This window comes from Mesorhizobium caraganae, assembly GCF_016836705.1.
GTDB classification, from domain to species: Bacteria; Pseudomonadota; Alphaproteobacteria; order Rhizobiales; family Rhizobiaceae; genus Mesorhizobium; species Mesorhizobium caraganae.
This window is the reverse complement of record NZ_JAFCGY010000001.1, coordinates 275,304-329,641: the sequence shown is the minus strand read 5'-3', so window position 1 is coordinate 329,641 and position 54,338 is coordinate 275,304. Positions and strand designations below refer to the sequence as shown.

Here is a 54,338-nt window from a genome sequence, read left to right as displayed (position 1 = left end):
GAGGGGGTTGGATTTCGCCGATTGATTTTGTCTCGCCGAAACGTCCCGTCGGGCAGTTCTAACCCGACGCCACATCAATCCTTAACGAAAGCCCCGCCCGGACCGGATGATTCCAATTCGTGCAGGAGATGCACAATTCTCGCCAAAATACTCCGGTCTTTTGTCAAAATTGGCGAATCGGTGCCATTTGCTCAAAGCATAGTTGCGTTTTTGTTACAGCAAGATCCGACCAACCTCTCCCCAACTCGAAAAATCACGTTACGCTAATTTAGCCGCATGACACGTACATACTTGAGAAGAAACCTAGAGTTGAGCGTTACCTCGCATTATTGTTGAGAGCATCTTAATTTCTTGCCCAGTTTCGCTTCCATGTCACGACTGCGCCACATATCGACCGCGGTCGGCAATTCCGCAGAGCTGAGCTTTCTCTGACCACTCCGTGCGGTTTTAATAGACAGCACATTCTTGACGACAATATCGTGCGCTAAACTGTGGCAGGCCCGGAACCTTCCTGCGGACGAGCGCCCGCGCCGTGGCGACCCAGTCGTCGAGCTTACGGACACTCCGTCAGGTCCAGGCGTTCCCGGTCTTGTCTTTCTCAATATCGGCGGTTGGCGGTACACTCCTCTCCTCCTGCGATGGTCGTTTCGTTGGGGCCTCGTGTCACCAAGGCGCCGCCGCACCAGCTATTCACGGCGATTCCCGAAGTGGTGGATCGCATACTACGTGCAGCAAAGTTTCACCGAGTGGGCTTGATCAACAATCAACGTGACGCTGAGGCTTTAATGGACTTTCTCATTCCCTTGAACGGGAACTCGTCGGCTTACCCGGGGGCATGAATTCGCAGGGCCGGATCTGGGCAGACAACGTTCCAACTGACGCGAAATCGCGTGTGCCCTGGGCACCGGCAACGGCCGCTCTTAGACAAAGATCCAGACCATTGGATGACATGAGGTGCAAAGCGGGCGTTGGAGGGGGTATCAACGGCCGCCTCGGATAAAACAGGAGCCTCTGGTGACCGAAGAGACGCCAACCCCGTCCGCTGCAGACAGTGTACCTCCCTCGCCGTGCCGATATAGCAACGGCACGCTTCGAAGTTCTGGAGCCACGGTTTTCTAGCGTGCGACAGGAACCAGGGTGTTGAGGCAGGCGAAGGATTGGACGCACTTTAAGGCCACGCGGCGTCGACTGCCACAGCGCGATATCGTCCGTAGCCGACCTTCACAAGCAGACCTTCCTCGCACATCCGGGAAAGGTAACACCGGGGTATTCCTGCGGTCGTCAGATCACAGGTCCGCACTTCGCCGTCCTTTCGGGCGAGAGCGACAGCTCGCTCGCGAAGTGACGGCTGCGGACCCTCAGCAAGGCGAAGTGCTTCAGTTCGGTCTCGGTCGCGTTTTCGCATCTTGGGTGCTTCCCGCGCATCCTGGCGAGCTATGGAGAATTCGTAGTTCGCGGCTTCGCCGATCCCGGGGAGCCACTGCCTTTTTCACGCCGGGGTGCGATTCACTGCGCCTGCTTACGATTTTTCCCGCGCTTCGATCCACTTCGCGACAGCAAGAATGATTGGCAAACGGCGAAGGAAGCCGATCGGGGGCGAATAGCGTAACGCCCTGCCCCGTCTGGCCAGAAAGGCCCGCATAGTTCGGCCGACAAACAGGGCGAAAGACTTCCGCACGGCTGGATTTGGCCGGAAGTTGACGGTCGGCTTTCGGGATGACTAGGCTAGAAAGCCGACCCTCGCGTTCAGCATGGCGCGACTGCATTGTGCCAGAAGCGGTCATCGGCTGCCCGATCATTTGAACTAAGGCACTACCGCTCAGGGTTCTGAGGATTCAGACCGGCTAGTCGAGCCGATCAAGAAATGCTTGGAAGCGCGGGTGACTGCGCAAAGAGTCGAAATCGGTGTCCCTACGCACCCAGCTTTTCGTCTTGGCGTTCGCGCGAGAACGCCAGCGCTCGAGCACCTCGAGGGTAAGGTCCAACTCGCCCATCAGCGCATAGCTGCAAGCGACATTGTAAAGCGTGAGCGGATCATTAGGAGCGATCGCCAGGGCGTGCGCACACCATTCGAGAGCACGTGTACGTTCGCCGAGGAGGACCAGCGCGCAGGCGCCAATGGCGATGGGAAGCGAGAGATCGGGATGCCGAGCGCTTATACGTTCTGCCGCCTCGATGCCGCTTCTTGACATTTCCCTCGATTCCTCGATGCGGCCAAGCTGCTGGTAGTCTTGCGAGAGGTTGAAACGGACGCCAAAATCGTCGGGATCTATCTCGCTGGCGCGCTTATCCATCTTCACCGATGTCTCAAGGTCGCCCCTATTACGCGCGGCATTGGCATAGTGAAAGTGGCTCCAAAAGGAATTGGGATCGATCGCCAGGGCGCGCTCGAATTCGGCCACTGCTTCGGGATACCTATCGAGAAAGTGGAGGGCTATGCCATGCGAAGCGTGCGCTTCCGCGAGCTCGGGATCGAGCTCGATGGCTTTGGTGCTCGCGTCGAAAATGTCTGAGACAGTCACGCCCTCGTGGTCGTTGAGATAGAGAAACCAAGCGGCGTCGGCGAGGCCGGCATAGGCGCGGGCATAAGCTGGATCGAGTTCCACTGCCTTCCTGAACATGCGCTGCGCGAGCAGCACATGAGGTGTGGTGCGTAAATAAAAGAGGTGGCGGCCCCTGAGGTAATAGTTATAGGCATCGACAATCGAAGTGGGGACCGCCTCGATTGCCTTTTTTTCCTGCGGCAGAAGCGTCACTTTCAACTGCTCAACGATCGTCTTGGTGATCTCGTCTTGAAGCGCGAAGATGTCGGTGAGATCGCGGTCATAGCGGTCGGCCCACAGATGAGTGCCGTCACGGGCATTGATCAGCTGCGCATTGATGCGAACGCGATTGCCCGTCCTGCGCACACTGCCCTCGACAACGGTCGTCACATTGAAACGCCGTCCCACCTCCTGCACATCGGCGTGCTTGCCCTTGTAAGTGAACACGGAATTGCGGGCGATAACCGAAAGCCCGGAAACCTTCGACAAGTCGGTGATGATGTCTTCTGTGATACCATCGGCGAAATACTCCTGCTCCGGATCGCCACTCATATTGGTGAAAGGTAGGACGGCGATCGATGGCTTGTTTCGCTCGGACCGCGGCGCGACGTTTGTGCCGGCTGGCGGGACGGCATCGAGCTCTACGCGAAAAACCCTCACCGGCCGGTCAATGTTCTTCAAAACCTGCTCGCCAATGTCTTCGAAGGCAAGATCGAGCCGGTTTCCAAGGTGGTCGCGTACCGTGCCGGAGAGCGCAATGCCGCCGGGCTTGGCGATCCCTTCCAGCCGCGCCGCAACGTTGACGCCGTCGCCAAAAATATCGTCGCCCTCAACGATCACGTCGCCGATATTGACACCGATCCGAAACTCGATGCGGAGACCTTCCGGCACTCCCGCGTTGCGCTCGCGCATCTTTCCCTGGATTTCCGCAGCGCACGTTACCGCATTTACCACGCTCGGAAACTCCACCAGCAGGCCGTCGCCCGTCACTTTAACGATGCGTCCGCGATGCTCGGCGATTTTCGCGTCGACGAGTTCCTTCCGGTGGGCGCTGAGCGCCGTGAGCGTGGCGGCCTCACTAACGCCCATGAGGCGGCTGTAGCCGACCACATCGGCGGCCAGGATTGCAGCCAGACGGCGTTCCAAGGGGTGCACTCTCCAATCGATCAGTGACGCATAGATTACCATAGGCAGCGGCCCGAGGAGCCCCTGATCTATCGGTAGAAGCCTTGCCCAGCTTGGTGCTGCGAATGTCGGCTTCGGGGTCAAACCCGGACATCCTGCCGCCCAAGCCGAACGTCTGCTTTCAAGAAGCCGCAAAACTGACTTCTATGGCTGACATTGGGCGCAAAGCTGTCGTTCAAAGGTAGCACGCTTGGAAGTTCGTGCCGACGCGCTATCTGGCGCATGTGCCAGAAGTCGCTGCCTTCAAAGCTATCCAAAAACCGAATCTAGTGTCCCACTTGTCCATAAGCAACCGCAATTCAGGCTGACGCGCGACGCAGAAAGTTCGAAAAGCTTCCAGGAATCCCAGTCAAACTGGATGCCCTTTAGACAAGACGGTTCCCGAGGCAATGCTCCGAAGATAGAGCCCCAGTGGTTTCCACAAGCAAATCAAATGGTTGCCGAAATACAGCGCGAATCTCGCCGTGTTCCCACGTGCAGTGCGACAGCAGCAGATTCAGAAGCCGTTTCTTCTCACCGGGGGCCTGCCGGACAAACAGTTGGCGGGCGTTGCGTGCCAACTCCAGCAAGCGCACGCCATCCTCCATGTATGATCCATCCCTGCATTGGTTGGAGCTAACCAGCCTTCAGGCTTGTTGCCTTCCTTAGGTGCAGCCGAAAAAAACCCCTGAAGTCTCGAAAATCGGCGAAACCGAGGCCCGTAGCGGCGCGCACCACCGTAGAGGGCGAGACGGAGCATTCGGCGGCGATCGAGCTGACGGTGCCAAAAGCTATCACGTCTGGCTTCGCCAGTGCCATCCGAGCAACTTGTTCCTGCTGCTCCGGAAGTGTGATCGTCCGTGAGGCAATCATGCCTTTGAGGTCGCTCACGTCGCTTGGCCGTTTGATGGCCTCGTGCATGACCACACTCCTCTGTAGCTCCAGAAGCTTCTATCGCAGCGGAATGGCTTGCTTCTTCGAGACGGACTCGATGCAGGCAAGCGCAATTTTTAGAGCGTTGCGCGCGTCCTCGCCCGTCGGTCCTTCAACTTTACAGGTACGAGAGGCTCGAACGAACGAGGCGAGCTGCGCCGTGTAGCCTTGGACGAAATGGTCGGTGTCGCGGCGCCAGGTATCGTTCGACAGGCCGTTCTTGTCGAAGAGCGTCATGCTGGAGCGACGAACGTCGCCCATGGTCACCATGCCGCCGGAGCCGAAGACCTCGCCGCGGATGTCATAGCCGTAGAGTGCCGAGAAGCTTGCTTCGGCGACGGCAACGGAGCCGTTGTCGAACCGGACTGTGACTACCGCTGTGTCAAGGAAGCCGTTTTCCCTGAAATCCGGCCGCACTAAAGCGTCGGCTACAGCAGACACCTCTACCGGCTGCGCGCCCGGATTGAGCCACAACAGCGTGTCGAAGTCGTGGATGAGCGTCTCGTAGAAGATGGTCCAGAGCGGGATCCGCGCCGGATCGGCGCCGAACGGGCCTGGATCGCGCGTGAGAGAGCGAAGGAGCTGCGGCGTCCCGACTTTCCCGGCATCAATCGCTGCTCGCCCCTCAGCAAATGCCTGATCCCAGCGCCGGTTGAAGCCGACCTGGAGCGGAACGCCCGCCGAGCGCGCCGCGGCGATTGCCCGGTCGGCATCTTCCAGGGTCAATGCCATCGGCTTCTCGCAGAAAATCGCCTTGCCTGCCTCGGCTGCCTGCACGAGGACATTCGTGTGAAACCGCGCTGGAGTGGCGATGATCACGGCCTCCAGTCCCGGATGGGCAAGGAGGTCAGCAACATCCGTGTACGCACTTTCGACGTCAAGTTTGTCGGCGAGGTTGGCTGCGGCGTTTGGCGCCGGATCCGCGATGGCAACGAGATCGGCGTCGACCAGGCGGCGTGCGACAGTCTCACCGTGGAAAGATCCGATGCGGCCGGCACCAATGAGACCGACATTGACGGGTTTGCTCTTGGGCATTCGAGAGGTCCTATGAATGGGTTGGTGGTAAATCAGATGGTGAAGGCGTCGCGGAAGGCTCCCAGCGCGGCTTCGGGATCGCCGGCGGCCCACGCTTCCATGCCGACGGGGCCGGAATAGCCAATGGCCTTCAGGGCCGTGGCAATCCCGCGCCAGTTGATCTCGCCAGTACCCGGTTCGCAGCGACCCGGAACGTCCGCTACCTGGATCTCGCCGATCCACGGCAGGCACTTGCGGCAAAGCTCAATCAGGTTCCCCTCGCCGATCTGGGCGTGGTAGAGATCGAGGTTCAGGCGCAGCCGCGGGTGGTTGACGTTCGAAACCAGGGCCAGCGTGTCCTCAGCGCGGCCGAAGGGCACACCTGGATGATCGACCGGCAGGTTGAGGTTCTCGAGCGTGAAGGTGACCCCTTCCTTCTCGGCCAGTTCGACGACGCGGCAGAGTGTGTCGCGCGCCTTCAGCCACATGGCACCGGTCACCACTTCGATGGGCTGGACGGGGAGGCCCCTGTCCCCCAGACCGGTACCGTGAAGGTTGAGGCGCTGCACACCGAGCCGCTTGCCGACCTGCGCAGTCTCGCGGGCCGTTCTGATCAGTTCGGCCGCGCCTTCGTCGTCGGTCAGACGACCGGCAAGGTAGCCGTTCATGATCGTGAAGGTCGCGCCAGTTGCTTCCAGCTTATTGAGGTCGTGCTCCGGCCAATTCCAGAGACCGACACCAAAGCCCATCTCCTTCAGGCGCGAGGCGCGCCAATCGATCGGCTTGTCGCACCACAGCATCTCGGCGCAGGCTGCGAGGGGGAAAGGAGAGGTTGTAGGTCCACTCATTGGCGGTTCTCGTATTCTGGGTATGACGACGGGTGGTGGGGGGCGCTTGCGCCGCACCGACATGTGAAAAGCTCTCGATCAGATCGTTCCGCCGAGTTCCTCTGAGAGCGACTGCAGCTCCTTGCCGCCTGCCATCAGGTTCTGGAGCTCGTCGATGCCGATCTGATCTTTCCTATAAGTGCCGAGCGTCTTGCCGCGATTGAGCACCGTGAAGCGGTCGCCGACGGCATAGGCGTGACGGACATTGTGGGTGATGAAGATCACACCGAGACCCTTGTTGCGGACCTGGCCGATGTACTTCAGCACCATGGAGGTCTGGGCAACGCCAAGAGCGGACGTCGGCTCGTCCAGGATGAGGACCTTGGCGCCGAAATAAACCGCGCGGGCGATCGCAACACACTGACGCTCGCCGCCTGAAAGCGTTCCAACGGCCTGCTGAGGGTCACGCACGTCGATGCCGATCCTGTGCATCTCGTCTCGTGTGATGTTGTCGGCGTGCTCCATATCCATGCGTTTGAAAGGTCCGAAACCGACCACGGGCTCGCGTCCCATGAAGAAGTTGCGGGTCACCGACATCAGCGGGATCATGGCAAGATCCTGATACACGGTGGCGATGCCGGCATCGAGGGCATCGCGCGGTCCCGAGAACAGGCGCGGCTGGCCTTCGACCAGGAATTGTCCGGACGTCGGCTTGTGCACGCCGGCGAGCGTGTTGATCAGCGTCGACTTGCCAGCGCCGTTGTCCCCCAATAGGCAAAGCACTTCGTTCGCATTGACGCTCATCGACACACCGTTGAGCGCAATGACCGAACCGAAATGCTTGACGATGTCTTTGACCTCGATGAGGGGCGTTTGGGACGTGGCCATCAGCGTTCTCCCGTTACGCGCTTGCGAATGACGTTGTTGAAGATGACCGCGATCAGCAGCATGCCGCCGAGGAAGACGAGGTACCAATCCTGGTCGATCGAGGTGTAGGTAAGGCCGATCAGAACCATGCCGAACACGATCGACCCGAAGAAGGCGCCGATTGCCGAGCCATAGCCTCCCGTCAGCAGGCACCCGCCGATGACAGCTGCGATGATCGCCTCGAACTCCTTCTGGAAGCCGCGGCGGGCGTCGGTCGAACCGGCATCCAGAACAGTGAGAATGGCAACCAGAGTGGCGCAGAGCGCTGTGATTACGAAGAGCGTTGTCTTTACCCTTGCGACCGGCACGGCCGATTTGCGAGCAGCGCGGGGGTCACCGCCGGCGGCGAAAATCCAGTTGCCAAAGCGCGTCCGCAGCAGAACCCATGTTGCAAGAAGGGCGATCGCGATGAACCACAGGATCTCGACGGGAATGCCCGGAACCTTTGGAGCGCCGCTGGGGAATACCTCGATGATGCCCTTCGAGGCCAGCCATGAAAACAGACCAGAAAAAGCGTCTCCCGAGAAGAACGGCGCAAGCGGGCTGCCGGCGACTGCCTCCTTCATGCCGCGAAGCTGGGTGGAACCGCCGCTTGCCCATTTCAAGCCGACCAGCGTCAGCCCGCGTAAAATGAAGAGAAAGGCAAGCGTAACGATAAAGGAGGGCAGGCCGGTGCGCATGGTGATCTGCGCGTTGGTGACACCGATGAAGACCGCGAAGGCGACGGCAACGATGATCGCGACGCTGAGCGGCGCATGCCAGACGACGAGCGCGGTGCCGAAGACCAAACCGGCAAAGGCCACCATCGATCCGATCGAAAGATCGAACTCGCCACCGATCATGAGCAGCGCAGCGCCGATGGCCAAAATGCCAAGCTGGGCGGCTGGCGCCATGAAGTTCATTATTCCGGCGAGCGTGAACATCGCCGGATTCGCGGTGAAAAAGAAGAAGATTGATACGAGCACCAGGCCCGCAACGGCGCCGAGTTCGGGTCGCCGCAGAAGCGCGGTCATCGAGGAGACCTTCTTCAGCCGCTCATCGGAATGAGATGTGGTCGCAGTCATTATTCTTTCCTCCCGATTTTGGTCCAGATGCTGGCGGACGTGGTCCGCCTTCCGACACTTGCAAAGGCGGCCCCCGCCGAAGCGAGGGCCGGCAGCTTCGCATTAGCGGATGCCTTGGGAGGATTTCTCGATGACGGAAGCGGCCGTGTCCTTCTCGACGAAGCTCGGACCGGAGGGCACATTGCCAGCGGGGATCGTACCGTAGCGGGCATAGAGCGCGAGGAACGTCACCGGCAGATAGCCTTGCAGATAGGGCTGCTGATCGACCGCGAACAAAGCCTTGCCGTCGGCAACCGCCTTCAGGAAGCCCGCCGACAGGTCATAGGAGGCAACCTTCACCTTGTCGCCGACGCCCATCTTCTCGACGACTGCGACCGCACGCTCGCCGACGAGCGGGGCCGAGAGACCGAGCACCACGTCGATCGACGGATCGGATGTGAGCGCGGCCTGGATCTTCGCTTCGATTTCGGCCGGATCGGCCGTTGTCGGCAGCACGGTCACCTTGCCGCCCTCAAAACCCTTTTCGGTGCCGGCACAACGCTGGTCGAGAGCGGCATTGCCCACTTCCTGGTTGACGCAGAGAACGTGCTTCAGGCCGAGGGATTTCAATTTCTCGCCGACCTTGATGCCCGCTGGGCCTTCGTCCTGGCCAACATGCAGCTTGATGCCGAGCTTCTCTGCCGCCGAGATGCCTGAATTCATCGAAATCACCGGAATGCCGGCCGCGACAGCCTTCTCGATTGCCGGACCGAGCGCATCCGGGTCAGGGTCCGAGATGACGATGCCGGCAGGCTTCTGATTAGCGGCAGCCTCGATCAGTTGGCCCATTGCCACCATGTCGAAGGTTTCCGGAGCGCGATAGTCGACTTTGACATTGCTGTCCTTCCCGGCCTGCATCATCCCGTTCTTCACGATGGACCAGAATGGATCTGACGCCTGTCCGTGGGTGACCGCGATAATGGAAATATCCTCAGCTCTGGCGCTGATGGCCACTGAAGCTGCTGCACCGAGGATGACGGCACCGACTGCGAGTCTCTTTAGAATGGATTTCATCTGCTCCTCCTAACGTTGCCGTCTCCTCCTGAGGCGGCAAAAAAGCGAATGCTACCGGGTGCAAATGCGTTTGCTACCGGGTGCAAACGCGTGCATCATAGCTTTTGATACGCTAAAAGCAAGCGTTCATTTCACGGAATCAGAAAATGGAATGGACGTTTCATTTTGTGGAGGCTTCATGAGAAGGCGGGCAACGGCGAAGAACGTGGCAGATGCGGCCGGCGTCTCAAAATGGACAGTTATCCGTGCGTTCACGCCGGGCGCATCGATTACCGAGGAGAGCAAACGTAGGGTTCTGCAGGCTGCAGCGGCGCTTAACTACTCGCCGAACCTCCTCGCCCGCAGCTTAGCCACCAATCTTACGCATCAGGTGGCGATCTTCGTCGACGACTTTGCCAACCCTCAGAAGTTGCCCTTCCTGGAGACTTTGACCGATCGGCTGCAGGCTGAAGGGCTGGTCGCCATGCTGATCAACATCAACAATCACTTCGATCATGTGCGTGCCCTGCTCAACGCGGATCAGCGCCAGGTCGATGCCATCATCATGTTCGGCACTGCTTTTCGCAGCGAAACGTTGAATGACAGGCGGCTGGGCCGGAGCATGCCGCCGATGTTCGTGCTGGCAAGGGACAGCCAGATTGATGGCGTGCCTGCCGTTGTCTGTGACGCCGAGCTGGCGTTGAAGGAGATCGTCGATCATCTTTATGAAAAGGGATACCGGCGTCCGGGCTTCATGGCTGGGGCGCCGGCCCTCTCCACGGCGCTCAGGCGCCGGCATCATTTCATCGATTTCTGGAAACAGAAGGGTGTAGACGAGACCGCGGTGATATCGGCGGAAAGGTATAGCGCGCAGGCCGGAGCAGAATCCGTTCGCCACTATCTTCAGAATACGGACGCCAAGGATAGGGTCGACGTCCTCATGTGCGAGAACGACATCCTGGCCATCGGCGCGCTTGACGAAATCCGCGGGCAGTTTGGCTTGCGTGTGCCGCAGGACATGGCCGTCATCGGCTTCGACAATTACGAGCTGGGCGGAGCATCGGTCTATGGCCTTTCCACATACGAGCAGCCGAAGGACGAAATGGTTGAGGTTGTCATCGAGATGATTACCGGGCGGCGGCCCCCTGAGACTGTCACACTGCCGGGAAAGCTCATCGTCAGGAATTCTGCCTGAGATACTTCTCAGAGCCAATCGGGGAAACGGCGAACGTTGTCCTGCCTAGGCCTCTCAGTTCCAATCGAACATTGTGCAGGGAATGCAATGATCCAGATTGATATCTTGCTGCCGCCCGACGTGCGACTAGCCGTCAGTCCGCTGTCCTGGGCGAACGACGTTCTTGAAGACCTTGGCGCGGATATACCGCTGGAAACCTGCCTGCGTGACGCCGCCGATGCTGGATATCATGGCGTGGAGCTCGGGCGAAAGTTTCCGCGAGATGCAAACACCCTGAGCCCGCTGCTTGCTAGCCATGGTCTCGCCCTGGCGTCCGGCTGGCATTCGGGAAAACTAGCTGAACATGGCGTTGGCGAAGAAATGGAAGCGGTCGCCAGCCATGCCGGCCTCCTGCACGCGATGGATTGCAAAGTGATGGTTTACGGCGAGGTCGCGATGATGACGCCGGGATCGCCGCTCGATGTTCCGATGTCAAAGCGAGTAATCATGCCAAAGGCGGACATGGCTGCGTATGCTGCGCGGTTGACCGAGTTCGCGAAGCGTCTTGCCGAGGAGTACGATCTTAAACTTGCGTACCATCATCATCTGATGATGGTTGCCGAGACATTCGACGAGATCTCGGGAATCTTCGACAAAGTGGGACCACAGACAGGCTTGCTGCTCGACACCGATCACGCCGTGGCAGCCGGCTTTGACTACGTCCGACTGATCGAGCGCTTTGGAGACCGTATCAACCATATCCACCTCAAGGATATCCGCAGGCCGGTTCTGGAAGAAGTCCGTACCGGCGATCTGAGCTTCAATGCCGGTGTGCGCAGGGGAGTATTCACAGTGCCGGGAGATGGGATCGTAGACTTCGTCCCAATTGCCCGCTTTGTCAGGGATCAAGGTTATGGCGGGTGGCTCGTGGTCGAAGCCGAGCAGGACCCAGCGGTCGCCCCACCCCGTCTCGCCGTCGCACGAGCCTTTGAGCATATGTGCGATGTTTTCGCCAACCGACCAGATGCGTAGTGGAGGTTCAGTGCTGGCGTTATCAGGACCTCTAGTGTAGCCGCAGGACAATGTCTGCTTTCAGGAAGCGGCCAAGCTGGTCCTAGGGTCGACATGAGGCGCAAAGCAGCCGTTCCGGCGGCCGACCATGGGAATTCGAATTTGTTGCGCGCCGCTAGGCCAGACTATTGGAGAGAGTAGAATTCGCCTTATTCAGGTGTTCAAAGAACAGGGTTAGTTCGTCCGGAGCCATGTGCACGATATGCCTGTCTTCCGGGTAGCCGCCGCTGTTGACGTCCGCGACATATTCGGAAAACGCCGCGATGCGCTCTTGTTGCAGCCGGTCATATTCGGCGGCGAAGTTGCGGTAGACTTTCGAATGGCGCGGCATGTGACCGCGATTGGTGCCGAGAATATCCTCGGCGAACAGATATTGCGCGTCGCAGCCCGTGCCCGCGCCCATCGACAGCATGATGAGCGGGGTGCGCTCGGAGATCGCTTTCGCCACTTCCACCGGAACCACCTCGATCTCAGCGCCGATAGCGCCGGCGGCTTCCAGCTGCTTGACCGCCTCGAACACATGCATGGCGGTGTCGGCGGTCTTGCCGACCGCCTTGAAGCCGCCGGTCCAGGTGGCGCGCGAGGGGATCAGGCCGACATGGCCGATGACGGGAATGGCATCGTCGGCCATGCGCTTGATCGTGGCATAGCCGGCGCTGCAATAGACGGCGTCGGCGCCCGCCTTGTAGAGGCGGAACGACCAGCGAACGAAATCGTCGGCCGTGCCGATCTCGAAAAAGTTGTCGCCCGGCATGGTGAAGAGGCTGGGCGCGGCATCGCGATATTGCGGATTGAGAACCAGTTCCGGCGGCACCGAGACAATGTCGATGCCGGCCCGCTCGGCGGCCTCCGCTTCTTCCAGCGTCAGCACGCGCAGCATGGTCAGTTGTCGCTTGCCCTTCATGGCGCGCAGATCGGCAACGGTCGGTCTCTTTCGGCTCATCGCAATGTCCCTGTTGATTTCGCCCACCGCCTTAGCCGATCTCGATCATCACCTTGCCGGCCTCGATCTTGACCGGATAGGTCTTGAGGTTGACGCAGACCGGCGCGCCCTTGGCCTGGCCAGTCTTGTAGTTGAAGCGGCCATTGTGCTTGGGGCATTCGATGATGTCGTCCATCACCAGCCCCTCGGCGAGATGCGCCTTTTCATGCGTGCAGAACCCGTCGGTCGCGAAGAACTCGTCGTCCGGCGAACGATAGATCGCGAAAGTGCGGCCGCCATGGTCGAAGCGGATCACATCCTCCTCGTCCACGTCGTCGACCGCGCACGCTTCAACCCACTCCGCCATCATCTTTCTCCGGCCATCATCTTTTTTCTGGATTACCACGCGACACCTATTCGGCGGCCGCGGCCGTTATGTCGAGATCGTGGAACTCGCCGCGATAGGGCTTGGCCGTCGGCGGCAACTCGCGCTTGAGATAATAGTCCTCGTATTTGAGCTGCCTGAGCAGCACCGGCCACACCTCGCGATAGGCGTGCCACATCGATGGGTTCGGCACCGGAAGGTCGTGCTTGATCAGCTCATGCAGCTTCGGCAGCGCGTGATAGGGTACCATCGGGAACATGTGATGCTCCACATGGTAGTTCATGTTCCAGTAGATGAACCGGCTGATCGAGTTCATGTAGACCGTGCGCGTGTTCAGCCGGTGATCGGTGACGTTGTCGGCCAGCCCGATATGCTGCAGGAGGCCGGTAAGCACCATGTGCCAGGTGCCGTAGAGGCGCGGCAGGCCGATCAGCACCAGCGGTATCCATGATTTAAGCGCGATCGCGAGAGCGATCGTCGCGGAGTAGACGACCATATGCCACCGAGCCGCGATCACCGCCTTATGCTGCTCCATTTCCGGGATGTAGCTCTTCTCGTCCTCCGATAATTTGCCGAACGCCTGGCGCACCAGTGTCGGCAGCGAATAGCGGAAGTCGAGGATGCCGGTGAAGGCGAGCGCCGCCTTCAAGAGATCCGGCGGCCGCATCACCGCGATCTCGGCGTCGCGGCCGACGATGATGGTGTCGGTGTGGTGGCGCGCATGGCTCCAGCGCCATTGCACCGGATTGCGCATCAGCATGAACGAGGCGATGTGGTAGACGACATCGTTCATCCAGCGCGTGCGGAAGGCCGTGCCGTGGCTGCATTCATGCCAGCGCGAGTCGCTCGACGAACCGTAGAGCACGCCATAAACGAGTAGAAACGGCACGACCCACCATGTGCCCCAGAACCAGATTATGCCGGCGGCCGAGCCCAGGATCAGCACGATCCAGATGAGGGTGTCGCGGATCGCCGGCCCGTCGGAGCGCTGCATCAATTCCTTCATGGTCTTGCGCGACACGTCGGTGTGGTACCACTCGGCCGAGGCAAGTCCGGTCTCGATCGCCCGTCGCGTGCCTTCGCCGACAAGGCTGTAGTCGCGCTTCTTCGCCATCGTCACATTGGCCTCCAATATTCACGCACCGCTGGTAATCCGGTCCGCCGGCCGAAGGGCTTGCCAAGGATAATTGTCACGCTCATGTCATGCCCGCCAGTCTTGGAAACATGCCGGACGGCTGAGGGTAATCCTGCTCGGGCTGGCGGGCGATCGCCGCGATCCTGCCTTCGGCGCCGGCGATCGCCTCCTTGCCGTCGAGGACGCGGAAGACCGCGTCATAGGCGCGGGTCTCGCCGTGCTCCAGCCAGATCATCTCGCCACGCTCGCGCGCGGCAAGATTGCCGAGCACATGGTGTGTTGACGGTTCGATGCCAAGCGCATACTGCCCGGCCTGGAAATTCTGCCACTCGTAACAACAAGGCAGTTGGTCCTTGCGGGTGACGACCTCGAAGCCGAGGCCGAGGCGGTCGTTGACTACGGCCACAGGCACCTCGCCCCTGGCGTCGGCGCCGAGCTCATGCTGCCACACCTGTTCGCTGAAACCGAACTGAGGCGCCGGCACGGTCCGGTAGCCGATCTTCTGCGCTTGGTAGCGCTCGCCGGCATGCGCGGCCCAGACCACGTCGCGGATCGGCGCCAGGTAGCGCGAACCTTCGTCGAGCAGCGGATGCCCGACATTGACATGGTAGAAATACATGTGCGGCGTGCGGTGGAAGCCGTGATTGACGACGCGGTCCGAAACCCGGATTTCACTGCCGCCGAGATCGGCCTCGATGCGGCGGATGAGGTGCAGATCCTCGCCGAACACGCTTGCCTGCTGGACGATGCCTTCCGCCCACAAAACACAGCGGTCGCCGTCCCAGCTTTCGCCATAGCCGGTCAGCCGCGCGGGGATGGTTCCAACGCGGCCGTGCAGTGAATGCGTGACCGTCTTGCGTCCAGGATAATTATAGTTTTCGGCCGGAACCTCGTTGCGGCCGAGAATGTGGTCGAGGCCGCAGGTGACGAGCAGGCCGGAGAAGGATCGCCCCCAAGCAAACCCATCCTCGCCTTCATAGTCGTGCAGGCCCGGGTTGCGGAACCCGCTCGGCGAATGCCAGCCGATGGCCTGGCCCTTATATTCGCAATCGGCGATGTCGAGCGCCCGGTCGACGAGCGCGGTGAAGCGCATGCCCGAGCCGGTGCGGAACTCGAGCATGCGGATGCCGCGCTCGACACCGTCGCCAAGCGTCATCAGCCGCACGCCGGCGAATTGCGACAGCATGCCGGAACGTTCGGCGACCTGCCGGCGCGAAAGCATCTGGCCGTAGAGCTTCACCATGCCGTCACAGCGCCCTTTTCATCAGGGACGACAGGTCGGCGCCGGTTATCAGGCTTTCCACCGTCAGAAGGTCGGTGTCGGCGACGGTCTGCTCGGCGACGATCTCGCCGCGCCGCATGACGACGATGCGGTCGGCGACTTCGAACACATGGTGGATGTTGTGGGTGATCAGGAGCACCGAATGCCCTGCCTCGCGCATCTCTTTCACGAAGCGTAGCACGCCATGCGTTTCCTCGACGCCGAGATTGTTGGTCGGCTCGTCGAGGATAATCACCCTGGCGGCGAACTGCATGGCGCGCGAGATCGCGATCGACTGCCGCTCGCCGCCGGACAGCGTTGAGATCAACGCGTCAGCGTCGAGCTTCTTCGAGATGCCGACACGCTTCAGCAGCGCCGAGGCAGCATCGCGCAGCTTGGCGAGATCGAGCGGCGCGAAGACGCCGAGCCATTTGAGATTGACCGGCTCGCGGCCAAGGAACAGGTTGCGCGCGATGCTGAGGTCGGGCGCCAGCGAGGTGTCCTGGTGGATGGTCTCGATGCCGAGATCCATCGCCTCGCGCGTCGAGCGGATCGAGACCTTCTCGCCGCGCACATAGATATCGCCGCGATCGATTGGGAAAAAGCCGGAGATCGCCTTGATCAGCGTCGACTTGCCGGCGCCATTGTCGCCAAGCAGCGCCACCACCTCGCCCTCCTTGAGCGTCAGCGAGGCATTCTTCAGAGCGCACACGCTACCGAAGGATTTTTGCAAATTCTGCAGCCGGAGCACTTCCTGCATCATCATCAGCTCCTCGCAGCGTTTTTCTGCAGCAGCGCGTGCAGGATGAGCATGGCGAGTATAATGACGCCGACGAAGATGTTGTAGGCGAGCCCGGGCACGCCGACGAGCACGATGCCGTTGCGGATCGCGCGCAGCATCAGCGCGCCCACGATGGTGCCGAGGATCGTGCCGCGGCCGCCGGTGAGCGCCGTGCCGCCGACCACCACCATGGCTATCACTTCGAGCTCATAGCCGGTTCCCGCCACGGGCGAGGCCGCCGAGATGCGAAAAGCGCTGATCATGCCGGCGAGCCCGGCAAGCACCGAGGTCAGGATGAACAGCCATATCTTGACGGCATCAGCCGGCACGCCGCGCGCCACCGCCGCGCTGCGGTTGGAGCCGATGGCGCTGATCCAATTGCCGAGCTTGGCGTAGCGCAGCACATAGACCGCAAGCAGCGACAGCCCTATGAACCACCAGAGCGAGGTATAGAAGCGAAACGCGCCGATGTTGAAGCTGCCAGCAAGCAGCGTGACGAAGAAGCCCGGCTGGTCCCAGGACTTCAGCGGAAAGCCCTGCGTGATGTAGAGCGCCGCCCCGCGCACGACGAGCAGAATCGACAGCGTCACCAGGAAAGACGAAATGCCGATCTTGGTGACGATCAGCCCGTTGATCGCACCGATCGCGATGCACAGGACAAGCCCGGCCAGCAAAGCGATGCCGATAGCCCAGCCGCCGTTCTGCACCAGAAGCATCACCACCACCGGCGCCAGTCCGAACACGGCGCCGACGGACAGGTCGAATTCGCCCGCCGTCAAAAGCAGCGTCATGCCGAGCGCGATGATGCCGAGCTCTGGCAGGAACGCCATCATGTTGGAGATGTTGAGCGGCGACAGGAAATTGCGGTCGGCGATGGCGAATACCGCAAGCAGGACAATGAGGATGACGAGCGAGGAGAATTGCGGCGAGCGTATCAGGCTCGATCTGCGTTTCCCGACAGGCATCTCGTCTTCTGCGGCGATCGTCATGACTGTTTGAACCATGCTTGAAGGACGCCCGCCGCTTTCGCAGCGGGCGCTGCTTTTCTCACTTCTTGTCGTAAAGCTTCAGGATCGGGTCGACGCTGGAGGCGTCGTAGAGACCGAAAGTGTGGATGTCGTAGCCGATCGGTTCGCCCGACGCGGCGAGCCCGAGCAGTGCCACCGGCATGAAGCCCTGCGCGGACGGGTACTGCCAGGCGGCGGCGTTGACGAAGCCATCCTTGACGGCCTGCGCCGTCTCCTTGGAATTGCCCCAGCCAACAACCGGGATCTTGCCCGCCGGCACGCCCGCGCCGTCGAACACACGCTTGACGCTGGCCGCGACGGAATCGCCGAGCGCGATGATGGCCGGCGGATTGTTGGCAACCATATAGTCGGTCATCTTGGCGATGATGCCGGCCGGATCGGTGCCGCAATCGACCACGTCGTATTTGATGCCGAGCGGGTCGAAAACGCTGGCGATCCCCTCGGTTTCCAGCTGCTGATAGCTGGCGCCGGGAACCTCCACCGGCAGGAACACCTTGTCGCCCTGCTTCACCATCTTGTGGTCGACGAGATACTTCGCCCAGATCGCGCCGGCCTCCTTGAGATCTGCGCCGACATAGGCCTGGCGCCCGGTCGCCGGATCGTCGGTGTTGAAGAACACGATCGGGATGCCGGCCGCCTTGGCCGCCTTCACTTCTTCCGTCCACAGGCCGGGCTGCGCCGACGTGGTGGCGATGCCGTCGGGCTTGGCGGCAAGGGCCGAGTTGAAGGCCTCCTTCTGCGCCGCCATGTCGCCGCCGCTGAAGGAGATCTTGCAGGTCACTTTGAGCTGGTCGCAGGCCTTGGTCGCGCCGGCGTTCCAGTCGATCCAGAAGGCATCGGAAGGTCCACCATGCGACAGCAGATAGAAGGTCTTCTGGCCATCCTGTGCCCGCGCCGTCGTACCGAGGGCGACGCCGGCGAGCACTGTCGCGGCGGCCGCCAATTTACAAGCGAATTTCAACATTCTTTCTTCCCTCTGTTTGGAGCCATCACAGGCCGTTGGCGCGGAACTTCCCGTCGAGGAATGTCTTGGCGCGGGGCACGTCGTCCTCCGACAGATGCTCGATGATAACGGGGATGTTCGGATGCTTTTCCGACAGCCGCTTGAGGTAGAGATCGTAGTTCAGCGAGCCGAGGCCGGGCGCCGGCAGTTCGATTTCGCCGACGCCACGGAAGGTGTGGCTCTCCAGTGCATCCTCGTCACCGATATCGACGTGCTTCTCGGACTTGTCGCCACCCGAACGCTTGACGTCCTTGGCGTGCGCAATCCTGATCTTGTCGGTCAGCGTGTCGAACACCTGGTTGAGGATCTGGTCCATCTTGTCGATGTTGTGCGTCTCGAAATAATTGGTCGGATCCATCAACAGCCCAAGGCCGGGGTGGTCGACCTGCGCGAACATCTTCACCGTTTCCTCGACCGAGCCGACGACGTTGTTCACATAGGTTTCGAGCAGGAACACAGCGCCGTGGTCGTAGGCTGTCTGGGCAAGGTCGGCGATCACCTTGCGGCATTCCTCAAAACCTTCCTCAGTCTTGTTCTTGGGGTGATGCACCCAGTCAGATTCGGTGTTGTAGGTCCCGGTTTCCGAGATCACGTAAGGCGAGCCGAAATGGCGAGCGTTGCGGATGATCTCCTTGAGATAGCCGACGCGCTTGTCGCGCTCGGCCTTGTCGGGATGGATGATGTTGGTATAGCCCGACACGCAGCAGGCCGGCAGATTGTGGTCGCGGAAGACATCGCGCACCTTCTTCGCCTTGTCCTTGGTGATCTGCCCGGCCGACAGGTCGACATCCTTGAAGTGCAGGTCGAGCTGCACCGTGTTGAAACCGAGGCCGCGGATTTTCTTCGCCGTCTCTTCGAGGCCGTACGGGAAATAGCCCGTGAAAATACCTGCCTGCATCATGGTGTGAATTCCTCCCTGTAAGCGATTCAGTTGTCTGGCGTTTCAGTTGCGGTGATCACATAGCGATTTCGGAAAGCCTGATCGTGCGGCCCTCCGCCATCGAGCGGTAGCCGGCCTCGACCAGCGCCATCGTCTTGACGTTGTCGGCGACCGACAGCGCCGGCGGCGAGCCTGTCTTCACCGCATGCTGCAATTGTTCCATCACGCCGATGAAGGCATGCGGGAACCACATCGTGTCCCAGCTTGGGCTCACCCACTCGCCGCCGGTCGTCTCGGCCGAGGCATAGGTCAGCGTCGAAGCCGCCCCTGTCGGCCAGCCGATCGTGCCCTTGGCGACGCCCTTGGTACCGTCGACACGCCAGTTGATGTGCTGGTCGTCCTTGTAGCCGTCCTGGCGCGGGCCGGACCAGACGTCCTCCAGCGACACGGCAAGCACGCCCGACGGGAAGCGCAGCGTCGAGACGGTGATGCCGTCCAGATGGTCGAATGTCGTGCGCGGATCCTTGCGCGTCAGCGTCGTGATCTCGTCCGGGTCGCCAAACAGGAAGCGCAGCACGTCGAGATGGTGCACGCTCATATTGGCGAGCGTCAGCCTGTCGTAGTCCTCGAGGAAGGTCTGCCAATGCGGGATGGCATGCATGTCGATCTGCGCGAAGACGATGTCGCCGAGCGCGCCGCTGTCGATGATCTGGTCCAGCACGCGCATCGACTGGTCATAGCGCATGTTCTGGTTGACCGAGAGGATCTTGCCGGCCTTCGCCGCCTCGTCGCGCAGCTTGACGGCTTCCTCGACCGACAGCGCCAAGGGCTTCTGCGCCAGGATGGCCTTGATGTGCTTCTGCTTCAGCGCATGGCGGATCAGCGCCGGCTGCAGGTCGGGCGGAAAGGCCAGATCGATGATCTCGACGTTGGTGTCCTCGATAAGCTGTTCCGGCGTGTCATGCACGGTCGGGATGCCCCAGCGTGTCGCGACCTTTTGCGCGTTCGCGGGCGTGCGTGAGGCGATCGCCACCACCGGAAAGCCTGCCTCCTTGTAGGCTGCCAGATGGCACTCGGCCATGATCATGCCGGCACCGACGCAGCCGATCTTGTATTCCTTGGTGCGGACCTTCACGTCCGGCTCGAAGCCTTTGGCTGTCATGCTTTCCTCCCGAAACTCTGTCCTCGCGGCCGCAATCATCTCGCCAACGCGCCTCCGCTCTGCCCGAAATAATGCACGCGGGCCGGCTCGCAGGATATCGCCACCATCGCGTCAGGCCTGATGTCAGGCTGGCCGCGCAACAGCGCCTTCAGTCGCGCCTGCCCGGCGGCGAGTGTCACGACGGTGTAGCCGCCGAGCGGCTCGACCTCGAACACCCGTGCCGGGCGGCCCGAGCCCCCGCCCGCCCAGGGGTTGACCTTGATGTCTTCCGGCCTCAGCCCGATCTCGACAGCATCAACGGGAGCAGCCTTGTCGGCAATCTGGATCGTGCCTTCGGCCGCTTCGACGCCGCCCTCGCCCCGAGCCGATTTGAGGATGTTCATGACAGGCGAGCCGAGCAGCCGCGCCACATAGGTGTTGGCCGGCCGGTCATAGATCTCGGCCGGGGCGCCGATCTGCCGGATCCTGCCATTCTCCAGTATGGCGATACGATCGGCGATCGACATCGCCTCTTCCTGGTCGTGGGTAACATAGATCAGCGTCTTGCCGAGCTCGCGCTGGATACGCTTCAGCTCGACCCGCGTCTCTTCGCGCAGCCTGGCGTCGAGTGCTGAGATCGGATCGTCCATCAGATAGGCATTGGGATCGCGCACCAACGCACGCGCGATCGCCACACGCTGGCGCTCGCCGCCCGAAAGCTGCGCCGACTGCTTGTGCAGGATGTGGCCGATATGCAGCTTGGCCGCGACGTCGGCGACCCGCTTTTTGATCTGGAGCTCGGCGACGCCGCGTTCGACCAGCGGAAAGCGCACATTGTCGAGCGCGCTCATATGCGGGAACAGCGCCAGATTCTGGAACACCATCGCCACATTGCGCTCCGCCGGCGAGGCAGCGTTGACCGATCTGCCGCCGATCAGGATTTCTCCGGTATCAGGCGTCTCCAGCCCGAGCACCAGGCGCAGGATCGTCGACTTGCCCGACAGCGGCGGCCCGAAGAAACAGAAGAACTCGTTGTCGTTGACGGTGAACGAGGCGTCGTCGACGGCGAGTGTGTTGCCGTAGCGCTTAGTCACATTGCGAAAGACGATGTCAGCCATCTCAACCTGCTTTCATCGCAACACCAGAGGAGGCATCGAAGACACGTACCGACGACGCGTCGGGGGCGACAACTGCGGTTTGCCCGATCGCCAGCCCGACATCATTGTCGAAGACCGCCTTCACGGCGCCCTCGCCTTGGCCGAGATGGACGATGGTGCGCGCGCCGATGCGCTCGACGAAGGTGACAGGCATGGCAAGCCCGCGCCCGTCTTGCGCCAAAGCCACCTGCTCCGGTCGGAAGCCATAGAGCACATCGCCGCGTGCACCGCGCAAAGTGGCCGCCAGTTCATCCGGCAGCGGCGGTGTGATGCCCAGCGGCCTGAGATCGACGACCAGGCCGCGATCACTCTCCGCCGGCCTGCCCTTGAGCAGGTTCATGCCCGGCGCGCCGATGAAGCGGGCGACGAAGACATTGACCGGATTGTTGTAGACTTCGAGCGGCGTGCCGACCTGCTGCAGCACGCCGTGGTCCATGACGGCGATGCGGTCGGCCATGGTCATGGCTTCGAGCTGGTCGTGGGTGACGTAGACCATGGTCTGCCTGAACTGGCGCTGCAGCTGTTTCAGCTCGATGCGCATGACAGCCCGGAACGCCGCATCGACATTGGACAGGGGCTCGTCGAGCAGGAAGATCGCCGGCTCCATGATCGCCGAGCGGCCGATCGCCACGCGCTGCAAGATGTTGACCGAGAGCCGGTCGGCCTTGCGGTCGAGCAGCGGCGTTAGTTGCAGCAGCTCGGCGATGGCGCCGACGCGGCGGTCGATCTCGGCTTTGGCGGCGCGGCGCATCCTCGGCCCGTAGGCGAGGTTCTGGCGCACCGTCATATGCGTGAAAATGGCATAGTTCTGGAAGACGAAGCCGACGCCGCGCCGGCCCATCGGCACGCCGGCCATGTCGCGCTCGCCAAACAGGATCCTGCCGCTGGTCGGCTCTTCCATGCCGGCGATCATGTTCATCGTCGTCGACTTGCCGCAACCAGACGGCCCAAGCAGCGCCATGAACTCGCCATCCGCTATATCGAGATCCATGGTCTTCAGCGCGGTGAAGTCACCGAATGTTTTGGTGAGGTTGCGCAGTTGGATCGCGCTCATGCCGGCACCTGCCTTGCCCGCGCCATTCGCTTCATGGCGAACACGGCAACGATGGAGAGCACGATCAGGATGGCGAGCGCGATTGCCGCGACATAGCCCCAGATCAAATCCTGAGTGGTGACCTTGTAAATGTAGACCGAGATCGTTTCGGTGGCGACGCCGGGACCGCCGCCGGTCATGATGTAGAGCGTGTCGAAGATCTTGAAGTTCTCGATCACCCGGATCGCCAGCGCAATGATGATGATGGTCTTCATCTTCGGCAGCACGATGGTGGTAAAGCGCTGCCACGGATTGGCGCCGAGCAGCGTGGCGGCCTTCATCTGGTCCTCCGGAACGCCGACGAGGCCGGCCAGCAGGATGAGGAACATCAGCGGCGTCCACTGCCAGATGTCGGCGATCATCACCGCGATCAGCGCCAGGGTCGGGTCCGACAGCCAGGCGATGGTGACCTGCGTGCCCGATATGGCGGACAGGATGTCGTTCACTGGCCCGCCCGACTGGAACAGCATGAAGAACATGTAGCCGGCCACCGCCGGCACCACCATCATCGGCATCAGCAGGATCGAATAGAAGATGCGCTTGCCCGGGAAATCGTCGGCGAACAGCGTCGCCAGCGAGAGGCCCAGCAGGAATTCCGCCGGCACGCAGACGATCATGACGATGGCCGTGCGCTTCAGCGCGCTCCAGAAGCGCGCATCGGCTGCAAGGTCGGTGTAGTTCGCGAAACTGTTCCACATCTCCCAGGCATTCCACCAGCCGAGGCCCGAAAGCGGCGACCAGTCGGTGACGCTGATGTAGAGCTGCATCAGCAGCGGGAAGACCGAGATGAACAGCACCAGGATCTGCGCCGGCAGCGTCAGCCGGAAGCCGAGCCGCGCGCCTTCGTCACGCAGGGCCGGCTTCAAACGCGCGGCACCCATGTCGTCCTCCGAAACAGTCACAGTCACCGCGCTCATTGCTTGAGCGCCCCGAAGGTGAGACCACGCACCAGATGGCGCTGGATGGCGATGCCCATGATGACGGGCGGCACGGCGGCGATGAGCCCCAGAGCCGCCTTGGCGCCATAGAGCTGGCCGGTCATCGAGGACGACAGCGAGGCCATGTAGACCGGGATCGTCACCCATTCGCGCGTCGTCAAAAGCAGCGCGATCAGATAGTCCGACCAGTTGAGGATGAAGACGAAGAGGGCGGCACTTGCGAGCGGCGCGCGCATCATCGGCAGCGTGATGCGGGTGAAGACGCGCAGCCGCGAACAGCCTTCGACCAAAGCGGCTTCCTCGATCTCGCGCGGCATGTCGTCGAAGAAGGTCTTCATCAGCCAGAAGGCGAAGGGCAGAGTGACGATGCCGTAGATCAGCGCCAGGCCCCACCAGCTGTCGGTGAAATTCAGGAACGACCACATGATCATGACAGGGATCATCACCGCCATCGGCGGAAACAGCCGCAGCTGGATCAGCGCCAGCGGCAGGTTCTGGCCCGAGCCGAAGCGCGACAGGCCGTAAGCCGCGGCCGTGCCCGCCGACATGGCGATGGCGGTGCCGAATACCGCCGACAGAAGCGACGACAGGATCGGCTTCAGTGGGGTGCGGTCGAGCGCGACGATCAGGCTGTTGGTGGATTCGCCGAACACGAAGCGGAAATTGCTGAGCGTCGGGTTCTTCGGCCACCATGTCAGGTCGGCACCGGTCGCCGACCATTCGGCGATCGGCTTGAAGGCCATCGACACCATCCACAGGATCGGCACCAGCGTCCCCGCCATCGCCGCGAGGATCGCGGCGTAGCGGAATATCTCGAAAGGAACGGAACGCTTCATCTGGCTGCTTTTCCTGGTGGCGTTGAGTGCGGAGGGGAAGAGCCTTCGCCCCTCCCCTCCGGCTCTGATCCAGGGAGACGGATCAGCTGATCGGATCGAGAACGGTCGGCCAGGCCTCCTTGTTGGTTCGGATGGCTTCGAGCAATTTGTCCTCGCCAATGCGCCGGGCGATCTTCTTCCACTCGGTCTCGGTGTCGGCCATCGCCTGCTCCGATGTCTTGGCCTTGGTCAGCGAGGCCATGAGGTTTTCGTCGAGCGCGTTGTGGAAGGCGGTTGCGCCGGGATAGTTGATGGTCGGCACCGTGCGGGCGACCGTCTCGCGCACCACGTCCATGTGGTAGGCGTGATAGGTCTGGCGTACCAGCGGATCGGAGAAATCCGAAAGCCGGAACGGATCGAGATAGCCGCCCGGGTTGGCGCTCATCCAGGCATAGATGCGGGCCGAGCCCAGCCATTGCAGCAGGAGATAGGCGACCTCCTGGTTTTTCGACTGCGACGAGACCATGCCGGTCAGCGAGAACCACAGCACCGAGCGGCTGATCAGCTTGCCGTTGATCTCGCGGCCGGCCGGCAGCATCGAGCCGATCTTGCCCGTGACGGCCGAATCCTTGTTGCCGGCATTGTCGAGGAATTTCGGCAGGTTGGAGAAGGCGCAGGTCATCGCCGCACCGCCCTTGGCGAAATTGCCGTACTGTTCCGGCCAGCCCCAGGAGATCGCATCCGGGGAGTGGTGGACGAGCGATTCGACATATTCGTCGGTGGCGGCGATGCCGTGTTCGGAATTGATCAGCGGCTTGCCGTCGTCGCCGAACAGGAACTGGTTGGGCGAAGACATGGAGACATAGCGCTGGTACCAGTTGGTGTAGCCCCAGCCCTGGTTGCGCAGGTCGGTCGAGCCGAACAGGCCCTTGTCCGGGCGCTGGAAGAAGGCGGCGATGTCGCCGTGCTGCTTCCAGGTCTTCGGCGGCGCCAGATCGTAGCCGTACTTGTCCTTGAAAGCCTTCTGCTCGGCTGCGTCACCGAACAGGTCGGTGCGGTAGACCCAGGTCTGGAAGTCGCCATCCAGCGACACGCCATAGTTCGAGCCGCGATATTTGTTGAGCAGCGACACGCCCTTGGCACCATCGACATAGCCGGTCTTGGGATCGTCCCACTCAGGCTTGTACTGGGCAACGAAGTCGTCGAGCTTGGCGATGCCGCCGGTCTCGGCGAGGTCCCCGAGGCGGTTCCATTCGGTCGAATAGATGTCATAGGCCCCACCCTTGGTGGAGATGTCCTGCATCGTCTTGGTGAATTCCTGGCCGTTCGGCAGGCCGACGATTTCAATCGGAATGCCGGTCTCTTTTTCCCAGAGATCCTTGATCGACGGCGCGCCGGCCGGGAACGGCTGCGTCAGCTGGCCGATCGAGCCGTCCGAAAGACCGAGCACGATCTTGGCCGGCGCCTTGCCGGCGCCCTTCAGCGCCTTGGCCGCGTCGATGGCGCGGCCCTCCGGCGTATCGGCGCCATACTGGTAGCGCTCGGCGCCCTCGAAGCCGGTCGGGCCGCCGATCATGCCGGGTGCCAGTGCGTCGGCGGCATAAGCGCGGCCGGGACGAATGAATTGCGGTGCGATACCCGTGGCGGCTACGAACACCGCCGCCTTTCCTCCGGACGCCAGCAACCGGCGTCGCGATATGCGGATCAGATCAGACATTGGAATTCCTCCCTCAGGGCTCACGTTTCCTCCACGAGCCCATGAGGGATATTGACGGCAGTATCGAAAGACTGTCAACATCATAAATAATCAAAATACCTCACAACATGGCAATGAAGCGAGGAAATGCGTCACACCGGGGTCCATATGCCGCTCCAGATGCCTCGATTTGATGGGAAATGTGTCTTCTCATCCCGGAATAGCCGTGCGGGGCAAGCTGATCTAGTCCGACGGCTTGCGCTTCGGCCAAGGCCGGATACATCATTTCCCATCAGAATCGCCGATGGCGAGAAGTCGTGGCCATCGGGCCGGCTGCCGGCATTGCGTGATCCTGATGCGTTGAGGAGATGAAAGACGGTGCGTTCCACCCTAACTGACGTAGCCCGGGAAGCCGGCGTTTCCGCCGCCACCGTCGACCGCGTGCTGAACAACCGGCCCGGCGTGCGGGCGCGCACCCGCGAGATCGTGCTCGAAATGGCGCAGCGCCTTGGCTACATCGCCGAAAGCCCGAACGGGGTGCCGCCGCGCGTTTTGCACGGCGAGGTCATCCGGCTCGACTTCGCGCTGCCGGCCGGCACCAACTCCTTCATCAAGCTGCTGCACCGGCACATCGAGGCGCAGGCATCGGCGCGGCCCGATCTCGACGTCCGCGTGACGACGATCGAAGGCTTCAACCCCGACCGGCTCGCCCGCCTGCTGCAGGACCTGCACGGCCAGACGCAAGGCGTCGGCGTCATCGCGCTTGACCACCCGACGGTGCGCGAAGCGATCCGCTCGCTGTCGGCGAGCGGCATCAAGGTCGTCACCATCGCCTCCGACATCCTGCATGTGCCGAGGGTCGCCTATATCGGCATCGACAACCGCGCCGCCGGTCGTCTGGCCGGCTATCTGCTGAACCGCTTCATGGGTGTGGGCCGTCCGGGCAAGGTCGCGCTGTTCGCCGGCTCGCTCGCCTATCGCGGCCATGAGGAGCGCGAGATGGGTTTTCGCCACATCCTCGCTGAGGAATCGCCCAATCTGGAGATTGTCGAGATGCGTGAAATGCTCGACGACCGCGAGAAGGCCTATTCAGAGGCGTCAGCCCTGCTCGAGCGGCATCCGGACCTCGCCGCGATCTACAATGTCGGCGCCGGCAACACCGGCATCGCCCGTGCGCTCAAGGAGCGCGGGCGCGCGAAGGAGATCATCTTCCTCGGCCACGAGGTGACGGACGGTACCAAGGAGTTGCTGCTCGACGGCACACTGGATGCGGTGATCGACCAGAACCCGCGCGTCGAGGCGCGCGAGGCGCTCAACATCCTCTCCCATTCCGTCAGGAGCCTGTCCTACGAGCTGCACCAGCCACGGCTGCAGGTAATTTTTCGCGAGAGCATCCCGGAGATTTGAAGGGGCTATCCCCCCACCAGTAACGTGAATCATGAACGTTGTTGCTTTAGCTCTCGCGGATGGCGATTTGGGCCAATATCCGACGGGGCCGCGAGCAGACAGTCCGCTTACGGATGCTTCAGACCGAAGCCCTCTCTCCCTTGCGAACTGTGCGCAAACCTGGGTAGGGCGTCAGCGAATGCGGCTTCCTTCTCCATCGAACACCCGCGCCCGGGTCGGCTGAAAGCGCAGCGTGATCATCTCGCCGAAACCCGGCTGGTCCTCGCGCCGTTCGGCAACCACGCTCTCGCCGCTCGCCAGGGCGCCGTGCACGTAGGAGGTCGATCCCAGACGTTCGGTAACGTCGACTGAGAGCGACAGGGTTACACCCTCTTTCTCGTCGAGATGCTCGGGCCTGATGCCGAGCGTGACGGCCCGGCCGTTCTCCAGCCTCGTTGCCAGAAATCGGCGGTTAGCGGCCTGCCTTTGCAGACCGATCATGTCGGCGGCCATTGCTTGATATCGCCTGCAGTCCGCCTGGACGACGGTTCGATCAGGCCGTTCAAGCGGCAGGCTTCCGGCGATTTCCTTCAAGTCGTTGAGGACGGACGCGATATGCGGCCAAGGGAAGTCTGTCGGGTCGTCGATGTCTCGATCTGCGCCGGCGATGATTTCGAGTTTGGCGACGACACCAAGAAGCGACCGCGCCTGTACTTGGGGGATTTTGTCCTGAAGCTTCAAGGCAGCAGTCGTGGCCTCGACTTCCGCTTGGCAGGCGATTGAATAGCCGACCTTCTCATCAATCGCTCCCGAGCCCGGAGCGTCGAGGAGGCGCCTCTCTAGACGTTGCTGAAGGCGGCAAAGGACATGCGAGACATGCTGTGCTCGCAACCAGCCTTGGAGCAGCACAAGAGCCGGGTCCGCATCTTGGTAACGATCTTCCCCGTGTGCCTTCTGCCGTAGCTCTCGCCCGTGCGTGACGAAAGGCAAAGACGTGCTATTGTCGGAATCAGCCATGATCCGAGCTCCTCAACAGCTTTGGCGTGGCCAGGCCGGATTGGTGTTGCATCACCCATCCGGCCGCCAAGTGAAATCGAGACTACACAAAGTGCAGCAGTCCAGCAACAAAAATCACTATAATATGGTGATTTTATGAATCCGGTGCAGTGCCGCATGGCTCGGGCTGCATTAGGATGGGGTGTTTTAGACCTCTCAAAAGAAGCCAGAATATCGACTCAGACGATTGTTCGCTTCGAGAGAGGCGAGGCGTTGAAGCAATCGACTGTGGATCTGATACGAAGCACGTTCGAAAGCGCCGGCATTGAATTCATTCCAGAGAATGGCGGTGGCCCTGGCGTTCGTCTGTCTCGCAATCAGAACTGACGCCCAGTTCGCCATGCAACTGGATCGTCAACCCATCGATTAACATCGGATTCCCGCCAGCCAGCCCCGTTGATGCTTATCTTGATCTGAGAGGGGAACGTGCCTTCGGCGATCTTGCGATAGAGGGTAGAGCGGGACAGGCCCGTCCGGGCAAGGACGGTTTTGAGGCGTATGATACGATCCGGCTCGGACATAACTGCCTGCACCTCGCTGGTTGTTGCTGATTTCTGCTGGGACAGACAGGACCAACCGATGCCTGAGGCAATCAGGATTGTCGTCTCAGCCGCCTGCGGCGTGGAAACGGCGGCAAATCGGCAAGTTTTAGATCCCAATGCCGCGCCCCTTACCGATGCCATGGCTGAAGGCGAGTTCCGCGCCCAGGCGACGACCCGAATCCACGTTGATGCCAAGCTCGCGTTTGCGGTTTGCCAGTAGGGATTCAAGTTGAGGATCGCGTTCGAGGCTCTTGGCCATATCGGACATGGCCGAGCGCGTTGACTTGTAGCCGGACATGTCGCCGGCTTGGTATTGGTGCTGGCTTGTCCGATCGAGCTTTTGCCAACGTTCCACGAACCGGTCGGCGCGGCCGGGATCGATGTCCATCCCGGTCCGGATTTCCGTTTCAAGCTGGAGGGCAAGCAAGATTCGATTGACGCGGCCCGCACCCGCTTCACGAACCAGTTCGGGATTTTTCACATAGGCCGCTTCGGCATCGCGCCAGCCATGCGGCCGCACCTTCTCGAAAGCGCTACGGGCATCCCTCAATTCGCGTATCTGGTCGGGACTGCCCTGCCCGTCCGGATTTCCAGTACTGAGGACCGCGTCGAGTGCACGCGCGTGACGCACAAGCGCCTGGGTGCGGGCTCGGCGCATTTCTGCTTCTGGGTTCGCCGACACATTCGTATCGCGCTGCGTGCCGCCAGCAAAAGCTTCTCTTCCAGACGTGGTGCCAGCATCTCCGATCCGCGCCTCAACACCCTCCCTTCCCGGCCCTGGTCCAAGTTCCTGCATGGGCTCGCCGTCTGCGGGCGAGCGCAACCCGTCCAGCAATCCGCCGATCCTGTCGCGCAGCTTCTCCGGAACGATCCGGCGCACGATCTCGACGAGGCGCTCGCGGAACGTGATGCCGCGGCGCTCGGCATAGTGTTGCGCCGGGTCGAGCTGCTCATAGTCCGACGCCATGTCCTTCGCGCGGTCCCGTGACAGCGTGCTGACCAGCCGATCCCGTGTGCTGAAGTCATCATCGCCATAATGCAGGTCCATCCCGTCTCGATGCCGCGACAAGGCAACGTAGCTGCCATGCGCATCCATGCCCGGCGTCGCCAGGACATGCGTCCGGTTGACGGTCATGCCCTGCGCCTTGTGAATGGTCGCGGCATAGCCGTGGTCTATGTGGGCGTAGACTATCAGGTCAAAGCGCACCGACCTGTGATCGTCAGTGCGCACAGTCATGCTCTGCGCGTTGACCTGTTCGATCACACCGAGCGTGCCGTTCTTGACGCCAAGCCCGCGCTCGTTGCGCAGGAACATGACCCGGTCGCCGCTGGCGAAGGCCCTTGCACCGCGATCGACATCCACGTGAACCTCGGCGCCCAGATATCCAGCAGCGCGCATGCGCTCGCGCGCTGCCTGGTTCAGGGCGCGCACCGCGTCGTTTGTGTGGGTGAGGATGATCCGGCTTGCCTCTGGATACGCCTGCCTTTCTCGATCCCAGCGCTCGACGAGTTCACCTCGCGCCTCGTCGCGCGTTGCAGCCTGATGCACCATGCCTTGCGCGTCGTAGGCGCTTATCGCTGCGCCGATCCTGCCGGTTGCCAGATCGCGCGTGGCATCGCGCTGCCAGTCCTCGCGCTGCCGACGCACCTGGCCGATCTCGACACCGCCGTTTCGCTCGTGGATCGAGCGGAATGCCGCGCCCGCTTCGATTGCCTGCAACTGCTGCGGGTCGCCGACGAGGACGATCTTTGCGCCAACGTCCGCCGCATGGGAGAGCACGCGCTCCAACTGGCGCGTGCCGACCATGCCGGCCTCATCGATCACCAGGACATCGCGCGTGGTGAGCAGATCCCTGCCCTGTCCCCAGCTATGCTCCATGCTGGCGATGGTACGTGACGAGATGCCTGATCCGCCTTCCAGATTCTCGGCGGCAATGCCGGAGAGGGCCGCGCCTCGAACCTCATAGCCCGCCGCTGCCCATGCCTGGCGCGCAACGCCCAGCAGGGCGCTCTTTCCGGTTCCGGCAAAGCCGACAACGACACCTAGACCGCGGCCGTCCGTGATATGCGCAAGCGCATCGGACTGCTCGCCGGAAAGGACAAGCCCGCGTTGCGCTGCGCGTGCCAGTGCTGCCTCGCGATGTGCGCTACTCACCGCGTGTCGCTCCTCCCCGGCCATCCGTTCCGCAGCGCGGTGAAGGCGCTGTTCGGTCTCGATCATCTGCTTGGTGGTGAAACGGTCTTTGCCGCGTCCGTCTTTGCCGAGCTCGACCAGATCGGGTGCGTTGCTGATGGCTGCCACCACCTCGTTGAACTGCTCCATTCCATCGCTGTGGCGATGCGAGAACTTCGCAATGTCTTTTCGGGTGAAGGTCGATTGCTGATGCGTAATGGCATCGAGCGCCACGGATGGATCGGCAATGATGCGCGCACCATTGTTGCGCGCGATCTCGCGATGCAGTTCGGCGCGATCTGCTTCAATGCCGGCAACAGCAAAGCTGCTGCCTTCGATGCGTTGGGCTGGCGCACCAATCTGGGTCTGCGGCTCCAATGAAATGCCCTGCGCTTCCAGACTGCGATGATCGATGCGCGCGTCGATGTCGAGTTCGGCCAGACGCTCATTGGCGAGCTCCGCCCATCGCTCGCGCCAGCGCTCGACCAGATGGGTAGCATTCCAGTCTCGAACCTTCGCGCCAAAACCATTCTCGTCCACGCACCGCATGGTGAGCATGACATGGGCATGCGGCTTGGGACTGCCATCCTCCGCCCTGTCCCAATGCACATTGAGATCGGCGACCATGCCCTTGCTGACAAACTCGGCCTGAACAAAGTCGCGCGCCAGTTCGATGCCTTGCGCCTGGCTGAGTTCGCGCGGGAGCGCAAACTCGACCTCGCGGGCAAGCTGGGCATCCTTCCTCACCTCGAACGCCTCGACATCGTTCCACAGCCGTTCGCGGTCACGCCAGGCCTCCGGTGCATCCTCCGGCAGCATCACCTCGGAATGAACGACACCGCGTTTGGCGGAGAAGTCGTGGCTGCGTTCGATCCGCTCGTCACGCAGCCGCGAAGCCGAGCGGTACGCCGCAGACGCCACAGCACTGCTCCCTGCCTTGCGGCCAATGACCTTGACGTGAAGATGATAGATCGCCATCGCGACCAGATCATTTGCACGTCAAAGCCTACGTCGGCACGACGTATAAGCGCGCCCTCCCTCGAAAAAATCTCGGGATGGACCAGCCCGTCCCGGGCTGTCTCGGCAACCCTGAAGCCTTCCGGCAAGCTCTCGCCTATCATCGCCATATCGACAATCAACGGAGACAGCCATGCGCAAACCACGAGACTTCGACGCCGAACTGAAGGCGCTGGAGGACAAAGCGCGCGAACTCAAAACCAGAAAGGTGCAGCAGCTCGGTGAACTGGTGATCGCTACCGGCGCCGATCAACTCAGCACCGACGAACTAGCCGGCGCGCTGGTCGCCATCGCTGAAACGAAAGAGGCCGCAAAGCGTGAGGCATGGGCCAAGCGTGGAGCAATGTTTTTCGAGAGCAGGTCCCGGCGAACTCCTCCGGCATCTCAGCGCAACCCTCGCAGCACTCCAGCGCAACCGGGCAGCCCACAATCGCCGGCAGGCGGCACAGGCTCGGCATGATATGCGCACCTGGCAGGTCGAACGTCGCAAGCGCACCCGACATTTGATCGAACTCGGCGGGCTCGTCGTCAAGACAGGCATTGTCGAGCTCACCAATGACGATCGCGCTACCATCTATGGCGCGATGCTTTGGATCGCCGCCAAGCTGCAAAGCCATCAAGGCGAGCATGCGCGCAACCTGTGGAATGCGAAGGGGAAGCTGGCGTTTGCATCGGAATGGCATGAAGACAAACAGAGCCAGCGAACATAGCGGTGGTCGCCGAGCGGCGAGCGATCCAAGCCGCCCACTAAGTCACACTCGGCCAACAACCGCTCCTACACGACGGAGCGGATGGAATTGAAGGCCTTGTTGCTGCAGTCGGCCGCTTTGCGAGCCTGCGGCCCTGCTCTGCACAGGCGGCATTGGCGGGGAAGCGAGGGAAGTTCCTCGCTTCCCACTGGGTCGACAAGGGTAGCAGTCGATCGGAACGATCAAAGCGAAGCTTACTCTTCCAGTGTTGTGCACGAGATTTGGATTTTACAGAGAAACGTACTATTTGCCTCGGCGGCGGGACGGGGAAATCAAACGTCGCTCAATTCGTCCGACACAATAAGAGGAAGTTATATGACCACTGCTCTCCAACAAGACGGCCAACTGGATGCCGTGTCGATAGCGGCCGACATCGTCGCCGCCTATGTGTCGAACAATCCATTGCCGGTCGGCGAGTTGCCCAAATTGATCGGCGATATCCATGCCGCTTTGAAAGGTATTGGCACTCTGGCGACGGAACCTGTGGTCAAGCAGGAACCGGCAGTATCGATCAGGAAGTCGGTGACGCCGGACTTCATCATCTGTCTGGAAGACGGAAAGAAATTCAAATCGCTCAAGCGGCATCTTCAGCATTTTAACCTCACCCCTGACCAATACCGGCAAAAGTGGAACCTGCCTGCCGATTACCCGCTGGTGGCACCGAATTACGCGGCCACCCGCTCGGCTCTGGCGAAGGCATCAGGGCTCGGGCGCAAGGTGGCTGCGCCCCCTGCCGCGGCGGAAAAACCAAAGCGGGCTGCTCGCGCGGCAGCAGCGAGAACAGCTGCGTCAGCCATCAAGTCACCAGTGAAGAAGGCGCGCAAGGCACCAGCCAAAGCCTAGCGCGCTGCACCTGGCGGACGAGCCAGGCAGTGCAGGACCTGAACATGGCGAAGCCCCGCCTCGCGGTGGGGCTTCGTGTTAAGTCGGATCACTCTGCGGTGCGGCGGGACCAAATGAGAGAGAATTCGCCCTCGGTATCGGTCTCGACCAGGCTCGCATAGATCGGAGCGGGGAAGCTGGGATCGTCGAGCTTGACGGAGTGGTAGTCGCGTCCCTCGCGCGAGGTCTTCTTCCATGCCGCCCCGAACTCGGTGGCGCCGGCGAAGATGCGGTAGTCAGGACCCTTTCCATTTTCGCCGTCGGCCGGAGCGAAGGTCACCGTCTTGACGTTGAGGTTGAGGGTCTTGACCGAGCCGGAGAAGCCGTTCGCGGTGCGGGAGAAAGTGCCGATCGTAGCCATTGTGGTGGTTCCTTCTGTTTTTCTCGGGCCGCGCCCATCGCGGCCTCGATGGTGGTCGTGAGACCGGAGGCGATCGGTCCGCACCCCAAAGGGGCTGAAACGAAGTGGAAGACGGCGACGCGAGGCTTTCTTGGATCGCGAGGAATGGACGCGCAGTGGACAGGGGAAGAAAACGCAGCGGCGCCGTTGCGGGAAGACGATCGAGACTGAGTACAGCGAAGGCGGTCTTCGGTCAGACCCAATCCATTCGAGGACGCCGTGGGCGTGGCTTAGAACGAACCGGCGAGAGGAAACGCCAGTATGGCTACAATCGGTTATGGCCATTATTGTCCGCGCCGAAACGCCTTCGGCCAAAAGACGTTAGCTGAAGCGCCAGGACAGTGTCAGTCACTACTCCAACAGGTGACTAAGGGACGCCCGATTTCCCTGATCTTTGGGCTGCACCATCGCGATGGGGGCGGTTCGAAAGCGTCCAAGAGATTGCTGAGGCAGCGGCTTCCAAGCCGCCCAATGCCGTGACGATTTCCGATCTCACGTCGCTTCGATGCAAGTCTGATTTGAGATTGAAGGCGAGGATAACCGCGTCACACCTGATCCTCCACCGCATGGGCGAATGTTCTCGCTGCGGTCACGCCTCACGCACGGTGAGGCATTGCTGGGAAACGGTCCCCTCCACGCCGGTTTTCTGATGCCGAGGGTGATGCGCTGCGTGACTTTCCCGATAAGAGTGGTGGAAATTCTCGGTTCGAGCATTGGTCTGTACCGGATTCCGTTCCTTGACGCGATGACAGTGTGGAATTGCCTGTGCCATAAGGCCAATCGTTGAACCAACTCAAAAGGGATAGAAACGATGGCTATAAACACGATCGATATTGCCGAACGCCTTGCAGACGCGCACGGCCTGTCGAAAACCCAAGCGAAATCCGTGGTCGAGGATGTGTTGAAGGGCATTGCGGAAGCCGCTGCCAAGGGCGAGGAAATCAGCCTCAATGGCTTCGGCAAGTTCAAGGTACAGAACAAACCAGCACGTGATGGCCGCAATCCGTCGACTGGCGCCACGATCAAGATCGCCGCATCGAAGAAGATCGTTTTCCAGCCGGCAAAGGCTCTCAAGGACTCGGTGAACGGCTGATCATCGGTATTGAACAACTATGCGTCTCGTCTGATGGTAACGCGCTGTCGTGTTGGGCGATGGTGTCTCATGCCAAGATCATCGGCTTCTCATTGCTGCCGTTCTTAGGTCGAGGTCCCCGGCCGCGCCAATGGCGCGGCCGGAAAATTCTTCAACAGAAAGCTGGCCGGAACCGCGCGGCCGCTCCGGCCTGCCCGTCGGTCGGCAGCGGAAGGCATCCATTCCGGACCGCCGCAGATTAGCAATCTTGTGTCCCTAATTCCCAGCCTTATGCTTTTCTCTGCCGGCGGCGCCACTGTCTATTGTCGGTGGCGAGGCCGATATCACCTTCTGAGCGGGCTAGCGATGGAGTGCCTTCGACGGTGAAGATGATTCCGGCGTCCTCAAACGCTTTGCGCATGGCCGCGATGTTGTGGGGACGCGGTTTCCTAAAGCCGTTCTCAAGATCGCTGATCGCCATTTCGCTAAGATTGGCCCTTGCGGCGAGTCGCACTCGCGACCAGTTCAGCAAGGCTCGTGCTGCTCTAGATTGATCTGCTGAGAGTAGGTTTCGGCTGTCCATAAGCAGTCTAACATTCAATGTCGCTAAAATGTTCCTCTTGACCTTCGGCGACGATCTGAGATACCTCCCCTAGCCTTCCTTATAAGCAGCGACATATGCAATATCGCCACGTTCACTGGCGTCGGGCGGTGTGCCGAAAATCTCGCGACGAGCAGCCGCACCCTTGGAACGAATTGGATAATTGACGATTTTCTAATGGAAGGGATTGCGGAATAGGATTTGCCGCCATGGCAATGCTGTTCGGACCACTGAACTCCGACGGTCGCAAGCGCAGCCTGCTTTACCATGCCGCGCGGTTGTCGATGCTCCACGATCGAATGTTGATGCGCTTCGATAAGGTCGACGACGCGGCCGACAAAGTACAGCAGCGGCGGAGTTGTTCGCTGAAGCCGCTCGACCTGTCGGAAGCACTCAAACGCTCGGCATGTGAGCGCCAAACTTCCGGTCACGCCGGCCGATTATCACATTGGAACTGCAGACTGAGGGCTGGCTCCGGCGACATCGCCCCTTCGTAAATTTTCGTCCAGTGCGAACGGAGCCCCGTGGCGATTTCACGGCGATCGGCGGTAGGAATTCAGACCCACTACGGGTCGACCGACCTCGCGCGCGGCCGAACCAGAGGGCGCAACGCGCGTTGCCTTCCATGGACGATTGCCTCAAATCGGTACTAGGAACTGTGTCCTGGCTCACGACGAGGAAGTCGGTCGAGGGCACGTACGCCCCGTTGAGTAGAAGTCACCCACACGCCTGATAGGCGCGGCGCCGCCTGTTCGATATCGCGGGCCGGTGCGTTCCGAACCTCCGACCACAGACTTCACGAGTCGCAACTGTAGCCCGCTCATTTTCATGCCACTCGTCCCGCGCGCTTTTCGCAGCGCATCCAATACAGCGTCGACGTTCGCCTTGCCGAAGATCGCTTTCCGGTCTTCGCTGATGTCATGAAAGTTCACCTGCGATATGGCGACGTCGGTGCAGCAGTTTGAGGACATCATGGCGAAAAATCCGAACCTAGACGCATTCATCCCAACAGGTGGCTTCCCGCAGTTCCTTCCTGATGCCAACCGCGCCGCAGTCGCACCGTACAAGGACAAGATTGCCTCGAAAGCGCTGGCCCTTGTCGTCGCCGACACGCTTCCCGTGCAGATCGACCAGATGAAGGAAGGGCTCTCGCTTGGCCAGGTCGGCCAACGGCCGTTCGAAATGGGCTACAAGACGATGATAGCGCTGAAGGACATGAAGGACGGCAAGGCGCCCCCGGCTGATCCGACCTACACTGGCCTTGACGTCTGCACGCCGCAGACCGCCGATACCTGCGTCGCCAAATAGTGCTTTAGGGCGGGAGGAAACTCCCGCCCTTTCATTGGAGCGAGGTGCGGTTAGACTGTTGCATTATCATCTTATCTCGCTCCGTGGGTTTCAATGTCGGAAATGTTCTCGCTCAAGGGCCGGGTCGCATTGGTGACGGGTGCTTCGCGTGGCCTCGGCTTTGCCATGGCCAACGCGCTTGCGGAAAACGGCGCAACGGTAGTTGTCAATGCGCGCGACACGGGCACCCTCTCCGCGGCGGCGGAAAAAATCGGGGCCGAAGCCCTGCCGTTCGATGTTGCGGACGCGGCGACCTCAAGGGCGGCCCTTGAGGGGATCGTCGAACGCCACGGCCGCCTCGATATCCTGATCAACAACGCCGGCATCCAGCATCGCAGCCCGTTCGTCGAATGGGAGGATGAGGACTTCGACCGCGTGATTGCGATCAATCTTTCGGCCTGCTTCCGAATGATGCGCGAGGCGGTGCGCCTGATGCTGCCGAACAAATTCGGGCGCATTATAAACATTGGATCGGTTGCAGCGATCCTTGGCCGCCCCACCATTCACGCCTAGGTGGCCGCAAAGGCGGGGTTGCATGGACTGACACGCTCGACTGCCGCCGAGATGGGTCGTCACGGCATCACCATCAACGCGATCGCCCCCGGTTACTTCGCAACCGAGCTCAACACAGCGCTCATTAACGACGAGGCCTTTACCAAATGGGTCGAGGCACGAACCCCTGCTGGCCGCTGGGCTCAACCTGAGGAACTTAGCGGAGCCGTGGTGTTTCTCGCGTCCGACGCTGCCGCCTACGTCAACGGACATGTTTTGGCGGTCGACGGGGGTCTATCGGTCTCCCTCTGACCGGAGAACTGGCTTTAACTGAATGGCAGGCAGGGAACAAACGGTGATAACATTGTGAAAGCACTGGGAGCCGGACGCGCCCGAACCCAGCTTCACTTCGCGACGGACCGCAGCGGAGGCAGCTTTCAAGCACGGCCCACCGCAATCTGAATGCCGCGAACACGGCGCATTGATCTCGTGGGTTCCTCGGCAGCTCAACGCTGCAGCAGATCGAGGCGGGTGGCTAGGAATGCAGCTCGACAAAAGGGCTCCCAGACCCGTACGCTGCTGTATGGTTGACTTGGACCTTAGCGAGCGGAAGCTTGCGGCGATCCTTGCGGCGGATGTCTCCGGCTACAGCCGGATGATGGAGGTCGACGAGGCCGGCACGCTTGCGCGCCTGAAGGTACATATTGGTGAGGTCGTCAGGCCCAGGATCGCGGCGCATCGGGGCAATATCGTCAAGACCACAGGCGACGGCCTGCTCGCAGAATTCGCGAGCGTGGTTGAGGCGGTTGAGAGCGCTGTCGAAATCCAGCGGTCGATGGCAGAGCGAAACAATGGTGAACCTGAGAACAGCCGAATCCTTTACCGTGTTGGGATCAATCTCGGTGACGTCATTTTCGAGGACGGGGACGTCTTTGGCGACGGTGTAAACGTGGCTTCCCGGCTTGAGGGGCTCGCCAAGCCGGGCGGCGTGTGCGTGTCGGACATTGTGCATCAGGCAGTCGCGGATCGGATCCAGGTGCCCTTCCGTGACATGGGCAACCAGCGTGTAAAGAACATCTCCCGACCCATCCGTGTCTGGCAGTGGACGCCTGACGGGGCGCGGCAGACGACGAGACCTGTCGAAGCGGCGCTGCATCAGCGGGTGCAGTTCGCCACGGCGTCGGACGGTGTGCAGATCGCCTGGGCCAGCATTGGCCAGGGAGCGCCGGTGTTGAAGGGTCCGAACTGGCTGAACCATCTTGAATATGAATGGCACAGCCCCATTTGGCGTCCGATGCTGGCGAACTTCGCGAAGCTTTGCCATCTCGTGCGGTTCGACCAACGCGGAAATGGCCTCTCGGACTGGGAGGTGGAGACGGTATCGGAAGATGCAATGGCCAGCGACATGTCCGCGGTCGCAGCCGCCGCACGGCTGGATCGGTTCGCGCTCCTCGGCATTTCGCAAGGTTGCGCGTTCTCCGTGCGGTATGCTGTGGAGCATCCGGAGCAGGTGACATGCCTGATCCTGCTGGGCGGATTTCTCCGAGGCCGGCTAATGCGACCGGACCTCGATCAAAGGAAGCTATATAAAGCCGGGGCGATGATGATCCGCGACGGCTGGGGCTCGCCGAATCCCGTTTTCAGGCACTTCTTTACTTCCACATTCATCCCCGACGCCCCACAGGAGATTGTGGCGAGCTTCGATGAACTGCAGCGCATTGCCACGAGCCCCGAAGCCGCGATGCGACTCTGGGAAATGAACAGCAAAGTTGACGCGACCGAGTTGGCAAAGAGAGTCCAAGTCCCAACGCTCGTGCTGCATTGCGTGGGCGATCGCGTCGCGCCAATCGAGGAGGGCCGCCTGATGGCCAAGCTCATTCCGGGGGCGATGTTTGTCGAAATGCAGGGAAATAACCACGTGCTCATTGAAGGCACTCCCGCCTTCGACCAGTTCTTCGAGGAAATGGGCGCCTTCTTGGCTCTGCACAACCCGGTCGCGTAGCGTTGCGACCTATTTCAAGAAATGGCGCGACTGCGCCCATTAACCAGCCCGCAGCTTTGATCGACCGAGAGCCCGGGAACCTTTTCGGCTGAAATCCTGGGCGGCCCACTCAGCCCATTGTTACATTCGCTTGCTCGTGTTGAGCGCTGCGGCTGCGGAGGGTGGCATGTGAGAAGAACCATGCCTAACAGGAACAGAGGCCAGATCGTCAAGAAGCCTCCTCTTCTGAGCTAAAGCGCGTCGCGTGAAAACGGATCACACAACGCGCCTTTAGACGCAAATGGCCGTAGCTAAGAAGGATCAGGAGCGCATCACGTATGCGTGGATGTACGGCGCCCAGACTCGAAAAGACGGCAAAGAGCGTTCCGTCCCAGAGTATTGGACGGAGTTCTCCGAAGCCTGGCTGCAGGGCTTTGACGGCGTGCGGGCGGGCGAACCGCTGCCGACAGTCAGCGACAACATCGAGGCGGAGCTGAACGACTCCGCGGTGAACAAGCCGGAGAACGCACCATGACCCTTTACCGAGTATCCACCTCCGTCGAGCTGGAAGCTGATGACGCACGGCAGGCAGCCATGCGAGCCCACAGCCTGATGCACGACATCGCCCCGACCGAGTTTCTGGTCGAGGACGAAAAGTCGGTCTCCGAGCAGATTAGCCTGACGGAGGAAGACGCCGCTGAGGCCCGCGCCATGGCGCTGGAAGCCAAGCTGTTCCCCACCATAGAGTCCTGATCGGAACTTATGCCGTCGGCAGTGCTTAAGGCGATATGAGCACTCGCGGCATCGACTTTCTCGACAAATGGATGGCTGAACACCTTCCCAACGCGATGACAGATGACCCTGTTGCTATTAGCGATCTGGCCGACCAGGCGATGAAGGCAGCGGACAAAGAAGGAATTCCCTTGAGCGAAATAGCTGAAGAGGTGCCCAGCGTGTTCGAAGTCATCGCGGAAGCTATGGACCATCGCGAAGGCGGTACGCCCTAGCGCGTCGTCAGCTCTTCGAAATTATTGCAGCGGCAGTACCCCCAAGTCGATGTGAAATCCGCAGCCCGCCGCACAGCTGGCGGCGGGCCACAACCATTCGATCAGTCGTAGACCTTGATGATTTTGCGGGTCCCTGGATCGACCAGGACGGTGCGGTTGTCGACCACGACGTACCGATATTTGACGTTCGGGACCTCGTGAAGTTCCACCGTGTCAGGCAAGGCCGTCCCGACATTGAGTTCGACGCCGGGGATCTTCACCGAGGCGAGCGGCTGCTTTTTCACGTATTCACGGACGACCGTGTCCTGCTCAGGGGTGATGATGACGTCCTGCGCTGCGACCGCGCCAACGCCTGCCAACAGCAATGCCGCCGCGGCGACGCTTGTGAGGTGCATTCTCATGATTTTCTCCTCGTTGAACCTGGCGGCAGCACCACGCCTGCTCGCCAGAAAATCGAACTTGAATAGCGGCAGATTGTTCCTGTCAGGGGGCTTCAGTCCGAAGCGTATCGGACTAAAGGCCTATCTCGCGTAGACCCTGGACCCTGGGATGGAACGCTATGTAGTGGCGACCGTTGTGCAAATCTAGGCAACTAAAATAGGAGACGTAGCCATGGCTGACGGCCCAACTGTTGTTAATTCTGGTGGAGGCGGCGGCACCGCGATTGCTGTTGTTCTTGGGCTTATTGCAATCGTCGTCTTGCTGATATTTACCGGCGTCATCAATATCCACGGCGACGGTGGCAAGGATATCAACGTCAAGGTCGAAGCTCCAAAGGCGGAAACTCCGGCTGTCCCGGCGAAGCCTGCGGAACCTGCCCCAGTTCCGGCTGCACCTGCTCCAGCTCCGGCTGCACCTGCCCCAGCCCCTGCTAATGGCGGCTGATCCCACATATGCGAATGCCCGCCGCTCCAAGCAGGGGCGGCGGGTTTTTGTCCGGGCGAATAAGAGGAGAATGTATAATGCTTGGTGACAAGGAGACCTGGTTCCTGGAGGCGAGCTGGCTAGCGTGCCTATTTCCGTCGCCATCACGGCACTGGTCGTCTACTTGACGTCAGGCTGGATATGAATCGCTTCCTCTTTATGGTGGGGGACTTTCTATCCCGCCCTCCGGGCTTTCATGTCCTGATCATAGCCATGCTGCTCTGCACTGCGCTAGTCCCATCTGGGCTGACAAATGTAGTCACCTGCGCAATTGTCGGTTGCCGCTATCGTCATCACCGGTGTGGTTCTGATTCAAGGCTACCGCGACACGGCCGCGATCCATGCCAAACTCGACGAGATCATCGTGTCATTAGAAGAAACCAGAAACGACGTCGTGGGATTAGAGCATGCCGAGCCCGAGGAGATTCGGGAAAAGCTTCGGACGTTGGAAGAAGAAGCAACGAAGACGGTCGCCCATCCCAATTAGCTGCCTAGAATGTGCTCCGCCCGGCGCCTGCCTAAACGTCCGAGCCACACCATCGCTAAATTGCTGAGTCGTGAGCGAGCTTTAGGTGGGATCGCGAGGGCGGCCTCTTGAGCCGTTGCCACTCAACTATCGCTAAGCTCCAGCGCCCTAGTACAGAGGAGATTCGTAAAACTGTCCTGTTTCAATCAAGGTTCCGGTAACGGACACGGCACAACGCTGGACTTAAGTCCGAAGTTGGTTTGGACCAAAGATTGATCGTAATAAACGCGATGGTCTTACACTCGGGAATACATGGAACGGCTTAAGGCTAGGGCAGTTGTTTCTCCGGAGAAATTAGATGGATAAAAGTGTTGGCCAAGCGCGATGGTTGCTCGCGCCAATTTTCGCGACAGCCGTCACCTTTCTGGTGATGGGCATGGTGCTTGGCTGACATGCCGTGGATCGGTGCAGCTAACGTCCCTTCCTGCGCTGATAGGACTCGCCATGCGCTACGGCGGCTGGCGAGTCCTAAACTTCACCGCGCGCCGGACTCGCTCGTATCGCAGGGCGGTGCGCTTTGTTTAGAGTTGGCAACTTTGGGAGGCCTAAAATGGATCGGCGATCTTTCTTGACGGCAATGTTTGGCGTTGCAGGGGCGGCGGCCTTTGCAAGCGCGGTTCGGCCTATCAACGCAGTGGCCGGTATTCCAGGGGCTAAAAGCGGCATTCTCGATGAACTCGGCACTCAGGCGGAAGTGGAGCCGGTCAACCATAGGCGCTACTACGACCAAGATTACGACCCAGATTACGACCCAGATTACTACTACCGCCGCCACCGCCGCCACCGCCGCCGGCGGGGCTGGAGACGGGTCTGCCGTAGTTATTGGCGACATGGTCGCCGTCGCGTCCGTTGCTACCGCAGACGTGGTCCCTCCGTCGTATTGCGATTTTAGTTAGGGGTATAGCCCCACGGCCCGTTCCGGCGCCATGGAGCCCGGCTTTCAGGCAATCATCGATTGCATGTCGGAGATAGGCTGGATCCGGGGTGAGACATTGCGGGCGCTGAAGCGACTCATCGCGACCGACAAGAATGCAAAGACTGAAGCCGAACTCGCTATTGCGCGTGCCGTGGTATGCGCCTGAAAGCCGCTGTAGGCTGTCAACTCCGAAGCGATTGCTCGGTACCTGGTGACACCGACGGAGACGGTTGCTCAGGACGGCGCCGGCGACTGCCGGCGGTCACGGACAAACGGCGTATGAGCCGTAGTCCTGCGCGCGTCCGCAACAGCGGACATTGTCGCGCGTGGGACGGAGGAAATTCGCCCCCGTTGCGGGCGGTGAACAGGACAGCCGTAGGAGCGTCAGCATAGCGCCGGCCGCAGGACGGGACGGGGACCGACTGTCCCCGTCCGCGGCGGTCCGAATGCTATGCAAGATAGCCAACTGCTCGACTATCGCTCAGCGATATTGCGCATTTATATCCCAAAACGAGGATCAGGGGCAGCCCGCCTGAGCGAAGCCTCATTCGCGAGCGGTGGGCAATGCGTTCTGACGTCAACCGATCCGATTTGCACGCCACTGGCGCCGTTTTCCGAACCTGTCTGTGGGACCCCCTTCCTCGCACCGGTACGCGTTGGTTAGAAAAGTCGCATGGCAAATTTGGCGCCGCGCGGATGTCTGGCTACAACGAACGGTGTTTGGGCCCCAACGTGAGTGACTCGCCAGAGCTTCATCCTGTAGCCGACAGCGCCTTTTCGGGTCGATAGCTATGAAGGCTGACGCGATTTCCTATCCTCCCCGTGGTCTCTCCCGCGAGGAAGCGGCGCGCTACGTCGGTGTTGGACCGACCCTATTTGACGAGATGGTCGGCGACGGCCGCATGCCGAAGCCTAAGCTCGTCAACACTCGTACGATCTGGGATCGTATCACCCTCGATATCTCCTTTTCGTCTTTGCCTGACAAGGAGAGCGGTCTCCGGACGCTTTTGGAACGAAGCGAAAAAAGTGCTTGGCGCAAATGACTACGCAAATTGCGTATACGCTGTCGGCGTAGTATGGTTGCCCATTTGAGCAAACCGGTTGACGTCAACGATAAAGACGAGCTCTCGCGAGATGTGAAAGCTTGGCGAGCAAGAGAAGGATTCACGGCAGAAGGCGCAGCGAAATTGTTGGGGATCCCGAAGCGCACATACGAGGGCATAGAGCAAGGTCGCGGTTTTCCCTACCCGTTGCTACTTCGCGTCGCCATGGACAGCAAGGCTCTGTCACCTGATCGGGAGCATGAGGGAGGCCGAGTGCCGAGCAAGTCTCGCAGAAGCCTCGAAGGAGAGTTTGATGGCTAAACACCCTGACTACCCCGGAGCCTCGTCGCGCGTCGTCAATGGCAAGGAGTACTGGCGCTTTCGAGCCAATCGCCATGCTCAACAAATTACCCTCCCCGGCCGGCCGGGTGACGAAATGTTCGAGACGGCGTACCACCGGGCAGTCGAAGGTTGCGCAGGCAAAGCCGTGATTGTTGACCTACCGGGCCGCGCCCTGCCGCGCACGTTCGGACAAGCAGCACGGCGGCTCGAAACCACAATGGAATGGGCTGAGTTCGATCCGGCCACGCAAGCCAAGAACCGCAGCTTGATCGAGCGGTTCCTCAATATGCCCGTCGACCCTAAATATGCGCTGAGATGGCGCGACGTGCCGGTCGAATACCTGGATGCTGACAAGCTTCGAGCTATCATTGAAGGCATCTTCAAAACAAACCGCACCGTTGCCAAACACCTATTGGTCGCGGTCAAGAAGCTTTTGTGGGTGGCAACCGAAGTCGAGAAGTGGATCAAGCCGCAGGATGATCCGTCACTTTCTATCCGCGTGCGCGTGCCAAAATCGACCAGGAACCCAGCGTGGCCCATTGCCATCCGAGAGAAGTACGAGGAGCGACATCCGATTGGTTCGCCCGCTCGTACCTGCTTTGCCCTCGGCTTCTGGCTTGGCAACCGGCGCGGCGACATCGCCGACCTCGAATGGGACGATCTAGTGGCCGAGGAGATCGAACTGTTCGACGGTTCGCTCGAATTGATTGAAGCCTTCGATTTTCGTCAAAAGAAAAATCGCAACCGCCACGGCGGGAGGGAGATGTTTATTCCGGTCGTGGACAAGCTGGCGATCAGCTTGGAACCGCTCGATCGCTCGAAGGGTGGCACCGTTTTGAAGAACGCGTATGGAAAGTCATTCTCGGAAAAGAGCCTGACAGGTATGATGCAGCACTGGACGCGGCAAGCGGGCATCCCTGATGGCTATACGCTTCATGGACTACGCCGCACCTTCGGGACCTATCTGGCAGAATGCAATATCCAAGCGCGCGCCATTATGGACGCTATGGGCCATTCCTCAATGACGGTCACCGACGAGTACGTGCGTGACGCGAACAAGAAGCGAATAGCGGTCGACATCGCAAGAGCGATCAATCAGCGTGAGGAAAAACGCGATCTGATGAGGCGGCGGGCAGCCTTGCGGATCGTTCGGTGAGAAGGAATTGCGAAGCATCCGGCTTTGGTCGCTTTTTTGCGGTTGGCATCAACCGTGGGCAAAGCGTGGGCAAGCCGTGGGCAAAGCCCAAATTTCAATAATAAAATCAATGGTTATGGTGGGCCCGGAGGGACTCGAACCCCCAACCAAGCGGTTATGAGCCGCCGGCTCTAACCATTGAGCTACAGGCCCCACGCGCGCTGGATTAGTGTTTTTCCTTACGCGGCACAAGGCTTTCCGGACAGGCTGGCCGAGATCGCCCAAATCAGCCCATATTCGCATCCTAGAGCCGGATGATTTCAGGTCTGTTCGACCTGAAATCTGAATCCGTCTCTAAATCAAAGAAGTAGAGCATGATGTCGTCCGAAAACCGCTTCACACTTTTCGGCATCATGCTCTAGTCGACAGGCGCGACTGGATCGCAGACCGAGGAGATTTTAATGACCAGACATCTTTTGCCGCTCGCACTTGCCGCGGCGATCGCTTTTCCGGCTATTGCCGCCGCTGCCGATTCGCTGCCCCCGCCCCGCATCATCGTGTCGGGTGAAGGCCAGTCGACTGTAGCGCCCGACCTGGCACTGCTGACGCTCAGCGTCATGCGCGAGGCCAAGACGGCACGCGCGGCACTCGACGCCAACAATGACGCGATGGCCGCCGTGATCGCGGCAATGAAATCGGCAGGGATCAAGGACCGCGACCTGCAGACCGCCGGCATCCAGATCAACCCGCGTTACAACTACACCAACAAGCCCGACGGCAGCCAGGAAGCCGAGCTTGTCGCCTACCAAGTGACCAACACGCTCTCCGTGCGCATCCGCGACATCGACAAGACCGGCGAGATTCTCGACAAGGCGGTGTCGCTCGGCGTCAACCAGGGCGGCGGCATCTCGTTCTCCAACGAGGATCCGAAGGCCGCCGTCACCGAGGCCCGCAAGAAAGCGGTCGCCGACGCCATGGCCAAGGCCAAGACGCTGGCCGGGGCTGCCGGCGTCAGCATCGGCCAGGTGCTGGAAATCACCGAGCAGAACATCGCCCCGGCGCCGATGCCGATCAACGCTAAGGCCTTCGATGCGGCGGGCGCGGCGGTTCCGGTACAAGCCGGCGAAAATGCCTACGCGGTGCAGGTCACAGTGACCTTCGAGCTCAAATAGGCTTATCCAAACCTGCAAGGCCCGCAGCATGCTGCGGGCCGAACTGGCCGGTGTCTTAGCATCAAATATGAAAACCCCGGAGGACATGGTCCTTCGGGGTTTTCTTCGAGCCGCACCCTTCCGCGCTATGGGAAAGGGGCTGCTGGCCGACCCTCGCAGAGGATCATGCCTCCAGACTGATCTTCATCAGCAGATCAGTCTCCTGCCTTAGCGATAGATTACCGGGCAACCGCGCTCATTGGCGAACACGACCACCACGCGATCACCATACTGGCGGCCGGCGACCTTCACGACGCGGCGATTGACGTCGACGAGGCGGACGCGGTGCAGGCCCATGCGCTCGGCCTTGTCGAGGGCGCGCTCCGGCGAGCAACGACGCCAGCTGCGCTCGCGGCGGTAGCCGTCATCGTCGTCGCCGATATAGACGCCGGTGCGGCGGTCATGATTGTTGCCGAAGCCGAGATAGATCGAGTCCGCATGGGCGGGCACGGCGGCAAGCGTGCCGAGGGCTACGAGACCCGAAAGGGCTGCCGTTTTGATCGTGTTGAACATTGTCTTCTCTCCTTGTTGAGGGCTGGCGCCCGTCTTCGTCGAACCGATGGGGGGAGAATGCTCCTTGCAGTCTGAACTCTTTGCGAACCGGCCGTTCATTTTCGGTTAATCTGCCGGACAGGTCGAAAGCAACCGCCCCTTCCACCGCTGCAAACGACTTGGAGTCTCAAAAAAGTCCGGTCATCCCAGAACGGGCGGCGGCTGCATCCGTTCCAGACGCTTGAGCATGATGCCGAAAAGTGTGAAGCGGTTTTCTGGGACAAACAGTGTTTGTCCAGACATCATGCTCTATCACTTTCAACTAGGGCTCGTCGTCGAGCATATAGTCGAAATAGTCGTCCGGCTCGGCAAGATCGGTCTCGCTGGCGCGGACGCGGCCGCGCATGGAAATGCCGGCTTCATGCACGGTCTCGGCACTTCCCGACACCAGCCTGTGCCACCAGTAGAGATCGTGCCCCTCGGCAACCAGCCGGTAGGCGCAGGTTTTTGGCAGCCAGCTGATGGTGCGCACATTCTGCGGCGTCAGCCCGACGCAGTCCGGCACGCGCGCCAGCCGGTTGGCATAGTCCGAACAGCGGCAGGTTTGCCCGTCGAACAGACGGCAGCCGACTGATGTCCAGTAGATCTCGCCGGTATCTTCGTCCTCGAGTTTCGACAGGCAGCATTTGCCGCAGCCGTCGCAGAGCGATTCCCACTCGGCCGGCGTCATTGCTTCCAGCGTCTTGGTTTTCCAGAACGGGGTTTCCACCATGGGCTGAGATGTGGCCCTCGCTGGCGGTGAGGTCAAGCTGTACCGCCGCCGCAAATGCCGCCCGCACCATACGAAGAACATGAAGTTGCCTTCAAAAGGCCGGTCAATCGTCCTTCGTTGTCGGTAATGTCCACGAACCGGAACCAATCCGGCTGATGAAAGTTTGGGCAGGGATGGGACCCCACAAGGAGAATTCGTGATGAAACGCCAACCACGGGTACTGGCAGGTACGGCACTTGGCCTGCTGATGGCATCCGCGCCGTTGGGCGCCTCCCCGCTGCAGGGCAACGCCGTTTTCGGCCCCTTGCAGCACACGGCCGCGCCGCTGATATTGGCTCAGGCCCCTTGCGCCGAGGGTGAATCGGCCGAGGCTTGTGCACAGAAACAGCAGGGGGAGCCGGAACAGCCCAAGAGAAAGAAGCGCGACCAGCAGCAGCAAACAGAATCCGCGCCGGCGGAGCAGGCCGCGCCAGCGCAGGGCGAGCAGCAACAGCAGCCGCGCAGGAAGAAGCGCGACCAGCAACAGCAGACCGAACAGGCTCCGGCCGAAAAGGCCGCGCCTGCCATCGAAGAGCAGCTACCGCGCAGGAAGAAACGCGATCAGCAGCAGCAGATCGAGGCCGCACCTGCCGAACAGCCTGCCGAGCAGGCGGCTCCGGCAAACGAAGAGCAGCCGATCAAGCCGCGCAGGAAGAAGCGCGACCAGCAGCAGCAGATCGAGGCCGCACCTGCCGAACAGCCCGCCGAACAGGCAGCGCCAGCAAACGAAGAGCAGCCGATCAAGCCGCGCAGGAAGAAGCGCGATCAGCAGCAGCAGATCGAGGCCGCACCTGCCGAACAGCCCGCCGAGCAGGCGGCTCCGGCAAACGACAACAACTCGCAGTCCCTGCGCAAGAAGCGTAAGCAGGATCAGCAGATCGAAGCCGCACCCGCCGAACAGGCGCCAGCCAAGAAGCAAGCGCCCGCCGGCGAGCCGGTTCCGCAGGCGGAACCGCTTCAGCCTGAGCAGCAGGCAGCACCCGCCCAGGGCGAACAGCCTCAGGGCAAGAAGAAGCGCGGCAACAAGCCTGTCGGCGAACAGCCGGTGACGGGAGAGCAGCCGGCCACCGAAGAACAACCGTCGAAGGCCGAACAACCCTCCAATGGCCAGCAGCCGGTGACCGGCGAACAGCCAGCCCAGGGCGAACAGCCAGCTCAGGGCGAAAATGCGGCCCAAGGTGAAGCCCCGGCCGACAAGAACGCAGCCCCCATCCTCGACAGCCAGAAGGACGTCCTGCGCAAGCGCAAGGGCAAGAACGGCCAGCAGGGAGGCGAGAATGCCAATGGCGAGTTGGCCAACCAGCCCGCCCAGCAGAATGGCGAGCAGGCGCAGGCTCCTAAGCCTGCCCCGGTCGACCAGGGACCGCCGCCCACCGACGACAAGTCGGCCCAACAGGCAATCCAGCTTGAAAAGATCGCGCCGGTGACGGAGGAAAAGGGCAAGCGCGTAGAGCGTGCACCCGATGAGAACGTTCGCGACCGCCGGCGTCCGAAAGGCGTCGACGTCGTCAGGGAACTCGGCGACCGCGTCATCCTGCAGTTCAACAACCAGACATTCGTCCAGAGCAATGACGCCCCGCGCATGACCCGCGGCGCCAGGAACGTCTACTATGAGGATCTGTCGGGCGATCGCACCCGGGAAATCGTCGAGCGTGACAACGGTGTCCGGATCGTCACCATCCGCAACCGCTATGGCGACGTCATCCAGCGTTCGCGCATTGCGCCGGATGGACGCGAATATGTGCTGAGCTATGTCGACGAGCGGCACTATGAGGATGACAGCGACTGGCGCGATCCCGGCGACGACCTGCCGCCGATGCGGCTCGACATCTCGCGTCGGGACTACATTCTGGATTCGGAGGATGTGGAGGATCCGGACGACTACTACACCTTCCTCGAACAGCCGCCGGTGGAGAGGGTCCAGCGCCTCTATTCGATCGACGAGGTGAAGCGCTCGGCGCGTGTGCGTGACATCGCGCGGCGCGTCGACCTCGACACGCTGAACTTCGAATTTGGCTCGGCCTCGATCTCCGACACCGAAGTGCAGAAACTGGAAGGCGTCGCCAGCGCCATGGAGAAGCTGTTGAAGAAGAACCCGGCCGAAACCTTCCTCATCGAAGGCCACACCGACGCGGTCGGAACGCCGGAGGCGAACCTTGCTCTGTCCGACCGCCGCGCCGAGTCGGTCGCCGAAGCGTTGACCAATGCCTTCGGCATCCCGCCGGAGAACCTGACCACGCAGGGTTATGGCGAGGAGTATTTGAAGGTGAACACGACGGCGCCCAACCGCGAGAACCGCCGCGTCGCCATCCGCCGCATCACCTCGTTGGTGGCGCCCGTGGCGAGCAACAATTGATCTGCTTTTCCAATAGCTTGAGTGGCTTTCTGGAATAGATCAACAAAAAGGACCCATCCCGGTAGACCGGGATGGGGGTGGATGTACGAACCGCCAGCCAGTCAACAAGAATTGTGCAAGCATTAGAGCCGGCTCATTGAATCGCAAGGCCGCTCACCCCAGATTCACGACTGGGCGTTCCCTGCCCCGTCCCGACTCCAGCGGGATGCACTGAGCCCCGCCGGCCCTCCCGGCGGGGTTTTTTGCACTACAATTAGCCTTGCAAACCGGGGCGGGCTGGCCGAAATACCCATTCGACCGCAGAAAGCTGACCGGAACCGCTGCATGAAACGTCTCGAACTTGCCATCGAATCGATCATTCTCGCCTCGCGCTGGCTGCTGGTCGTTTTCTACATCGGGCTGGCCCTGGCATTGGCCGTCTACGCACTATCCTTCGGCAAGAAGCTCTATGAGTTTATCACCCTCGCCTTTACGCTCGGCGACACCGACACCATCCTGAAAATGCTCGGCCTCATCGATGCGGCACTTGTCGCCTCGCTGGTGGTCATGGTCATTATCTCCGGCTACGAGAACTTCGTCAGCCGCTTCGACGAGAATGACGGCGAGGTCCATTGGCTCGGCACGATCGATGTCGGCTCGCTCAAGGTCAAGGTTGCCTCGACCATCGTCGCCATTTCCTCGATCCACCTGTTGCAGGTGTTCCTCAACTCTGCCTCGTACACGACCGACCAGCTGATGTGGCTGACCATCATCCACCTCGCCTTCGTCGTTTCGGCGTTCATGCTCGCCTATATCGACCGGCTGATGGGCCTGGCCAAAGGCAAGAAGACTGAGGCCGTTTCCCCGTGAACGGAGAAGGTGCGGCAGACAGACGGGAGCCAGCGCAGACGCGCGTGAAACCGGCTAGTAAATGCTTTTGACGTTCGTTAGCGCGTTCGCAAACACCTCGTCGGGCACGAAAAAGTCGCCGGCCAGCGATCCTGTCGCACTGGGCGAATAGATCGAAAAGTCCGTCACGCCCTCGGCGCGCAGCACCTCTTCGTCGATGTAGAAATTGCCAGTCGTCTCGCGCGATGGCCGCAGGAAGATGGCATGTGCGGCATCGGCCATGATATCGGGCAAACGGCTCATCGCCGCCACCGTCGCGCCGCCGAGCAGATTGCGCACCGCCGCCGTGTCGATGGTCGAGATCGGCCACAGCGAATTGACCGCGATGCCGTTCTTGGCAAACTCGGCGCTCATGCCCAGCGTGCACATCGACATGCCGAACTTGGCCATCGTGTAGGCGACGTGGTTCTTGAACCACTTGGCATTCATGTCGAGCGGCGGCGCCAGATTCAGAATGTGAGGATTGGTTGCCAACTTCAGGTGAGGAATGCACATTTTCGAGACCAGGAAAGTGCCGCGCGTGTTGATCTGGTGCATCAGATCGTAACGCTTCATGTCGGTTTCCAGCGTCCCGGTGAGCTGGATGGCGCTGGCATTGTTGACGCAGATGTCGATGCCGCCGAATTTTTCCACGGTTCTAGCGACTGCCTCGGCAACCTGCGCCTCCTCGCGGATGTCGCACAAAACCGGTAGCGCCTTGCCGCCGGCCTGCTCGATTTCTTCGGCAGCCGTGTAGATCGTGCCTGGCAGCTTCGGATGCGGCTCGGCGGTCTTGGCCGCGATCGTCACATTGGCGCCATCGCGCGCCGCCCTGAGCGCAATCGCCAGCCCAATGCCGCGCGACCCGCCGGAGATGAACAGCGTCTTTCCGTTCAGCGACATTTTTCCTCCAGTGGCTTTGGTTCTTTACGCGATCCTTGCCCGCGCAGGTGCGGGATACAAGGCCTGCGGCGGGAAGCGATGGGTGACGCTGCGGAGGCTGACATCGATCTGCGCCCGAAACCTGTAGGATTTGTCAGGCGCTTGGTATATATTCTATGCAAAAAGGTGGAATATAGATGGCGCTGTCCATCAAGAACATGGAAGTCGAGCAACTGGCGCGCGAACTCGCCCGCCGCCGGCGCGTGACCGTGACAGAGGCTATCCGTCAGAGCCTCGAGCGCGAGGTCGCGCGCGAGCGGCTGGTGCCACGCGACGAAGCCAGCGACCTGTTTCAGCGGTTGATGGCGATTGCGGACAGTGGTGGAAACGTCCCGGAACGTGAAAACGCACTGACCGACGACGAAATCCTTGGTTACGATGAGCTCGGAATCCCGACAAAATGATCATCGATTCCTCGGTTCTGGTCGCCATTCTGCGCCTTGAGCCGGGCTACGACCGTTTCGTGCTGGCGATCACTCAGGCCAAGAGACGGCTGCTGGCAGCGCCAACTTTGCTTGAAACGACGATGGTGCTCGCTGGCCGCCGGGAAGATGAAATCTTGGATCGCCTCGACCAGTTCCTGCGTACCGCCTCGATCGAAACCGTCCCATTCACCGCCGACCACGCTGCCGTCGCCCGCCAGACCTTCCTGCGCTATGGCAAGGGCCGGCATCCGGCGGCGCTGAATTTCGGCGACTGCATCGCCTACGCCACGGCACGGCTCGAAGCCATGCCGTTGTTGTTCAAGGGCGATGATTTCCGGCTGACCGATATCGAAGCGGCGGTTTGAGCAACATCAGACCAGCACCAGGCCCTGCCGCATGGCAATCGCGATCGCATCGGTGCGGTTCGCCGCGCCGAGCTTGATCAGGATCGCGGCGACGTGGAACTTTGCCGTGTGCACGGAGATGTTCAGCCGTCGCGCGATCACTTTGTTGGGCGCGCCCTCGGCAAGCAGCGCCAGCACTTCGGCCTCGCGCGGTGACAGTGCCGGTCGGGGGGCATGTTCATCGGAGAGGTCTTCCTCGAAAGGCTCGCCATCGCCAGCATGAAAATCCCCATGGCGCCCGCCACCGCCGTCGCCCGAGACGCGATAGCCAGCCGCCGCCAGCCGCACCGCCGCGGCGATCAGCAGATCGTCCGCGCCGGCAGGCATGACCGCCATCACCTCGCCGGCAGGCCGTTCGCCGCCGGCACGCCCCGACAGCAGCACCCGCAGCGTGGCGGCCGGAACGGCATCAGCGCCGCTGCCGTCGACGATGGCGACGTCGGCCGCACCGCTGCCGGCCGCGACCGGCAACAGATCGTCGCTCGCGGCAAGCGCAGCAGCCAAGCGCTCAGCGCGAACAACGTCGCCAAGCGCGATCAGCACCACCAGCCGCCGCGAGGCGGGGCCGTCGGACATGATCCGATCGTTGGCGAGCGTGTCCATCACCCCTCTCAGCTCAGCGGCTTCTCGCCGATGGTTACAGCCACATCGCGCTGTTCGCCGCCGCGCACCACGCCAAGCCTCACTGCGGCACCTGCGCTATCGGGCCCAAGCTTGCGGATCAGCTCGCGCGGCCCATGTACGGCCTCGCCGTTCCACGCCACGATGATGTCACCGAGAGCAAGACCGGCGGCCTTGGCCGGGCCATTGTCGTCGAGGCTCATCACCATGGCACCGCGCGCCGCGCCGTCACGGATCGGGTGAAGGCCGGCGCCGAGATAGCCGCGCGCGACATGGCCCTTTTCACGCAGCGTCTCCACCGCCCGCTCGATCGTCTCATAGGGTATGACCAGGGCCCGGCCGCGCGGGCCGAACAGCAGCATGCCAATCAGCGCGCCCTTGGCGTCGAGCACCGGCCCGCCCTCGAAACGGCTGCCGGCATTGACGGCAAGATTGATGCGCCGGTCGATGGTGCCGCCGCGCATCGAGCGCCAGGCCGGACCGACCTCACCGACCGAGCCCGACACGGCCAGAGCCGAGCCCTGGCTGCTGCCAATGGCAATCGCCAGATTGCCGGGCCGCACCGCATCCGCTTTGGCAAGCGGCGCGGCGCTAACAGCACCTGCCGGTTTCAAAAGTGCAACGCCGGTCGAGG

The 54,338-nt window shown here is 61.2% G+C and carries 56 protein-coding genes, 1 tRNA gene and 2 pseudogenes (1 of these 59 only partly in view); 25 read left to right on the top strand and 34 right to left on the bottom strand.

Annotated elements, in window-relative coordinates; genetic code table 11:
• Window positions 1-1,168: 1,168 nt before the first annotated feature.
• The 8 genes from JQK88_RS37345 to JQK88_RS01675 form a co-directional block, all read right to left on the bottom strand.
• Window positions 1,169-1,405, bottom strand: a complete 237-nt coding sequence (locus tag JQK88_RS37345; protein ID WP_203277287.1) for a type IV toxin-antitoxin system AbiEi family antitoxin domain-containing protein — start codon at window positions 1,403-1,405, stop codon at window positions 1,169-1,171.
• A gap of 439 nt (window positions 1,406-1,844) precedes the next feature.
• Window positions 1,845-3,731, bottom strand: a complete 1,887-nt coding sequence (locus JQK88_RS01705) for a TPR end-of-group domain-containing protein (protein ID WP_192250587.1) — start codon at window positions 3,729-3,731, stop codon at window positions 1,845-1,847.
• Between the two features lie 612 nt (window positions 3,732-4,343).
• The gene (locus JQK88_RS01700; protein WP_210388208.1) at window positions 4,344-4,628 is read right to left on the bottom strand and encodes a MurR/RpiR family transcriptional regulator; all 285 of its coding nucleotides are present in this window, start codon (window positions 4,626-4,628) and stop codon (window positions 4,344-4,346) included.
• Window positions 4,629-4,658: 30 nt separating this feature from the next.
• Window positions 4,659-5,675: a Gfo/Idh/MocA family oxidoreductase gene (locus JQK88_RS01695; protein ID WP_203277285.1), complete on the bottom strand. Its 1,017-nt coding sequence runs from the start codon at window positions 5,673-5,675 to the stop codon at window positions 4,659-4,661.
• A gap of 32 nt (window positions 5,676-5,707) precedes the next feature.
• Window positions 5,708-6,502, bottom strand: coding sequence for a TIM barrel protein (locus JQK88_RS01690; RefSeq protein ID WP_192259910.1), 795 nt, complete (start codon window positions 6,500-6,502; stop codon window positions 5,708-5,710).
• A gap of 78 nt (window positions 6,503-6,580) precedes the next feature.
• On the bottom strand, window positions 6,581-7,369 hold the full coding sequence (locus JQK88_RS01685) for an ATP-binding cassette domain-containing protein (RefSeq protein ID WP_184870933.1): 789 nt from the start codon (window positions 7,367-7,369) through the stop codon (window positions 6,581-6,583).
• A complete protein-coding gene (locus JQK88_RS01680; RefSeq protein ID WP_192259912.1) occupies window positions 7,369-8,472 on the bottom strand; it encodes an ABC transporter permease in 1,104 nt (367 codons plus the stop codon). The genes JQK88_RS01685 and JQK88_RS01680 overlap by 1 nt, the downstream gene beginning before the upstream one ends.
• A 102-nt stretch (window positions 8,473-8,574) precedes the next feature.
• Window positions 8,575-9,525: a sugar ABC transporter substrate-binding protein gene (locus JQK88_RS01675; RefSeq protein WP_192259914.1), complete on the bottom strand. Its 951-nt coding sequence runs from the start codon at window positions 9,523-9,525 to the stop codon at window positions 8,575-8,577.
• 178 nt (window positions 9,526-9,703) lie between these two features.
• On the opposite strand from JQK88_RS01675, the gene JQK88_RS01670 reads away from it, so the two are divergent.
• A complete protein-coding gene (locus JQK88_RS01670) occupies window positions 9,704-10,699 on the top strand; it encodes a LacI family DNA-binding transcriptional regulator (protein WP_203277929.1) in 996 nt (331 codons plus the stop codon).
• A gap of 87 nt (window positions 10,700-10,786) precedes the next feature.
• Window positions 10,787-11,710: a myo-inosose-2 dehydratase gene (iolE, locus tag JQK88_RS01665; RefSeq protein ID WP_203277284.1), complete on the top strand. Its 924-nt coding sequence runs from the start codon at window positions 10,787-10,789 to the stop codon at window positions 11,708-11,710.
• A 154-nt stretch (window positions 11,711-11,864) separates the two neighbouring features.
• Here the strand turns inward: iolE and JQK88_RS01660 are convergent, their stop codons facing one another.
• From JQK88_RS01660 to JQK88_RS01595, 14 genes are all read right to left on the bottom strand, one after another.
• Window positions 11,865-12,692 carry a 3-methyl-2-oxobutanoate hydroxymethyltransferase gene (locus tag JQK88_RS01660; protein WP_192259918.1) on the bottom strand — a complete coding sequence of 276 codons (828 nt, stop codon included), beginning with the start codon at window positions 12,690-12,692 and terminating at the stop codon, window positions 11,865-11,867.
• Between the two features lie 31 nt (window positions 12,693-12,723).
• Complete coding sequence (locus tag JQK88_RS01655) at window positions 12,724-13,038, bottom strand: MocE family 2Fe-2S type ferredoxin (protein ID WP_192259928.1); 315 nt, start codon at window positions 13,036-13,038, stop codon at window positions 12,724-12,726.
• Window positions 13,039-13,084: 46 nt separating this feature from the next.
• Window positions 13,085-14,170: a fatty acid desaturase family protein gene (locus tag JQK88_RS01650; protein ID WP_203277928.1), complete on the bottom strand. Its 1,086-nt coding sequence runs from the start codon at window positions 14,168-14,170 to the stop codon at window positions 13,085-13,087.
• 82 nt (window positions 14,171-14,252) lie between these two features.
• Window positions 14,253-15,434: an aldose 1-epimerase family protein gene (locus tag JQK88_RS01645; protein ID WP_192259930.1), complete on the bottom strand. Its 1,182-nt coding sequence runs from the start codon at window positions 15,432-15,434 to the stop codon at window positions 14,253-14,255.
• Window positions 15,435-15,438: 4 nt separating this feature from the next.
• Window positions 15,439-16,215 (bottom strand): ATP-binding cassette domain-containing protein, encoded by a 777-nt coding sequence (locus JQK88_RS01640; RefSeq protein WP_203277927.1) that lies wholly within the window; start codon window positions 16,213-16,215, stop codon window positions 15,439-15,441.
• Between the two features lie 2 nt (window positions 16,216-16,217).
• Window positions 16,218-17,222, bottom strand: coding sequence for an ABC transporter permease (locus JQK88_RS01635; protein ID WP_246501960.1), 1,005 nt, complete (start codon window positions 17,220-17,222; stop codon window positions 16,218-16,220).
• Window positions 17,223-17,280: 58 nt separating this feature from the next.
• Entirely contained in the window at window positions 17,281-18,225 is a 945-nt protein-coding gene (locus tag JQK88_RS01630; RefSeq protein ID WP_192259934.1) for a sugar ABC transporter substrate-binding protein, read from the bottom strand.
• Window positions 18,226-18,250: 25 nt separating this feature from the next.
• On the bottom strand, window positions 18,251-19,165 hold the full coding sequence (locus tag JQK88_RS01625; protein WP_192259936.1) for a sugar phosphate isomerase/epimerase family protein: 915 nt from the start codon (window positions 19,163-19,165) through the stop codon (window positions 18,251-18,253).
• Window positions 19,166-19,220: 55 nt separating this feature from the next.
• Window positions 19,221-20,306 carry a Gfo/Idh/MocA family protein gene (locus JQK88_RS01620; protein WP_203277283.1) on the bottom strand — a complete coding sequence of 362 codons (1,086 nt, stop codon included), beginning with the start codon at window positions 20,304-20,306 and terminating at the stop codon, window positions 19,221-19,223.
• Between the two features lie 35 nt (window positions 20,307-20,341).
• Entirely contained in the window at window positions 20,342-21,403 is a 1,062-nt protein-coding gene (locus JQK88_RS01615) for an ABC transporter ATP-binding protein (protein WP_203277282.1), read from the bottom strand.
• 1 nt (window position 21,404) lies between these two features.
• Window positions 21,405-22,496, bottom strand: a complete 1,092-nt coding sequence (locus JQK88_RS01610; protein WP_192259942.1) for an ABC transporter ATP-binding protein — start codon at window positions 22,494-22,496, stop codon at window positions 21,405-21,407.
• Window positions 22,493-23,452: a carbohydrate ABC transporter permease gene (locus JQK88_RS01605; protein WP_203277281.1), complete on the bottom strand. Its 960-nt coding sequence runs from the start codon at window positions 23,450-23,452 to the stop codon at window positions 22,493-22,495. Before JQK88_RS01605 ends, JQK88_RS01610 begins: the two co-directional genes overlap by 4 nt.
• Window positions 23,449-24,309 carry a carbohydrate ABC transporter permease gene (locus JQK88_RS01600; RefSeq protein ID WP_203277280.1) on the bottom strand — a complete coding sequence of 287 codons (861 nt, stop codon included), beginning with the start codon at window positions 24,307-24,309 and terminating at the stop codon, window positions 23,449-23,451. The genes JQK88_RS01605 and JQK88_RS01600 overlap by 4 nt, the downstream gene beginning before the upstream one ends.
• Window positions 24,310-24,391: 82 nt before the next feature.
• The gene (locus JQK88_RS01595) at window positions 24,392-26,005 is read right to left on the bottom strand and encodes an extracellular solute-binding protein (RefSeq protein WP_203277279.1); all 1,614 of its coding nucleotides are present in this window, start codon (window positions 26,003-26,005) and stop codon (window positions 24,392-24,394) included.
• 357 nt (window positions 26,006-26,362) lie between these two features.
• On the opposite strand from JQK88_RS01595, the gene JQK88_RS01590 reads away from it, so the two are divergent.
• Complete coding sequence (locus JQK88_RS01590) at window positions 26,363-27,391, top strand: LacI family DNA-binding transcriptional regulator (RefSeq protein WP_203277278.1); 1,029 nt, start codon at window positions 26,363-26,365, stop codon at window positions 27,389-27,391.
• Between the two features lie 171 nt (window positions 27,392-27,562).
• On the opposite strand, the gene JQK88_RS01585 is transcribed toward JQK88_RS01590, so the two are convergent.
• Window positions 27,563-28,387: a TOBE domain-containing protein gene (locus tag JQK88_RS01585; RefSeq protein ID WP_246501963.1), complete on the bottom strand. Its 825-nt coding sequence runs from the start codon at window positions 28,385-28,387 to the stop codon at window positions 27,563-27,565.
• Window positions 28,388-28,522: 135 nt separating this feature from the next.
• On the opposite strand from JQK88_RS01585, the gene JQK88_RS35920 reads away from it, so the two are divergent.
• On the top strand, window positions 28,523-28,753 hold the full coding sequence (locus tag JQK88_RS35920) for a helix-turn-helix domain-containing protein (RefSeq protein ID WP_246501965.1): 231 nt from the start codon (window positions 28,523-28,525) through the stop codon (window positions 28,751-28,753).
• Here the strand turns inward: JQK88_RS35920 and JQK88_RS01580 are convergent.
• Entirely contained in the window at window positions 28,744-28,947 is a 204-nt protein-coding gene (locus JQK88_RS01580; RefSeq protein WP_192260141.1) for a helix-turn-helix transcriptional regulator, read from the bottom strand. The genes JQK88_RS35920 and JQK88_RS01580 overlap by 10 nt on opposite strands.
• Before the next feature lie 127 nt (window positions 28,948-29,074).
• The gene (gene traA / locus JQK88_RS01575) at window positions 29,075-32,119 is read right to left on the bottom strand and encodes a Ti-type conjugative transfer relaxase TraA (protein WP_192259957.1); all 3,045 of its coding nucleotides are present in this window, start codon (window positions 32,117-32,119) and stop codon (window positions 29,075-29,077) included.
• A gap of 172 nt (window positions 32,120-32,291) precedes the next feature.
• Here traA and JQK88_RS01570 point away from each other — a divergent pair, with 172 nt between their 5' ends.
• From JQK88_RS01570 to JQK88_RS01560, 3 genes are all read left to right on the top strand, one after another.
• On the top strand, window positions 32,292-32,618 hold the full coding sequence (locus JQK88_RS01570) for a conjugal transfer protein TraD (protein ID WP_192259959.1): 327 nt from the start codon (window positions 32,292-32,294) through the stop codon (window positions 32,616-32,618).
• Window position 32,619: 1 nt separating this feature from the next.
• On the top strand, window positions 32,620-32,868 hold the full coding sequence (locus JQK88_RS01565) for a conjugal transfer protein TraD (RefSeq protein ID WP_192259961.1): 249 nt from the start codon (window positions 32,620-32,622) through the stop codon (window positions 32,866-32,868).
• A 354-nt stretch (window positions 32,869-33,222) separates the two neighbouring features.
• The gene (locus JQK88_RS01560) at window positions 33,223-33,750 is read left to right on the top strand and encodes a Ros/MucR family transcriptional regulator (RefSeq protein ID WP_192259963.1); all 528 of its coding nucleotides are present in this window, start codon (window positions 33,223-33,225) and stop codon (window positions 33,748-33,750) included.
• An 88-nt stretch (window positions 33,751-33,838) separates the two neighbouring features.
• On the opposite strand, the gene JQK88_RS01555 is transcribed toward JQK88_RS01560, so the two are convergent.
• Window positions 33,839-34,150 (bottom strand): DUF736 domain-containing protein, encoded by a 312-nt coding sequence (locus tag JQK88_RS01555; RefSeq protein WP_192259965.1) that lies wholly within the window; start codon window positions 34,148-34,150, stop codon window positions 33,839-33,841.
• 850 nt (window positions 34,151-35,000) lie between these two features.
• On the opposite strand from JQK88_RS01555, the gene JQK88_RS01550 reads away from it, so the two are divergent.
• Window positions 35,001-35,282 (top strand): HU family DNA-binding protein, encoded by a 282-nt coding sequence (locus tag JQK88_RS01550; protein ID WP_203277277.1) that lies wholly within the window; start codon window positions 35,001-35,003, stop codon window positions 35,280-35,282.
• A gap of 268 nt (window positions 35,283-35,550) precedes the next feature.
• On the opposite strand, the gene JQK88_RS01545 is transcribed toward JQK88_RS01550, so the two are convergent.
• Window positions 35,551-35,844, bottom strand: coding sequence for a helix-turn-helix domain-containing protein (locus JQK88_RS01545; protein ID WP_192259967.1), 294 nt, complete (start codon window positions 35,842-35,844; stop codon window positions 35,551-35,553).
• Between the two features lie 227 nt (window positions 35,845-36,071).
• On the opposite strand from JQK88_RS01545, the gene JQK88_RS01540 reads away from it, so the two are divergent.
• From JQK88_RS01540 to JQK88_RS01510, 7 genes and pseudogenes are all read left to right on the top strand, one after another.
• On the top strand, window positions 36,072-36,359 hold the full coding sequence (locus tag JQK88_RS01540; RefSeq protein WP_192259969.1) for a hypothetical protein: 288 nt from the start codon (window positions 36,072-36,074) through the stop codon (window positions 36,357-36,359).
• A gap of 454 nt (window positions 36,360-36,813) precedes the next feature.
• Complete coding sequence (locus JQK88_RS01535) at window positions 36,814-37,170, top strand: type 1 periplasmic-binding domain-containing protein (protein ID WP_246501967.1); 357 nt, start codon at window positions 36,814-36,816, stop codon at window positions 37,168-37,170.
• 93 nt (window positions 37,171-37,263) lie between these two features.
• Window positions 37,264-38,013, top strand: a pseudogene (locus tag JQK88_RS01530) (glucose 1-dehydrogenase).
• Between the two features lie 229 nt (window positions 38,014-38,242).
• Window positions 38,243-39,703: an alpha/beta fold hydrolase gene (locus tag JQK88_RS01525; RefSeq protein WP_203277276.1), complete on the top strand. Its 1,461-nt coding sequence runs from the start codon at window positions 38,243-38,245 to the stop codon at window positions 39,701-39,703.
• 280 nt (window positions 39,704-39,983) lie between these two features.
• The gene (locus JQK88_RS01520) at window positions 39,984-40,217 is read left to right on the top strand and encodes a hypothetical protein (RefSeq protein ID WP_192259971.1); all 234 of its coding nucleotides are present in this window, start codon (window positions 39,984-39,986) and stop codon (window positions 40,215-40,217) included.
• Entirely contained in the window at window positions 40,214-40,435 is a 222-nt protein-coding gene (locus tag JQK88_RS01515) for a hypothetical protein (RefSeq protein ID WP_192259973.1), read from the top strand. Before JQK88_RS01520 ends, JQK88_RS01515 begins: the two co-directional genes overlap by 4 nt.
• A 35-nt stretch (window positions 40,436-40,470) precedes the next feature.
• Window positions 40,471-40,689: a DUF768 domain-containing protein gene (locus JQK88_RS01510; protein ID WP_192259975.1), complete on the top strand. Its 219-nt coding sequence runs from the start codon at window positions 40,471-40,473 to the stop codon at window positions 40,687-40,689.
• Between the two features lie 101 nt (window positions 40,690-40,790).
• Here the strand turns inward: JQK88_RS01510 and JQK88_RS01505 are convergent, their stop codons facing one another.
• Entirely contained in the window at window positions 40,791-41,090 is a 300-nt protein-coding gene (locus JQK88_RS01505; protein ID WP_181061711.1) for a DUF1236 domain-containing protein, read from the bottom strand.
• Window positions 41,091-41,301: 211 nt separating this feature from the next.
• Between JQK88_RS01505 and JQK88_RS01500 the strand changes: the two genes are divergently transcribed.
• The 5 genes and pseudogenes from JQK88_RS01500 (at window position 41,302) to JQK88_RS01480 (ending at window position 45,596) form a co-directional block, all read left to right on the top strand.
• On the top strand, window positions 41,302-41,574 hold the full coding sequence (locus tag JQK88_RS01500) for a hypothetical protein (protein WP_192259977.1): 273 nt from the start codon (window positions 41,302-41,304) through the stop codon (window positions 41,572-41,574).
• Between the two features lie 180 nt (window positions 41,575-41,754).
• Window positions 41,755-42,100, top strand: a pseudogene (locus JQK88_RS01495) (low affinity iron permease family protein).
• Window positions 42,101-43,846: 1,746 nt separating this feature from the next.
• Entirely contained in the window at window positions 43,847-44,098 is a 252-nt protein-coding gene (locus JQK88_RS01490) for a hypothetical protein (protein ID WP_192259979.1), read from the top strand.
• 33 nt (window positions 44,099-44,131) lie between these two features.
• A complete protein-coding gene (locus JQK88_RS37340) occupies window positions 44,132-44,419 on the top strand; it encodes a helix-turn-helix domain-containing protein (RefSeq protein WP_203277275.1) in 288 nt (95 codons plus the stop codon).
• The gene (locus tag JQK88_RS01480; RefSeq protein WP_203277274.1) at window positions 44,412-45,596 is read left to right on the top strand and encodes a tyrosine-type recombinase/integrase; all 1,185 of its coding nucleotides are present in this window, start codon (window positions 44,412-44,414) and stop codon (window positions 45,594-45,596) included. The genes JQK88_RS37340 and JQK88_RS01480 overlap by 8 nt, the downstream gene beginning before the upstream one ends.
• A 116-nt stretch (window positions 45,597-45,712) precedes the next feature.
• On the opposite strand, the gene JQK88_RS01475 is transcribed toward JQK88_RS01480, so the two are convergent.
• Window positions 45,713-45,788: transfer RNA gene (locus JQK88_RS01475), tRNA-Ile, on the bottom strand.
• Between the two features lie 248 nt (window positions 45,789-46,036).
• On the opposite strand from JQK88_RS01475, the gene JQK88_RS01470 reads away from it, so the two are divergent.
• Window positions 46,037-46,747 (top strand): SIMPL domain-containing protein, encoded by a 711-nt coding sequence (locus tag JQK88_RS01470; RefSeq protein ID WP_192259985.1) that lies wholly within the window; start codon window positions 46,037-46,039, stop codon window positions 46,745-46,747.
• Between the two features lie 207 nt (window positions 46,748-46,954).
• On the opposite strand, the gene JQK88_RS01465 is transcribed toward JQK88_RS01470, so the two are convergent.
• Window positions 46,955-47,299, bottom strand: a complete 345-nt coding sequence (locus tag JQK88_RS01465) for a hypothetical protein (protein WP_192259987.1) — start codon at window positions 47,297-47,299, stop codon at window positions 46,955-46,957.
• 301 nt (window positions 47,300-47,600) lie between these two features.
• Window positions 47,601-48,047 carry a YcgN family cysteine cluster protein gene (locus JQK88_RS01460; RefSeq protein WP_112563363.1) on the bottom strand — a complete coding sequence of 149 codons (447 nt, stop codon included), beginning with the start codon at window positions 48,045-48,047 and terminating at the stop codon, window positions 47,601-47,603.
• A 202-nt stretch (window positions 48,048-48,249) separates the two neighbouring features.
• Between JQK88_RS01460 and JQK88_RS01455 the strand changes: the two genes are divergently transcribed.
• Window positions 48,250-50,445: an OmpA family protein gene (locus JQK88_RS01455; protein ID WP_203277273.1), complete on the top strand. Its 2,196-nt coding sequence runs from the start codon at window positions 48,250-48,252 to the stop codon at window positions 50,443-50,445.
• Between the two features lie 324 nt (window positions 50,446-50,769).
• Window positions 50,770-51,294 (top strand): TIGR00645 family protein, encoded by a 525-nt coding sequence (locus JQK88_RS01450; protein WP_192259993.1) that lies wholly within the window; start codon window positions 50,770-50,772, stop codon window positions 51,292-51,294.
• 54 nt (window positions 51,295-51,348) lie between these two features.
• Here JQK88_RS01450 and JQK88_RS01445 read toward each other — a convergent pair whose 3' ends face one another.
• The gene (locus JQK88_RS01445; protein ID WP_203277272.1) at window positions 51,349-52,215 is read right to left on the bottom strand and encodes an SDR family oxidoreductase; all 867 of its coding nucleotides are present in this window, start codon (window positions 52,213-52,215) and stop codon (window positions 51,349-51,351) included.
• A gap of 176 nt (window positions 52,216-52,391) precedes the next feature.
• Here JQK88_RS01445 and JQK88_RS01440 point away from each other — a divergent pair, with 176 nt between their 5' ends.
• Together JQK88_RS01440 and JQK88_RS01435 are read left to right on the top strand one after the other, a co-directional pair.
• On the top strand, window positions 52,392-52,658 hold the full coding sequence (locus JQK88_RS01440) for a type II toxin-antitoxin system VapB family antitoxin (RefSeq protein ID WP_192259997.1): 267 nt from the start codon (window positions 52,392-52,394) through the stop codon (window positions 52,656-52,658).
• Window positions 52,655-53,044 (top strand): type II toxin-antitoxin system VapC family toxin, encoded by a 390-nt coding sequence (locus JQK88_RS01435; protein WP_203277271.1) that lies wholly within the window; start codon window positions 52,655-52,657, stop codon window positions 53,042-53,044. Before JQK88_RS01440 ends, JQK88_RS01435 begins: the two co-directional genes overlap by 4 nt.
• A 6-nt stretch (window positions 53,045-53,050) precedes the next feature.
• Here JQK88_RS01435 and JQK88_RS01430 read toward each other — a convergent pair whose 3' ends face one another.
• A complete protein-coding gene (locus JQK88_RS01430; RefSeq protein WP_203277270.1) occupies window positions 53,051-53,686 on the bottom strand; it encodes a helix-turn-helix transcriptional regulator in 636 nt (211 codons plus the stop codon).
• Between the two features lie 8 nt (window positions 53,687-53,694).
• On the bottom strand, window positions 53,695-54,338 hold the 3' portion of the coding sequence (locus tag JQK88_RS01425) for a S1C family serine protease (RefSeq protein ID WP_203277269.1). The gene runs 229 nt beyond the window's last position; 644 of the gene's 873 nt are visible here — the last part of the coding sequence; the start codon falls outside the window, past its right edge — the gene reads right to left on this strand; the stop codon is at window positions 53,695-53,697.

What these genes read in the sequence shown, in the direction of transcription:
- JQK88_RS01685 (WP_184870933.1), bottom strand. Translation starts at nt 7,369, where the DNA reads ATGGCCACGTCCCAAACGCCCCTCATCGAGGTCAAAGACATCGTCAAG.
- JQK88_RS01500 (WP_192259977.1), top strand. Translation starts at nt 41,302, where the DNA reads ATGGCTGACGGCCCAACTGTTGTTAATTCTGGTGGAGGCGGCGGCACC.
- JQK88_RS01440 (WP_192259997.1), top strand. Translation starts at nt 52,392, where the DNA reads ATGGCGCTGTCCATCAAGAACATGGAAGTCGAGCAACTGGCGCGCGAA.
- JQK88_RS01565 (WP_192259961.1), top strand. Translation starts at nt 32,620, where the DNA reads ATGCGCACCTGGCAGGTCGAACGTCGCAAGCGCACCCGACATTTGATC.
- JQK88_RS01515 (WP_192259973.1), top strand. Translation starts at nt 40,214, where the DNA reads ATGACCCTTTACCGAGTATCCACCTCCGTCGAGCTGGAAGCTGATGAC.
- JQK88_RS01445 (WP_203277272.1), bottom strand. Translation starts at nt 52,215, where the DNA reads ATGTCGCTGAACGGAAAGACGCTGTTCATCTCCGGCGGGTCGCGCGGC.
- JQK88_RS35920 (WP_246501965.1), top strand. Translation starts at nt 28,523, where the DNA reads ATGAATCCGGTGCAGTGCCGCATGGCTCGGGCTGCATTAGGATGGGGT.
- JQK88_RS01635 (WP_246501960.1), bottom strand. Translation starts at nt 17,222, where the DNA reads ATGACGATCGCCGCAGAAGACGAGATGCCTGTCGGGAAACGCAGATCG.
- JQK88_RS01605 (WP_203277281.1), bottom strand. Translation starts at nt 23,452, where the DNA reads ATGAGCGCGGTGACTGTGACTGTTTCGGAGGACGACATGGGTGCCGCG.
- JQK88_RS01465 (WP_192259987.1), bottom strand. Translation starts at nt 47,299, where the DNA reads ATGTTCAACACGATCAAAACGGCAGCCCTTTCGGGTCTCGTAGCCCTC.
- JQK88_RS01505 (WP_181061711.1), bottom strand. Translation starts at nt 41,090, where the DNA reads ATGAGAATGCACCTCACAAGCGTCGCCGCGGCGGCATTGCTGTTGGCA.
- JQK88_RS01520 (WP_192259971.1), top strand. Translation starts at nt 39,984, where the DNA reads ATGGCCGTAGCTAAGAAGGATCAGGAGCGCATCACGTATGCGTGGATG.
- JQK88_RS01455 (WP_203277273.1), top strand. Translation starts at nt 48,250, where the DNA reads ATGAAACGCCAACCACGGGTACTGGCAGGTACGGCACTTGGCCTGCTG.
- JQK88_RS01700 (WP_210388208.1), bottom strand. Translation starts at nt 4,628, where the DNA reads ATGCACGAGGCCATCAAACGGCCAAGCGACGTGAGCGACCTCAAAGGC.
- JQK88_RS01580 (WP_192260141.1), bottom strand. Translation starts at nt 28,947, where the DNA reads ATGTCCGAGCCGGATCGTATCATACGCCTCAAAACCGTCCTTGCCCGG.
- JQK88_RS01480 (WP_203277274.1), top strand. Translation starts at nt 44,412, where the DNA reads ATGGCTAAACACCCTGACTACCCCGGAGCCTCGTCGCGCGTCGTCAAT.
- JQK88_RS01450 (WP_192259993.1), top strand. Translation starts at nt 50,770, where the DNA reads ATGAAACGTCTCGAACTTGCCATCGAATCGATCATTCTCGCCTCGCGC.
- JQK88_RS01490 (WP_192259979.1), top strand. Translation starts at nt 43,847, where the DNA reads ATGAAGGCTGACGCGATTTCCTATCCTCCCCGTGGTCTCTCCCGCGAG.
- JQK88_RS01595 (WP_203277279.1), bottom strand. Translation starts at nt 26,005, where the DNA reads ATGTCTGATCTGATCCGCATATCGCGACGCCGGTTGCTGGCGTCCGGA.
- JQK88_RS01540 (WP_192259969.1), top strand. Translation starts at nt 36,072, where the DNA reads ATGGCAATGCTGTTCGGACCACTGAACTCCGACGGTCGCAAGCGCAGC.
- JQK88_RS01615 (WP_203277282.1), bottom strand. Translation starts at nt 21,403, where the DNA reads ATGGCTGACATCGTCTTTCGCAATGTGACTAAGCGCTACGGCAACACA.
- JQK88_RS01640 (WP_203277927.1), bottom strand. Translation starts at nt 16,215, where the DNA reads ATGATGCAGGAAGTGCTCCGGCTGCAGAATTTGCAAAAATCCTTCGGT.
- JQK88_RS01510 (WP_192259975.1), top strand. Translation starts at nt 40,471, where the DNA reads ATGAGCACTCGCGGCATCGACTTTCTCGACAAATGGATGGCTGAACAC.
- JQK88_RS01610 (WP_192259942.1), bottom strand. Translation starts at nt 22,496, where the DNA reads ATGAGCGCGATCCAACTGCGCAACCTCACCAAAACATTCGGTGACTTC.
- JQK88_RS01585 (WP_246501963.1), bottom strand. Translation starts at nt 28,387, where the DNA reads ATGGCTGATTCCGACAATAGCACGTCTTTGCCTTTCGTCACGCACGGG.
- JQK88_RS01545 (WP_192259967.1), bottom strand. Translation starts at nt 35,844, where the DNA reads ATGGACAGCCGAAACCTACTCTCAGCAGATCAATCTAGAGCAGCACGA.
- JQK88_RS01525 (WP_203277276.1), top strand. Translation starts at nt 38,243, where the DNA reads ATGCAGCTCGACAAAAGGGCTCCCAGACCCGTACGCTGCTGTATGGTT.
- JQK88_RS01430 (WP_203277270.1), bottom strand. Translation starts at nt 53,686, where the DNA reads ATGGACACGCTCGCCAACGATCGGATCATGTCCGACGGCCCCGCCTCG.
- JQK88_RS01550 (WP_203277277.1), top strand. Translation starts at nt 35,001, where the DNA reads ATGGCTATAAACACGATCGATATTGCCGAACGCCTTGCAGACGCGCAC.
- JQK88_RS37345 (WP_203277287.1), bottom strand. Translation starts at nt 1,405, where the DNA reads ATGCGAAAACGCGACCGAGACCGAACTGAAGCACTTCGCCTTGCTGAG.
- JQK88_RS01675 (WP_192259914.1), bottom strand. Translation starts at nt 9,525, where the DNA reads ATGAAATCCATTCTAAAGAGACTCGCAGTCGGTGCCGTCATCCTCGGT.
- JQK88_RS01655 (WP_192259928.1), bottom strand. Translation starts at nt 13,038, where the DNA reads ATGGCGGAGTGGGTTGAAGCGTGCGCGGTCGACGACGTGGACGAGGAG.
- JQK88_RS01600 (WP_203277280.1), bottom strand. Translation starts at nt 24,309, where the DNA reads ATGAAGCGTTCCGTTCCTTTCGAGATATTCCGCTACGCCGCGATCCTC.
- JQK88_RS01630 (WP_192259934.1), bottom strand. Translation starts at nt 18,225, where the DNA reads ATGTTGAAATTCGCTTGTAAATTGGCGGCCGCCGCGACAGTGCTCGCC.
- JQK88_RS01705 (WP_192250587.1), bottom strand. Translation starts at nt 3,731, where the DNA reads ATGGTAATCTATGCGTCACTGATCGATTGGAGAGTGCACCCCTTGGAA.
- JQK88_RS01620 (WP_203277283.1), bottom strand. Translation starts at nt 20,306, where the DNA reads ATGACAGCCAAAGGCTTCGAGCCGGACGTGAAGGTCCGCACCAAGGAA.
- iolE (WP_203277284.1), top strand. Translation starts at nt 10,787, where the DNA reads ATGATCCAGATTGATATCTTGCTGCCGCCCGACGTGCGACTAGCCGTC.
- JQK88_RS01690 (WP_192259910.1), bottom strand. Translation starts at nt 6,502, where the DNA reads ATGAGTGGACCTACAACCTCTCCTTTCCCCCTCGCAGCCTGCGCCGAG.
- JQK88_RS37340 (WP_203277275.1), top strand. Translation starts at nt 44,132, where the DNA reads ATGGTTGCCCATTTGAGCAAACCGGTTGACGTCAACGATAAAGACGAG.
- JQK88_RS01670 (WP_203277929.1), top strand. Translation starts at nt 9,704, where the DNA reads ATGAGAAGGCGGGCAACGGCGAAGAACGTGGCAGATGCGGCCGGCGTC.
- JQK88_RS01645 (WP_192259930.1), bottom strand. Translation starts at nt 15,434, where the DNA reads ATGGTGAAGCTCTACGGCCAGATGCTTTCGCGCCGGCAGGTCGCCGAA.
- JQK88_RS01650 (WP_203277928.1), bottom strand. Translation starts at nt 14,170, where the DNA reads ATGGCGAAGAAGCGCGACTACAGCCTTGTCGGCGAAGGCACGCGACGG.
- JQK88_RS01560 (WP_192259963.1), top strand. Translation starts at nt 33,223, where the DNA reads ATGACCACTGCTCTCCAACAAGACGGCCAACTGGATGCCGTGTCGATA.
- JQK88_RS01570 (WP_192259959.1), top strand. Translation starts at nt 32,292, where the DNA reads ATGCGCAAACCACGAGACTTCGACGCCGAACTGAAGGCGCTGGAGGAC.
- JQK88_RS01695 (WP_203277285.1), bottom strand. Translation starts at nt 5,675, where the DNA reads ATGCCCAAGAGCAAACCCGTCAATGTCGGTCTCATTGGTGCCGGCCGC.
- JQK88_RS01625 (WP_192259936.1), bottom strand. Translation starts at nt 19,165, where the DNA reads ATGATGCAGGCAGGTATTTTCACGGGCTATTTCCCGTACGGCCTCGAA.
- JQK88_RS01470 (WP_192259985.1), top strand. Translation starts at nt 46,037, where the DNA reads ATGACCAGACATCTTTTGCCGCTCGCACTTGCCGCGGCGATCGCTTTT.
- JQK88_RS01680 (WP_192259912.1), bottom strand. Translation starts at nt 8,472, where the DNA reads ATGACTGCGACCACATCTCATTCCGATGAGCGGCTGAAGAAGGTCTCC.
- JQK88_RS01555 (WP_192259965.1), bottom strand. Translation starts at nt 34,150, where the DNA reads ATGGCTACGATCGGCACTTTCTCCCGCACCGCGAACGGCTTCTCCGGC.
- JQK88_RS01660 (WP_192259918.1), bottom strand. Translation starts at nt 12,692, where the DNA reads ATGAGCCGAAAGAGACCGACCGTTGCCGATCTGCGCGCCATGAAGGGC.
- JQK88_RS01435 (WP_203277271.1), top strand. Translation starts at nt 52,655, where the DNA reads ATGATCATCGATTCCTCGGTTCTGGTCGCCATTCTGCGCCTTGAGCCG.
- traA (WP_192259957.1), bottom strand. Translation starts at nt 32,119, where the DNA reads ATGGCGATCTATCATCTTCACGTCAAGGTCATTGGCCGCAAGGCAGGG.